A 57671-nucleotide genomic window follows, 5' to 3' on the forward strand; every position below is an offset into this window, starting at 1 on the left:
GCCGGGCCCTCGATCCTGCGGGCCGGCGACGAGGCGGTGACCGTCCAACGGAGGCCGCCCGCAAGGACGGTGGCGAGGAGGAAGGTGCCGGCAGATGCGGCTCCCGCCCGGTCCGGTCGGGGCGTACGGTCGTCGACGCCGTCCAGGCCCTCCACGGACAGTACGACGACGCCCGTGCACTCGGCGCGCGCGTGCAGGACCTCGCCGGGTCCGCCCGCGAACTCCAGCCGCAGCCGGCGGGCCGCCGCGCGTACGGTCACCTCGGCGTAGGTGCCGTCCACGGTGTGGTGCCCCAGCCGCTCAAGCCCGTCGCGCCAGGTGAAGCCGTCCAGTACGGGGCCTCCGGGGCCGAGCACACCGAACCGCGTCCGTGGTCCGGACGGCAGCATGCTCATACCGGTGTGCGTACGGACGTCCCAGGTGTTCCAGCCGGTCGCCGCCGGAGCGACGGCGGCCCGCCTCTCGTCCGTACGACTCTCGTCCGTACGGCTCTCCTCCGTACGGCTCTCCTTCGTACGCCCCTCGCTCATACGACCGCCTTGTCGTCGGCGGTGCCGTCGCCCGGCACCGAGTCGTCCAGGTCCAGGGCCGCGTCGAGCAGCGCCCGGGTGTACGCGTCACGCGGCGCGGTCAGCACCTCGCCCGTCGGGCCCTCCTCCACGATCACACCCCGGTGCATCACCGCGACCCGGTCGGCGATCTGGTGCACCACTCCCAGGTCGTGCGAGATGAACAGCATCGCGAGCCGGTGCCTGGCGCGCAGATCGACGAGCAGCCGCAGGATCTGGGCCTGGACCGACACGTCCAGGGCCGACACCGCCTCGTCGCACACCAGCAGCCGGGGCCGTACCGCCAGAGCCCTGGCGATGCTCACCCGCTGGCACTGACCGCCCGACAGGTCCCCCGCCCGCCGCGACGCCACTTCGGGGTCGAGCCCCATGTCGGCGAGTAGCCGGTGCAGCGCCTCGGTACGGTCGCCTTTGGGCGCGGTGACCGGATGGGTGCTCCAGACCTCGGCGATGACCGAGGCGACCGTCATCCGCGGATTCAGTGACGCACGCGGATCCTGGAACACCATCTGCACCGCGCGCCGCAACTCGGGCGGTCTGCGTCCCGCGCGGCCGATGGGCCGGCCGTCGAAGGTGAGCGTCCCCGCGCCGGGCCCGAGCAGTCCCGCCACGCACCTGGCGACGGTCGTCTTGCCGGAGCCCGACTCGCCGACCAGACCGAGTGTCTCCTCGGGCGCCACCGACAGACTCACGCCGTCCACGGCGACCTGACCGCCCCGGCGGCCCCACCCCCGCCCGCCGTAGCGGACGCGCAGACCGCGCACATCGAGCAGTGCGCCCTGGCTCCCGCTCACGACCCCACCACCTCCTCGGCGAAGTGGCAGGCGCTCCAGCGCCCAGGCGCCACCTCCCGCACCGCCGGTGCCTCACCGCGGCACCGCTCGCGGGCCAGTGGGCAGCGCGGATGGAACGCGCAGCCGGCCGACCGGTTCGCGGGCGTCGCCGGGGCGCCCGGCAGCGGATCGGCCAGCGCGGTACGGGTCCTGACGGCGGGCACGCTGCGTACGAGGGCGGCGGTGTACGGGTGGGCGGGCCGGCGCAGTACGTCGCGGGCGGGCCCGCGCTCGCAGACCCGTCCCGCGTACATCACCACGACCCGCTCGGCGACGTGCGACACCACCCGCAGGTCATGGCTGACCAGCAGCATGGACAGGCCTTCCGTCTCCTGGATGTTCGCGAGCAGCCGCAGGATCCGGGACTGCACGGTGACATCCAGCGCCGTCGTCGGCTCGTCGGCGAGCAGCAGGGAGGGCTCTCCGGCCAACGCCAGTGCGATCATGGCGCGTTGGCGCAGCCCGCCGGAGAGTTCGTGCGGGTAGGCGCGCATCCGCCGCTTCGGCTCCGGCACCCCGGCCCGGTCGAGGAGTTCGACGACCCGGCGGTGCACCTCGGCGCGTGGCAGCCGGTCGCGGCGGGGGATCTCGCCGACCTGACGGCCGATCCGCTGGGTCGGGTTGAGCGCGGCCAGCGGGTCCTGGAAGATCATCGCGATCTCCCGGCCGCGTACTGTACGACGCCGTACCGGATCGGCGGCGATCAGGTCCTCGCCGTGCCACAGCAGCCGGCCCGCCAGGGTGGCACCCTCGGGCGGCAGGCCCAGGATCGCCTGGGCGGTCATCGTCTTTCCGCTGCCCGACTCGCCGATCAGCCCCACGGTCGTGGCGCGTGGCACGTCGAAGGACACACCGTCCACCACCCGCACCCGGGTGCCGCGCGGGCCGGGCAGTTCCACCACCAGGCCGTCGATCCGCAGAGGCGGCCCGTCGGTGGCGGGCGCCGGTTTCGTGATGCCGCGTTGACGGGCGGTGCCGGCGGGGGTCACGAGCCACCGCTCCCTACGGTGGCGAAGTCCGGCAGGCCGCTGGCGTCGGGGACGAAGCCCGTCAGGTCGCTGTTCCAGGCGTACGCGATGCTCACCGACATCGGGTACATCCCGACGGCGTCCCGCCAGATGATCGCGCTCGCCTGTCCGTAGAGGTCGGTGCGCCTCTCCTTGTCGGCCGTCGCTCCCGCCGCCGCCAGCAGACCGTCCAACTCCTTGTTGCAGTAGCCGTTCCGGTTGGCCTCACAGGTGTAGAGGCGGCCGAGGTTGCTGGCCGCGTCGTAGCTGGGGGTGGCCAGCTGCTGGAAGTTGATGTCCCACTTGAGCGCGATCAGGTCCTCCGTGAAGGTGGCCTGCTCCTTCTCCAGCGGCTCCGCCAGTACGCCGACCTCCTTCAGGTCCGAGACGACGGCCTGGATGAAGGGCCGGAACTCGGCGTTGGCGAACTGGAGGCGGAGCTTCTTCGAGAAGTCGAAGCCGGCGGCGGTGAGGGCAGCCTTGGCGGCTGTCGCGTCGTGGGCCACGGGCGGCTGCGGCACATGGCCGAGGACGACGCCGGTCACGGGCGCGTCGGCCGGCTTGCCGGTCTCGGGGTAGAGCTCGCTGATGATGGTCCTGAAGTCGACCGCCTGCCAGATCGCCTTGCGTACTTTGGCGTCCTTGAGCGCGGGCGTCGACGAGTTGAACCACATGGTGAACTCGGCGCTGCTCGGGACCGTCCGCACCGTCAGGTCCTTCTCGCTCTCCAGCGAGGCCAGTTGGTCGTCGGGGATGCCCCAGACGATGTCGACCTCGCCCGTGCGCAGGGCGGTCATGCGCGCCGACAGCTCGGGGATGTTCCGTACGGTGACCCGGCCCGGCGCGGGCTTCTCGCCCCGGAACTCCTTGTTGGGCACCAGGACCAGCGACTCACCCGGGGTGAACCCGTCGACGGTGAACGGGCCCGAACCCACTGGGTCGTTGAAGAAGGCGGTGTCGTCCTCACCGACGCCAGAGGGGATGACGTAGAAGGTGCCGAGCTTGCCGGGGACGGACGCGTCGGGCGCCGGGGTGCTGAGCACCACTTCGGTGGCCGAGGTCTTCTTCATCGTGGAGCCCGTGAAGTTGCCCGCGTTGGGGCCGTTCAGGCTGATCATCCGCTGGAAGGACGCGACCACGTCGTCCGCGTCGAGCGGGGAGCCGTCGGAGAACGTCACCCCGTCGCGCAGCGTGAACGTCCAGGCCGTGACGTCTCCGTCGGGCTTCCAGGAGGTGGCGAGGTCGCCCTTGAGTGTGCCGTCCGGGTCGGGTTTCACGAGCCTGCTGAAGATCTCCTGCCCGGCCAACTGCGTTCCCGTGGAGGCGCCTTGGGCACCGTGCGGGTCCAGGCTCTCGATCGGGTAGGTGCCGGCGGCCGTCACCTCGCCCGAGCCGCCGGAGCCGCCTGCGTTGTCGTCGTCGCCGCCCGATGTCGTCGTGCAGGCGGCGAGGAGCGCCGCGGTCGCCGTAGTGGTGGCGGCGAGCCGAAGCAGCCGACTCCGGCCGTACTCACGCGTCTTGGTCATGGTGGTGCTCCTGTCTGCGAGCGAGGGTCGGTCGGAGTCAGTCGGTGCGGCCACGCCGGTAGCGGGCGGTGAGCTGGTCACCGAGAATCCCGACGTTGATGATCAGGAGGGACAGGGCGATGCCGGGCAGGGTGGAGATCCACCACTGCGGGTCGAGGTGCTCCTTGCCGTTCGCGATGGTCTGCCCCCATGACACGGTCGAGGGAGGCAGACCGATACCGAGGAAGCTGAGCCCCGCCTCCGCCAGCACCACCAGAGCGAATTCGAGCGTGGCGAGGGCGACGATCGGCCCCGCGGTGAACGGGAGTACGTGCCGGGCGAGAATGGTCCGGCCCGGCACTCCCAGCACCCGGGCGGCGTCGACCCAGGGCCGTTCCCTGATGGAGAGCGCGACACCACGGGTGACACGGGCGAAGGTGATCCAGCCGGTCGCGGAGAGCGCGACGACCACCAGCAGCACGCTGCGTTCGAAGGCGCCCGCGATCACGATCGCCAGCAGGATCGCGGGAAAGGCCAGCAGGATGTCGAAGACCCGGGCCAGTACGGCGTCGACGCCGCCGCGGAAGTAGCCGGCGACGGCACCGAGAACGACCCCGAAGAGACAGGAGATCGCGACCGTGGACACACCGATGAGCACCGAGGTCCTCGCCCCGTGGACGATCTGGGCCAGCACGTCGCGGCCGAGCCCGTCCGTGCCGAACCAGGCCGTGCCTCCGGTGGACGTCTCGGAGCCGGGAGAGAGCAGCCGGTCCTCCAGAGACGTGTGCACCGGGTCGTAATCGATCACCAGCGGTCCGAGAAGGGCGACGAGCAGATAGAGGCCCACGACCAGATACGGGATACGGGAGAGCGGCCGGCGCCGCGAACGCGGCGGGGCCGTGAGCGGCTTCCCGGGAACGGCGGCGATGTCGGCCATCAGACGGCTCCCGTCCGGATACGCGGATCCAGCTGGGCGATGAGCAGGTCGGCCAGCAGATTGAGTACGACGACGATGCCCGCGATCAGGAGGGTGACGCCCTGCACGACGGCGTAGTCGCGGTTGGCCACCGCGTCCACCACGAGCGATCCGAGGCCGGGCCAGGCGAAGACGTTCTCGACGATCACCGCGCCACCGACCAGGGCGCCGACCTGGACGCCCACCACGGTCACGACGGGGATCAGCGAGTTGCGCAGGGCGTGGCCGAGCAGCACCTGACGCTCTGTCAGTCCCTTGGAGCGGGCGGTCTGGACATAGCCCTCGCGCATCGTCTCCACAACGCTGGTCCGGGTCAGCCTGGCGATGATCGCGATGAACGGGAACGAGAGGGTGACGGCCGGCAGCACCAGGTGCTGGGGCGTGCCCACCCCTGAACTGGGCAGCAGGCGCAGGCCGAGTGCGAAGACCAGCACCAGCATGATGCCGATCCAGAACGTGGGGAACGACTGGAGGGCGATGGTGCAGGCCGAGACCACCCTGTCGAGCGGACCGCCCGGCCGTCCGCCCGCCAGCATGCCGAGCGTCAGCCCCACGATCACCGCGATGGCGGTGGCCGTCAGCGTGAGGTCGACCGTGGCGGGGAGCCGGTCGAGGACCGCGTCCATGGCGGGCCTGCCGAGCCGGTGCGACTCACCGAAGTCGAGGCGGGAGACATCGCCGAGGTAGCCGAGGTACTGGGCGCCGAGCGACCGGTCGAGTCCGAGCGTCGCGCGCAGCTGGTCGATCTGGCTCTGCTCGGCGTCGGGACCGAGCAGCACCGTCGCGGGGTCGCCGGGCGCGGCGCGGACGATGAGGAAGATCAGCGAGGCGGCGCCCCACATGACGAAGACCCCGATGAGCAGCCGTTGCACGATCATGCGGAGCACGGACTCGGCCTCCCGCCGGGCGGGCGAGGGGCGGTGGGGCGGGCGATGTACCGCTGGGTGGACCGTCGACGCCGTTCGGGAGGGGCCATGAGCGCTCCCAACTAATACGTATTAGCAGTGCCGCAAAACGCTACTCGGACGGCGCGAAACGCGTCAAGACTCGTGAACGGCCTTTGTCCGGCTTGTTTCTGACAGATCGTCTGATCATGGCGAGTGACAGGATTCGCCATCCGTACGCACGGGCGAGCCATGGCACGAAGGCGCGATATTCAGGAACATCGGGAAGGAATGACGTTCCGGCGTTCCGGCGTTCCGGCGTTCCGGCGAGAAAGGGATTCGGATGACCGTCCGCACGATTCCGGAGAACACGGGAAGCACGCTGCCGCCCGCCTCCGCCGCCGGCGGCCTCGCTTCCCGCTTCGACCGGGACGGTTACGCCGTACTGCCGGGCGCCCTGACGCCGGACGAGGTGACGGAGCTGCGGGCGGAGACCGTGCGGATCTGTCGCGGTGAACGGGGAGCCGTGGAGGGGGCGCTGCCGCCCGTCGCGGGCGAGAGCGACGACGACACCGTCCGCAGATTCCTGTGCGTGCACTATCCGCACAAGCTGTCGGCGCTCATGCTCGACACCATGCGCCATCCCGCGGTCGTCGGGCCGCTGACCGAAGTGATCGGGCCCGACGTCAAGTCGATGCAGTCGATGCTGTTCGTCAAGTCCGAGGGCAGGCCGGGCCAGGCGTGGCACCAGGACGAGATGTTCATCCCCACCCGGGACCGGTCGCTGACCGCCGCCTGGCTCGCCCTCGACGATGCCACCGTCGACAACGGGTGTCTGTGGGTCCTGCCGGGTTCGCACCGGCCGGGCGTCATCTACCCCAACCGCGAGCACGACGACGCGCGTTACGACTGCACGGTGGAGTCCTACGACTTTCCGTACGACGAGTCCGACGCCGTACCTGTCGAGATCGCCGCCGGATCGGTGCTGCTCTTCAACGGCTATCTGCTGCACAAGTCGCTGCCCAACACAGGCCGGCGGGGCTTCCGGCGGGCCCTGGTCAACCACTACATGAGCGCCTCGTCCCTGCTCCCCTGGGCGGCCCCCGAGGTCGAACAGCCCATGGCCCAGGCCGACTTCAGGGACATCGTGCTGGTCGCGGGCCGCGACCCGTACGCCTACAAGGGCACCGCCGGCATCCGTACGCCCCGGGTGCGGCGCGACCGGTCCGGGGGCTGCGACAGGTGAGGCCATGACGGACGGAGGGGAACCCGTCCCGCCCCTCGCGCCCACGCTGATGGCGCGGCTCGGTCCTGCGGTCGCCGACTACCCGCCGGGCTCGGCCTTCGGGCCGAGGGACGCGGGTTCGTACGAGTTCGTCTGGCTGCTGCACGGCAGTGCCCGCTGGGTCTGCGGCGATCTGACCGTGCCGCTGGCGCCGAGCGCGCTGCTGCTCGTACGGCCCGGTATGCGCGACACGTTCCACTGGGACACCCACCGGCCCACCCGGCACGCCTACACGCACTTCCGGCTGCGCCCCGGTGTACCGGGCGACGAGGCCCCCGACGACACCGACTGGCCGATCGTCCGGGATCTGTCGGGGCGGGGCGACCCGATGGCCGCGCTCTGCCAGTACCTCCTGACACTCGGCGCGACACGCCCGCCGGCCTGGGAGCGGCACGCCGAGGAGACCCTGCGGCTGCTGCTCCTCACCTTCGTGCACGGCCCCGGCACCAGGGCCGGCGCGCACACGCTCCCCGAACCGCTGGTCGCCATGATGGGCGCGGTCCGCGCCCACTGGTCGGACGGCGTCGCCCGGCCGCTCGCCCTCGCGCGACTGGCGCGCGCCGCCGGGGTCTCGGAGAGCACGTTGTGCCGTATCTGCCGACGGCAGCTCGGCGTGAGCCCCGTGGAAGGGCTCGAACGGCTCCGGCTGGCGAGGGCCGAGCCGCTGCTGTGGCTGAGCAACCTCTCGCTGGGCGCCATAGCCGTGCAGTGCGGCTTCGCCGACGCGTACCACTTCTCGCGCCGGTTCCGCGCGGTCTACGGAATGGCCCCGAGCGCCTTCCGCGAGGTCCCGCCCGAGTCGGCGCCACCGTCCCCGCTCTCGAACGGCGCGCTGTCCGCGCTCCAGGCACTGGTGCCGCCCTCGCAGTCGGGTCAGTGAGGGGCCCAAGCGTCCGGAGTCGATTACCTCAGAGGTAATCGACCTGTCTCCCTGCCCCCGGCAGGATCGAGGACATCGACGGGAACCCCCGCAGGGATCCCGGCAGCAGCCGCGAGGAGAAGACCATGTCCCACAACTCCCCTGCCAGCACGGTGGGTTCAGCCACGGCGGGTTCTCCCGGAGACGCGACGCGGGCCGTCGTACGGGAGTTCCTCACCGCGCGGGCGGCGGGAGACACCGAACGGCTCGTCGCGCTCTTCGCCGACGAGGTCGACTGGCTGCTCGCCGAGAACCCCGTGGTCCCGTGGATCCGTCCACGGTTCACCGGCGCCGAATGCGCGGCCCAGTTCGGTGAGTTGATGGAGTACGTCGTGCCCGAGGACGCGCGCGCCACCGTCGACGCCCTCATGGTCGACGGCAAGGACGCGATGCTGACCGGGCACTTGGCGGGGACCGTACGCGCGACGGGAAAGTCCTTCGAGGGGCCGTTCGCGCTGCGCCTGACCATCGAGGACGGCCGGATCATCCGCCATCACCTCTACGAGAACAGCCTGTCGATCGCCGAGGCCTGCACGGTGTGAGGACGCGGCGCGGCATCGGGGCGCCCGAGATCCGGAGTCGGCGGCGGAGACATGGATGCTGGGCCGCTGCACCACAGCCCGGCCGGAGCCGGGCCGCCGGGATTCGAACCCGGGTCCCCTTTGGCAGAAAGAAGTATCCGTCGCCTGCGCACCGGGCGCCCCGATGCCGGCGCCCCCCGAGATCAGAACGGCGTGCGGCGTGATTTCACCCTGAGAAGTAGCCGCGGCCTGCGCACCGGGAGGTGCCGTGTGTGAAGTTGTGGGCCGAAGAAAGCCCGCTAGAGACTGCTCAACCGTTCGAAGGGGAACGGTGGTTGGGCCAGCGGGCGCACGGCGAGGCGGGTCAGCGGGAGTACGTTGTCGTCGCCCGCCGTGCGATTGGCGTGTATCACCGCGCACCTCGTGCAGCGATGGACGAGAACCCACTCGCCGTCACCTCGCACGGAGATGGCGAGCGGTTCCATCCGCGCACCGCAGTCGGCCTGCCGGTCGCCGGGGGTGTCGTCGAGATGTCGGCTCCACAGGCAGTTCGGGCAGTGGTTGCGATGGTCGGTACCCATCGCGCTCATCGATACGTCGAGCCCGCACTGCAGACACCGGAAGGACTCGGCACGCGCTTCGCCGCGTGCCTGCCGTGAGGTGTTGCGGGATCCGGATCTTCTGTGACGCGACGTGTTGTCACGGGACATGCTGTGTACGACTCCTTGGGTGACGCGGGGAACGACGACGGGGTCTCATGTCCGTCTCGCGTCGAGGGAGCTCGTCTCGCCCGGCAACTGATCGCGATCAGCGCCGAGTTGAACCCACCTCGATCACGAGATCGGTTCCGTCCGCGTCGTACACATACACACACCGTCCTTGTCGCGTTCCAGCAGTACCCGGCCATGAAAACCGCCGCTGGGGCCTCGGGGCAACCGAATATCGGGCGGGCAAGGGGCCGCTGACACTCTCAGACGTGAAAGGGCACCGAGGTGACGACGATCTTGCGCAGGGGACGCAGCGCCCGGCGCAGGCGCGGGGCCGTCCGGCCGTGCAGGGCGCTGTAGCGCCGTTGGCGCATGACGACCTCCGGGAGGATCACGGTCAGGGTGAGGTCGGGCCGCTGGTGGTGCAGGGCTTCGATGTAGTTGACCAGGGGCGCGATGACCGCACGGTACGGGGAGACGAGTTCCTGGAGGGGCAGATGGTCGCCCCACAACCGCCAGTGCTCACGGAAGGTTTCGGCCTCTCGTACGCCTGTGCTGACATGCACGACAAGCACCGGCTGCTCCAGCGAGGCGGCGTACGCGAGCGCGCGCATACCGGCGCGGTCCAGCGTCTCGATCGGTACGAGGGAGAGATGCCGGACCTCCTCGGGCACCTCCTCGGTCTCCTCCGACTTCCCCGCCTCATCCCCAGCCTCATCCCCCGCCGCACGGAACGCCTCCGGGTCCCGTACCTCGCGCCCGTCAGTCGAATCCGCCGATTCGGACGGGTGGGACGGGTGGGACGAGTCGGCGGAGCCGGGCAGGTCGGGCGAGCCCTCGACGCCCTCGGCCGGCGCGGGTACCCGAGGCGCGATGGTCCTGCGCGGGATCTCGATCGCGTGCAGTTGGAGCCGCAGCGCCGCCGCCACGGTGTCGTAGTGACGGCGGATGCGTGTCGTGGCGAAGAGGAACAGCGCGACCGCCACGAGCGCGACCCAGGCGCCTTCGGTGAACTTGGTGATGCCCGCCGTGATGAGGACGATCGCGGAGAGAACCCCGCCGGTCGCGTTGAACACCAGGCTCTTGCGCCAGTGACGGTCCCTCAGACGCCACCAGTGGACCACCATTCCGGCCTGCGACAGGGAGAACGCGAGGAAGACGCCGACCGCGTACAGCGGGATGAGTGAGGCGGTGCGGCCGTCGAACGCCACGTACACCAGCCCCGCCGCGACCGACAGCAGGATGATGCCGTTGCTGAAGGCGAGCCGGTCGCCCATCCGCGCGAAGAGGCGGGGCGCGTGGTCGTCGCGGGCGAGCAGGGACAGGACGCGCGGGAAGTCGTTGAACGCGGTGTTGGCCGCGAGGAGCAGCACGGCGGCGGTGGCGGCCTGCGTGTAGACGTATATCGGGCCCGAACCGTAGTTGCTGTGGGCGAGTTGGGACAGCACCGTCTCGCCGGAGCGGGGCAGGATCCCGTCGAAGTGGACGAGGGCGATGATGCCCGAGAACAGGGTGACGAGCAGTCCGATCATCCACGTCAGCGTCGTGCGCGCGTTGCGCCACTCGACGGGCTTGAACGCGGGGACCGCGTTCGAGATCGCCTCGATACCGGTCATCGCCGTCGCGCCGGACGCGAAGGCCCGCATCACGAGCAGGATGCCGAGCCCTTCGGTGGCGTTGACGGGCGGATGCGGCACCGGGTCGAAGCCCCGGCCGCCCGCGTCGGCGAGGCCGACGGCGACCAGCGCCACCATCGCGATCACGAAGGCGTAGGTCGGCGCGGCGAAGATGGCGCCGGCCTGCCGGATCCCGCGCAGGTTGCAGGCGAGAAGGACGGCGATGGCGGCGACGCCGATCAGTACGGAGGAGGCGGCCAGAGACGGCAGGGCGGAGGTGATCGCGGCGACACCGGCGGCGATGGAGACCGCGACGGTCAGGATGTAGTCGGTCATCAGCCCGGCGGCGGCGACGAGTCCCGGAACGCGCCCCAGGTTGTCGCTCGCGACGATGTACGAGCCGCCGCCGTGAGGATAGGCACGGATGGTCTGGCGGTACGAGAGTCCGATGGCCAGCATCAGGAAGACGATGGTGGCCGCGATGGGGATCGAGTAGCCGATGCCGGCGGTGCCGGCGAGGACGAGGACGGCGAGCATCGCCTCGGGCCCGTACGCGACGGAGGAGAGCGCGTCGGCGGACAGGACGGGCAGGGCGACCAGCTTGCGCATGCGCTCGCGGGCGATGGCCGTGCTCGCCAGCGCGGGGCCCAGCAGCAGACGCCGTACCCGGTACAGGCCCCGGGGGCGGTCGACGGTGGCCGGCGGGCCCTCCTCCGCCGGGCGGGCGGGCGCCGGGCGGGGCTGCGAGGTGCCCAGCACCGTGGGGCCGAAGGGGGCGACCGGGACCACCCGGCCGAAGCGGGCCGGCGTGATCTGGGCCGGTGTGGGGAGAGCACCCAGGTCCGGGTCCACCGGCAGCGCCCGCCGCCATACGTCGGGGCCCGCCGACACCCGCCGCCACTCACGTCCCACGCCGCGCAGCACGTCCAACTGCTGCGCGTCGAGTGCCCGGAGGGGGGTGGTGCCAGGCACCGCCGCACTCCGCCTGCTCTTCGCGTTCGAGGTATTACCGTGAGTGCCCGACATGCGGCAAGTCTCGCGGAATGCCCCACTTCGGGGCGGGAGTGACTCCGGGAGGTTCCGAGCCGGATTCGCGACGGGCGGCCAGGGCCCCGCCGTCACGCCGTCACCGACAGGTCAGGACCTTCCGCGGTGGATCCAGTGGGCCCGGCGCTGATGCCGAAGGGCCGGAGGAGTCACGGAGGGCGACCGCTCCGACGGCTGTCCGGGCTGTGTGGGCTGCGCGGGCGCCTCGTGCCCGGAGCTGCGCTCGGCCGGGCGCTGAAGGGTGTCGAGGGCGTAGTTCGTGGTGGCGATGCAGTTCACGAGCTGTTCCTCGGTGAAGTCCTCCGACCCAGGCACATGGGGGACCAAGCCGATCAGGGCTCCCTCGTTGACGATCTCCGCGTCAAGGCCCGCCGCTCCGTCCATGTCCCACAGCGCCTCGATCTTGTCGTCGAGGACGACCCGGATACCGAACTCGTAAACACCCGCGTGCACCATGTGCGCCATGACTCCGCGGTCACGAAGTTGCGTGGTCAGACGCTCGGCGCGATCCGCGTCCATACGGAGCACCTCTTCACCTACGACATTCCTGGGCCCGGGCCACCCTCTGGCGGTCCCGAAGCCCTCGTTTTTCCCACCGTAACTCTCCCCGGCGCGGCTCGCCGAACCTCCGATCCCCCTCGGCACCTCCACCGCCCCGCCCGTTCCCACGCCGCGAACGCCCGTATCGGGCACGTGCACGGCCCGATCAGGGGGCCCCTTCTCCCAGTGGGTCCAGGAGTGGGCCCTGAGGCCCTGCGTCTGGGCCCGGGTCACTCCTTACCCTCCAGCCCCAACAAGTGAACCAGCGAAGGCTTGGACGAGGAGCTCGGATGAACGGGAATGATCATCGTCGCAGAGCGCACGCGTACGCCGAGACGGGTCAGGGCGGCGTCGAGTACGTGGCGATGATCGGCGTCGTCGCCGCGGTCGTCGCGGGGATCCTGGCGCTGACGGTCCCCGCCGATACGGCCGTGGGTCTTCAGGACGCGGTGTGCCGGATCGTCAACGCGGGCGACGGCGGCGACGGCTGTGACTCCGGGGGCGGCGGGGGCGAGGACGGGGGTGGCGGCGGGGACGGCGAGATACCCGAGGGACCGCCCGGCGACCCGTTCCAGCCCGCGAAGTGCCTGCTCTCGCAGGATCAGACCAAGACCACCGTCGTCGTCCAGATCCTCTTCATCAAGATCAGCAGCTCCGAGCAGGTCAAACTCCAGCAGTGGTCGGACGGCACCGTCACCCTGGAGCGGATCACCGAGTCCGGAGGCGGCGTCACCGCGAGCATCTCGGCCGGTATCCCCGGTCTGAAGGACTGGGGCGGCAGCGCGTCGCTCAGCGGCAGCTATATGAAGGGCAGCGGCAGCGGCGGTCAGTGGCTGTTCAACGGCAACAAGACCGGCGACCCCCAGAAGGACCTGGAGCTGAATCTGGAGGACGCCAAGCAGTTCACCGAGTATCTGAAGGCACAGGACGAGTGCAACTCGCGCCCGGCCGGACCCCGGTCCTCCGAACTCGGGATGATCTGCGGCTACCACGCCGACAAGAAGAAGCCCGACCTGCCGCCCGAGAAGGCGCCGGACGTCGACATCACCAAGACCAGCACGGAGGCGGCGGGCAGCGTCAGTTTCGGCAAGTCCTTCACGAAGGGCAAGGGCGGAAAGGACAAGGACGGCAAGCCGACCGATCTCGGCAACATATCCGGCGAGTTCGGGACCGGCACCATGACCGAGGACGTCGTGGTGATGCGCGCCAACACCGGCCCCGACGCGGGCAAGATCACCTTCATCTACACCTTCAGCGTCGACGCCAAGGGCGGCGAACTCGCCCAGGGCAAGGCGACCCGGATGCAGCAGGTCGCCGTCACCTACGACGCGGCGACGTACGACCAGGAGGAGAAGGACGGCAAGGAGCACCGCCCGGAGAAGCTGGTGATCACCACCAGCCAGGAGAACGGCGAAGGCGCCGGCTTCCAGGGCGGAGCCGGCGCGAACGTCCCCGGCACCCCGGTCACCATCGACGTCGGCGGCGGAGGCGGCACGATCGAGTCCAAGATCCACACGGAGTCGGCGGAACTGGTCCTCGACAACGACGGGGACAGCAAACTGGTCGAGGACTGGCTGCGCGGACGCGGCGACTTCCCCGCCAGTGACGCCCTGCCGACCCCCTCGGAAGCGGCCGAGGCACCGGGCAGCGACGCCGGACCGCTGGAGCGCCTGCTCCACGACAAGGGCAAACTCTCCCGCCTCGACTACAACGCCAACACCGACTGGTGGAACGCCTCACTCGGCATCGGCTTCGGCATCTCCGCCGGGCAGGTGACGCTCGGCTTCAAGCTCTTCGGCATCGACATCACGCACGAGGAGAAGAACCAGACGATCACCGGCGACCCGACGTACGCCACGGGGCCGAAGAACGGCGGCGCGCGGCCGTGGGTGGAGTGGAAGAACTGCACCCAGACGAAGCCGATCGTCTAGGTCCTGTCCGTCGAAAGGCCGCTCATGAGCGGTCGCGGGTGCCGGATTCCCCCGAGAACACCGGCCGGCGCACGCGACATCCGATGCCCCGGGGCCGGCATACCGGCCCCGGGGCATCGCGTTGAGGCGGGGATCCGGGCCGGTACGCGCCGCTGCGTCCAAGTCCGGTGCCGATGCGGAATGCTGACGGCCTGACGGACCGGCAGACCGGCAGACCGGCAGACCGGCGGACCGACGCTAGGAGCAGGTGTCGTGCGGGAGACGGACGTGATCGTCGTCGGTGCGGGTGCGGCCGGTCTCTCCCTCGCGTACCGGCTCTGCACCCCGCCCCCCGGCCACCCGGTTCCCGATGTGACCCTGGTCGACGCTCCTGCCGGTCCCTTGAGACCGCCCGAGCGGACCTGGTGCTTCTGGGAGACCTCCCCCGGCGACTTCGACAGCGCGCTGACCGCCGAGTGGGACTCGCTGCGCGTACGGGGACGGGACGGTTCCGCGACTGTCGGGCGGCCCGCTCCGTTCCGCTACAAGATGCTGCGTTCCGGCTCCTTCGAAGCCCTCCTGGCCCGGCGGCTGGACGGGACCGGGGCGCCGCGCCGGGTGGCGGCCCGCGTCGACGACATCAGGGACCTGGCATCCGGCCACGGCACCGGCGCCGAGGTGACCGGCGTCGCCGCAGACGGGAGTGAGCTGACACTGCGGGGCCGCTGGGTGTTCGACTCACGTCCGCCCCGCGCGCTGCCACCCGCGCGGACGACCCTGCTCCAGCACTTCCGTGGCTGGTTCGTCCGGACCGACCGGCCGGTGTTCGATCCCGCGACCGCCGATCTGATGGACTTCCGGACCCCGCAGCCCGCGCACGGACTGTCATTCGGATACGTCCTGCCGACGAACGCGTACGAGGCGCTGGTCGAATACACCGAGTTCTCCCGCGCGGTGCTGGACGACGCGGGCTACGCGCGGGCGCTCAGGCAGTACACCGAGCGGGTCCTGGGACTCGGCTCCTTCGAGGTGACCGCGACCGAGCAGGGTGTCATCCCGATGACCGACGGACGCTTTCCGCGCCGGGGTGGCCGTTCGGTGTTCCGTATCGGGACCGCCGGCGGTGCCACCCGCCCGTCGACGGGCTACACCTTCGCAGCGGTACAACGTCAGGCGAGGGCCGTCGCCGGCGCGTTCCACGCCGGACGGGTGCCCGAGCCGCCGCCCGCCTACTCGGCGCGGGCCGGAGCGATGGACGCCGTTCTGCTGCGGGGGCTGGACAGCGGGCGGGTCGACGGCGCCGCGTTCTTCGAGGGGCTGTTCCGGCGCGTACCGATGGAGCGGCTGCTCCGTTTCCTGGACGGCGACACCCGGCCGTACGAGGACTTCACGATCGGCCTGCGCACCCCGGTCGGGCCGATGCTGCGCACCGTCGCCGAACTGCCGTGGCTGCGGCACCGGCGGGCCGGGGCTTCATGAGACGCACGGAACGAGACCGGTCAGACACGTGGGAACGAAAGGAAACGGCCGTCCGATGACGCTCCTTCACGACGCGGAACTCTCCGCCGCCTTCGACCACGCCGCACTCGCCTACGACCGGCTGGTCGCCGTCAACCCCGGCTACCACGCGCACCTCAGGCGCTCCGCGCGGCGCCTGCGGCTGCCCCGTGGTGGCGCCGGGCTCCGGCTGCTCGACCTGGGCTGCGGGACCGGCGCGTCGACGGCCGCGCTGCTGACGGCCGCCCCGCACGCCGGGATCGTCGCGGTGGACGCGTCGGCCGGGATGCTGGAGCGAGCGGCCACCAAGCCGTGGCCCACCGGCGTCTCGTTCGTCCACGCACCCGTGGAGGGGCTGGCGGAGGCGGGCGTCACCGGTCCGTTCGACGCGGTCTTCGCCGCGTATCTCTTCCGGAACGTCACCGACCCGGACCGGACACTCGCCCTCGTACGGTCCCTGCTCGCGCCGGGCGGCCGGATCGGTGTGCACGAGTACGCGCTCGGTGGACGGGCCGTGGACCGCGCGGTCTGGACGGCCGTGTGCAAGGGCGTCGTCCTTCCCGCCGGGCGGCTCGCCGGTGACGCGGACCTCTACCGTCATCTGTGGCGCAGCGTCGTCGAGTTCGACACCGCCTCGGCGTTCGGCGACCGGCTGCGGCGCGCCGGGTTCGCGGACGTCCGGGTACTGCCGGTGCCGGGCTGGCAGACGGGCATCGCGCACACGTTCCTGGGCCGACGGGGCTCGCGGTGACCGCCCGGCAGGGGCTGGGCCGGAGCGAGCGGGCCGGCCCGCGCCGGGGCCGGGACCGGAGCGCCCGGGTGGTACGGCCGGCGCCGGGGCGGGACCGGTTCGGCGCCGACGCGCCTGCCGTCGCGGTCGTCGGGGGCGGTATCGCGGGGCTCGCCGCCGCGACCGCGCTCGCGGAGCGCGGAGCGGGCGTGACGCTGTACGAGCGCGAGCGGGGCCTCGGCGGGCGTCTGGGCGGGTGGCCCATCACGCTGGCGGACGGTTCGGCGGCCACCATGAGCCGCGGCTTCCATGCCTTCTTCCGGCAGTACTACAACCTCCGGGGCCTGCTCCGGAGGGCCGATCCCGGCCTCCGCACGCTGACCGGGCTGCCGGACTATCCGCTCCGGCACAGCGGTGGCGCGTACGACAGTTTCGCGCGCGTTCCGCGTACGCCGCCGTGGAGCGCCCTGGGATTCGTCGCGCTCAGCCCCACGTTCGGATGGCGGGACCTCGGCCGGATGGATCCGAGGGCCGCGCTGCCGCTTCTCGATGTGCGGGTGCCCGAGGTGTACGAGGAGTTGGACAAGGTCAGCGCCCAGGACTTCCTGTCGGGCATCCGCTTTCCGGAGGCGGCGCGGCATCTCGCGTTCGAGGTGTTCTCCCGCAGCTTCTTCTCCGATCCCGCCGAACTGTCCGCGGCCGAACTGGTGTTGATGTTCCACATCTACTTCCTGGGGTCGAGCGAGGGTCTGCTCTTCGACGTACCGGACGCGCCCTTCCCCACCGCTCTGTGGGAGCCGCTGGGCTCGTATCTCGCGGGGCACGGCGTCGAGTCGCGTACCGGCGAGGCGGTGGAGGAGGTGTCACCGGCGGCCGGCGGTGGACTGACGGTGACGGCGGGTGGTCGGCCACGGCGGTACGACGCCGTGGTGCTCGCGCTGGACAGCGGTGGACTGCGTCAAGTGGTCGCGGATTCGCCGCAGTTGTGCGACGCGGGGTGGCGGGCGCGGATCGGGCGGCTGCGCGAGGCCCCGCCGTTCCTGGTGTCGCGGCTGTGGCTGGACCGCCCGGTGTCCGCCGACCGGCCGGGTTTCCTCGGCACGAGTGGGTTCGGCGGGCTCGACAACGTGAGTGTGCTGGACCGCTGGGAGGGCGAGGCCGCGCGGTGGGCGAGCCGGACCGGCGGCTCGGTGATCGAGCTGCACGCGTACGCCGTCGCTCCCGGCGCCGACCGGGATCTCCAACAGAGGCTGCTGGTCGAGCAGTTGCACCGGGTCTATCCCGAGACGCGGAACGCGCGGACCGTCGACGCGCGGCACGAGTGGCGGTCGGACTGCCCGCTGTTCCCGGTGGGCGGTTACGGCGACCGGCCCACCGTCCGTACGCCCGACCCGGACGTCGTGGTGGCGGGCGACGTCGTCCGTACGGACCTGCCGGTGGCGCTCATGGAACGGGCCGCGACCACAGGCTTCCTGGCCGCCAACGCGCTGCTGGAGCGGTGGGGCGTACGCGGCCAGACGCTGTGGACGGTACCGGACAGGGGCCGGTCACCCGGACTGCGCGCGCTGGTACGGCTGGCCCGGTACTGACGGGTCCCGGCTAACCGCCGTACCCCGCGCACTCGCTGTTGTCGCCACCGCTGCGGCAGCCCACGGGCCCGGTCGGCGCGGGAACGGGGCGATTCCGCGCGTCCTCGTGGGCCTGGAGGGCGACTCCGGCGAAGAAGGCGAGAGCGATGAGCAAGGCCATCGCGCCCTGGCTCACGGCGGTCACGATCGCTCGCGCGCGGGACGCGATGACGGCGGCGGCGAACGCCACGAGGCCGACTCCGCCGAGGGCGGGCAGATAGCGCCAGATGGATATTGAATCGACACTGGTGGCCGGATCGAGGTCGAAATGGTCGAAGAAGGGCCACAGAACGACGATCACGGCCACGGCGAGCAGCTCAAGGAAGACCAGCGCGCAGGAGGCACCGATGTCGGGGCCGCGCTCCGTGCGGGGCTTCACCGAGCCGTCGAAGGCCGGGGGCGCGACGGGCAGGTCATTCATGTCGAACACACTGCCGGTCGATGCGGTGCGGGGGCATGAGTACGGATACCTAGGCCGTGTCCGGACGCGCCCTGGGGCGTGTCTGACAAATCCCGCCTGGCGCGCGACGCCCCGCACGCACGCCCGCCGCGTTGTCGTCAGTCGCCCACGTACGCCCAGTACGAGAGCGATCCTCCGCCTTGCGGTCGCACGCACCGGCGAGTCATCAGCCGCTCCGCGGCGGGCGCACGCCCCGCCCTGCGGGCGCACGGCGCTATTTGTCAGACACGGCCTAGCCCGGGAAGCGACCCGTGCTGCGCAGGTGCCAGCGGCGTTCCGCGTACGCCAGGTCGTCGCGCCACAGGCGGCCCGACACCGCGCGCATCAGTGGGCGCAGTGCGGGGGCGGCGGCGCGGGCGGCGGCGAAGCCCGGACGGTCGGAGGACGCGACGACCGCCTCGACCACGGCGGTTCGCGGGCGGCCCCGGTCGTCGTGGCCCAGCGGGGTGGCATGGGTCTCCACAACCGAGCCCCGGCCCTCGCCCTCCGTGATCCGCATGACGACCGTGCGCGGCTCCGGCGCCGTGAAGACAGCGCGCACAGGCACCACAGCGCGCCCGGCGACCTTGAAGGAGACGTCCACGGCGAAACCGTCACCGTCCTCCGGGGTCGACAGGACCGTGAGATCCACGAAGGAGTACGGGTGCAGCCAGGCGCCGTGCCAGGGGTCGAGCCGGTTGGCCACCACGTCCTCGGGCTCGCACGCACCGAAACCGGTGTAGACGGCGTCCACGGATCCGGCCGCCTCGGGCCGGGGCGGGACGACCGGCCGGTCCAACGGGCTCCCGCCGCCCGCGAGGTCGAGCCGTACCCAGGCCAACACCCCGTCGTCGTAGGCGGGGAAGGGCTCCCAGCCCGCGAACGGCCCACCGCCCAGGGTGAGTCCGTGCCAGTGGCAGATGAGCGTGCCGCAGTGCACCCGGCTGTCCTTGAGGGGCGCGCCGAGGTGGGGACAGGCACCCGGGCCGGCCACCAGCTTCCCCGACTCGTCGCGCCACAGGACCAGTTCGACTCCCGCGACGGTCCGGCCGACAGCGCGGCCGGGGCGTATGTCGCGGGCGGCCCCGACGACGTACCAGTTGCCGGACGGCCGGGCGAGCGCGCGTTGCAACGCGGCGGCGATGACGCCCGGCCGGGCCTCGCGCCAACCGGGCTCCTGTCGAGCCCAGTTGACGGCACCCCGGCGCAGCTTCAGCGGGTACCGCCCACGCCTCCCGCCACCCGCGGGCCGAGCGCTCACGCCACCTTTTCGTGTACTGCCCCCGGACGGGCCCGCGTCGGCCGTACGCCCGTGGGTGCCGTCGGCGTACGGGGCACCCGCGCCACGACCCTCGTCCGGGCCGCCGCCACCCGTACGAGACCGTCGACAGCCACGGCGGCCCGCCGCCGGCGTGGCACGACGGCACGGCGGTGCAGCACGGCGTACCCGTCGTCGGCGACGGCGTCGAGGATCCCCCCGTACAGGACGAACGCCGCGCGGATGCAGGGCCGGGACAGCGGGTCGAGCATGGCGAGCCCGGCCGCCGCCCGCCGGTACACCCCGCGGGTCAGGGCGACGGCGGCCTTGGTCGCGGCGGTGATCCGCGGGTCACGGGCGCCGGTGGTACGGCTCCACTCCAGGAGCTCACGGTCGACCCCGTCGGCGGCGAGCAGGTCCGCGGGCAGATAGATCCGGCCGCGGTCCAGGTCTTCGCCGACGTCCCTGACGAAGTTGGTCAGTTGGAAGGCGACACCCAGCGCGGCGGCGTGCGGGGCCGCTTCCTCGCGGGGGACCACGGTGCCGAGCACGGGCAGCATCTGAAGGCCGATCACAGCGGCCGAGCCGTACATGTAACCGCACAGGTCGTCGTAGGTTGCGTAGTCCGTGACCGTCAGGTCGCTGCGCATGGCGGCCATGAAGGCGGTGAAGAGCCGGTGGTCGATTCCATAGCTCGCCGCGGTGTGCGCGAGCGCCACGACCACCGGTTCGCGGCTGCGGCCCGAGCGCAGCCCGTCCTCCAACCGCGCCTGTAGTACATCCAGTTGGCCGGTCCGCTCGGCGGTGGTCGTGGCGGGGTGTTCGAGGCCGTCGACGATGTCGTCGGCCCAGCGGGCGAAGCCGTAGAGGGCGTGCACGGCGGGCCGGCGTTCCACCGGCAGGAGGCGGGTGGCGAGGAAGTAGGTCTTGCCGTGCCGGGCGTTGAGCCGGCGGCACCGCGCGTAGGCGGCGCGCAGTGCGGGGTCGGCGATGCCGGCGGCGTCGAGTTCGCGTTCGGTCATGCGCGCCGTCCTTTCGGTACGCGGACGGTCCCCCGGCCGGCGGGGCCGGTGCCGGTGCCCGTGACGCGGGCGGCGGCGAGCTTGCCGGAGATCAGGACGGTGGGGACGCCGACTCCGGGTGTGGTGCCGCAGCCGGCGAGCACGGCGTTCGTGGTGCCGCGCACCAGGTTGCGCGGGCGGAAGGGGCCGGTCTGCGCGAACGTGTGGGCTGCGGAGAAGGGCGTGCCCGCCGCGTGCCCTTCGGCGGCCCAGTCGGCGGGCGTGACCAGGCACTCCTCCTCGATGGCGGCGCCGAGTCCGTCCAGTCCGCGCCGTTCGAGCTCGGTGAGGAGGCTGTCGCGATAGCGGGGGCCGAGGTCCGCCCACTCCTGGGCGCCGGGCCCGGTACGGGTGTTGGGGCAGGGCGCCAGGATGTAGTGGAGGTGACGGCCCGGCGGGGCGAGGGAGGGGTCGGTGGCTGTGGGGCGGGTAATGAGCAGTGAGGGGTCGCTCATGAGGCTCCCGGTGTGGGTCAGTTCCCTGAATGTGCCCTTCCAGGCCTGTCCGAACGAGATGGTGTGGTGGCCGAGCGCGGGCCAGGTGCGGTCGGTGCCCGCGTGCAGGACCACCGCGGACGGCGAGAACCGCAGCGGGACCGTACGGTAGGGCCGTCTGCCGAGCAGGCGGTAGGTGGCCGGCAGGTCGGGTGTGAGGACGACCGCATCGCAGGGGATGCGTACCTGGTCGTCGCCCCGGCCGGTGATGACGGCCGTGATCCGCTCGCCCGATCCCGTGTGGGATCCCGCTCCGGATCCCCTTCCGGATCTGCCTCCGGCTCCCCCGCCCGACCGTTCCAGGCGCGTGACGTCGTGGCCGTAATGGAAGTCGGCGCCCGCGTCCGCCGCCGCCTCCGCCATGGCTCGGGGCAGGGCGTGCATGCCGCCTCGCGGGAAGTAGACCCCGGCGACGGTGTCCATGTAGGCGATGACGGCGTACGCGGCCAGGGCCTTGGCGGGCGGGACTCCCGCGTACAGGGCCTGGAAGGAGAAGATCCGGCGCAGGCGTTCGTCCGAGAGGAACGACCCGACGCGGGCGTCCAGGCGGCCGAAGCCGCCGAGTGCCGCGAGACGCACGAGGTCGGGGTGGAGCAGTCGCAGCGGCGAGTCGAAGTTGGCGTCGATGAAACGCCGCATCTGTACCGCGTACAGCTTCTCCAGCCAGCGGCGCAGCCGGCGGTAACCGTCCGCCTCACGGGCGCCCGCGAAGCGCTCGACCTCGGCGGCCATCGCGTCGGCGCCGGTGTGGACGTCGAGCGCGCCGCCGTCGGCGAACCTGGCCCGGTAGGCGGGGTGCAGGGGGATGAGGTCGACCCGGTCGGCGAGCTTGTCGCCGACGGCGGCGAAGGCCTCCTCGATGAGGCCGGGCATGGTGAGGACGGTGGGGCCGGTGTCGATCAGGTAGCCGCCGCGTTCGAGGTACCCGGCCCGGCCGCCCGGACAGGTGCCGCGTTCCACGACGGTGACGGCGCGTCCGGCGCCGAGGAGATGCAGCGCGGCGGAGAGCCCGGCGAGCCCGGCACCGACCACGACGACATGGTCGGTCGGCCCGTCGACGGTCCTCATCGGCCGCTCCCCCGGCCGATGCCGGCGCGGGCTCGGGCCGGGGCGACCAGGTCCTGTCCGGCGGATCTTCGTGGATCAGCCCGGGGCGTCCGGTGCGGTGCGTCGCAAGGCGGAGGATCGTGCTCGTACTGGATGTACTCGCACGACTCCGACAACGCGGCGAGGTGCCGTGCCAGGCGTTCCGGGCCCGCGAAGATCTGCCGGACAGGACCTAGGTCGTTGGGCCTGCCCTGCCGGGTGTCGCCGCCGGGGCCGACGGTGCTCCTCGGATCCCTGATGACGCCAGGCAGGTCGTCGCGAAGCCGGATGGCCTTACCGGCGCGGTCCGCCGCGCGGAGCCCGTACACATCGGTGTGGAGACACGCGGCCCGCACGGCCGGGACGGCGGTGAGCACGAAAGCGCGGGCCCGGACGAGTGCGGGCCCGGCGGTGTTACATGGGGCGGGACCGTTGCCGCGCATCGCGATTCCTCTCCTCGTGTCGGACGGCTGTGTTCACCGTTCATCCGGATCGGACGGGGAGTTCGTACGCGCTGTCCCCGGCGAGCTCCGGTGGCGCGCCTCAGTCCACCACGGTCGTCCGCCGCACGTCGGTCAGCCGCGTCAATCGTGCGCCTCTTCGGGTGACACCGCACCGCCGCGCGTCCCCCGGCCGGGTGTCGGCGCGCCGTCGCCCCCACCCGGTCACGGCATGGGCCTGTAGATACGGCACGAGTGACCACACCTGAGCGCGAGGAGCTCCATGACCGTCTCGGTCGTCCTGTTCACCAGCGACCTGCGCCTTGCACGACAACCCCACCCTCCATGCCGCCCTCGCCGGCACCGGCGAGGTCGTGCCGCTGTTCGTCGTCGACGAGGCCATCGCGGCGGCCGGGTTCGCCACGCCCAACCGGCGGGCGTTCCTCGCCGGCTGTCTGACCGATCTCGACGCGGGACTCCGGACGCGCGGCGGCCGGCTCGTCGTACGCACCGGCGACGTGGTGGCCCGGACCCGCGAGGTCGCCGCCGAGGCGGGCGCGGACGAGGTGAGGACGGCCGGCGGCGTCAGCGGTTACGCCCAGCGGCGCGAGGAACGGCTGCGGCGCGCGCTGGAGTCGGACGGCCGCCGGCTCCACGTCCACGACGCCACGCTCACCGTGCTCCCGCCGGGGGCCGTCACACCGGGCGGCTCGGACCACTTCGCGGTCTTCACCCCCTACTTCCGCCGCTGGTCGCGCGAGCGCCCGCGCGACGTACTGGCGGCTCCCCGGACCGTACGGGTGCCCGCCGGGATCGGCTCCGACGGCGTCCCGGCGCGCCGCGGTCCACGAGCCGTGGAAACTGCCGGCGCGCGAACGGGCCCGGTACGACTACCCGGGCCCGCTCGTGGAACTGGCCGAGGGCCGCGACCGCTTCCGGCGGGCACGCGAGAAGAACTGAGCCGCGCCGGGACCCGGCCCGCCCGCCCCGCACTCCCCCCGCCCTACGGCGTGTTCGCCGGCTCCGGGCGCGCCGCCGGTGACAGATAGACGCGGCAGTTGCGCAACCCCGGCAGGTCCGGGATCCGTTCGACGCGCCAAGCGCGCGCGTACGCCGGCGGCCCGGCCTGCCCCGCCACCACGAACGCCACCGGCCGCTCGTGTGCCACGGCCACGAGCCGGGCGGGGGTGATGCTCCCGTCGTGGCCACCGGTCTGCCGTGACGCGCAGCCCGCCTGGAAGGCCACCCTGATCGCCTCGGTACCGCTGATCACACACGGCGGTCTGACGCCCTCCCTGGCCAACACGGCTGTCACACCGGTCAACTTGACCCGGTCGGCCCGGCTGCGCTCCGCGCGGTCCGCGACGACGGAACCCTGCACCCACAGATGCGCGACCGCCGCCGTCACGAGCAGCCCCACAACCAGGCCGCGCGGCCTGGCGGTCCGGACGAGCCAGGTCAGGAAGAGCGCGGTGGGCAGGGCGAACAGCGCGTACACGGGGAGCAGGAAGCGCGGCGCGGCGTACCCGATCAGCAGCAGGTACTGCACGGCCATCGACAGGCCGACGAGCACCGGCACCAGTACGAGAGGCAGCCGCCGCAGGCGTGCGGCGACCAGGACCCCGCCGAGGGTGAGCAGCGGCAGGGCGAACCACCAGATCGCGGTGGCCGGCCGCCGCCACCGGATGTCGCAGGGGCGGCAGAGCAACCGCCCGTCGAGCGAGCGCATGTGGTCGCCGAAGACGAGGTTCCAGCCCAGGTGACCCTGGATCTCGCTGGCCCGCGCGAGCCGCGTGAAGAGTCCGCCGTAACTGACGTACGCCTCGATGATCCACTCCGCGCAGCCGATCGCCCCGCCCGCGACGAGCGCCGTCAGCAGCGCCCACCGCCGCCACCGCCGGACGGCGAGGGCGACGAGGGCGAGCGGCGCGCTGAGCCAGAAGGCGTCGGTGGGGCGCATGAGCGCGACGAAGGCCACGGCGACGCCGAGACCGACGAGCGCCGTGCGGTCGGTGCGGTCGATCGCCACCCTGACGAAGAAGCCGACGGCGCAGAGGCAGCCGAGGGCGACCCAGAGGTTCGGCATGACCTGCGGCCCGTAGAAGAGCGTGATCCAGAGCCCGGCGAACAGGGCGCCGGCGAGGGCGAGTACGGAGGCGGGCAGCAGTCGCCGCCAGATGCCGAGGGCGAGGAAGAGCCCGGCGCCCGAGAGCAGCGCCAGATAGACGCGGAGCACTTCGACGGATGAGGTGAGCGAGGTGACCGGGGCGATGAGGAAGGTGATGCCGCGCGCGCGTGGGGCGCTGAAGAACGCGGTGTCGGAGGGGGCGCGGCTGACTTGGCTGGTGTAGACGGTCTCGTCCCAGCCGAGCCCGGATCCCGGTACGAGGAAGACGAGTTGAACGATCGTGTAGACGCTCGCGACGACCGCCAGCCACAGGAGACCACCATCGGCCGTCCAGTCCCGGCGGGCCGGCCGGCCCGTCTCTCGCAGGCCGGTCGCGACGGCCTTGGTCTGTGTCATGGCCCAAAGCTGCCTGGCCGGGACCTACCGGGCCGAAGGGACACGCCACGAGACGAATATTAAGAAATCGCATCTAAAACATACGATTCACTCGATGGGCGTGTATCCGGACGCCGCTGTTGCCGTCACCTCACCCGGCCGGCGACGAAACCATCCGGCGGTCACAACGTCTCGCCGGCGTTCACCGCGGTGTGACGAGGCCCGCGTGCGGTCGCGAAGCTCTGATCCGTCGCTTGGACACACCGCACCGCCGCGCCGAGGATATGGGGGAGATACCCCCTTTCGTTGAGTGAGGACGCAGTGCCGATGCCGCAGCGCACCACGCGAGGATTCTCGGTCGGATATCTCGGTGCCGCGGTCGTCTTCGCGATCGGCATGCTGGGTACGACGCTGCCCACCCCGCTGTACGGGCTCTACCGCGAGGAGCTCGGCTTCTCCGAGTTCATGGTGACCGTGGTCTTCGCCGTCTACGCCTTCGGGGTCATCGCCGTGCTGCTGCTGGCGGGCAACTTCTCCGACCAGGTCGGCCGCCGGCCTGTTCTCTTCATCGGGCTCGGGCTCTCCGTCGCCAGCGCCGTGTGCTTCCTGTCCGAGGGCGGACTGCCCCTGCTGTTCGCGGGACGCCTCCTGTCGGGCTTCGCGGCCGGGCTGTTCAGTGGCGCCGCCACCGCCACCGTGATGGAGCTGGCGCCGCCGGGCCGTGCGGCGCGCGCGGGGCTGGCCGCCACGGCGGCGAACATGGGCGGGCTGGGATGCGGTCCGCTGCTCGCGGGGCTCCTCGCGGAGTACGCGCCGCTGCCGCTGCGGCTGCCGTTCGCCGCGGCACTGGGGCTGGCGATCGTGGGCATGGTCCTGACGTGGTTCCTGCCCGAGCCGGTCGAGCACCCGACACGGCGGCCGAGGCCGCGTCCGCAGGGCCTGAAGGTGCCACCGCAGGTACGCGGGATCTTCGCGCCGGCGGCGCTGGCCGCATTCGCCGGTTTCGCTCTGCTGGGGCTGTGCACGGCGGTGACGCCGACATTCATCGCGACCACCCTCGGCGAGCCCAATCTCGCGGTGTCGGGCGCCACCGTGTTCTCCGTCTTCCTGGCCTCCACCGTCGGACAGTCCCTGATGAGCCGGGTGGGCGCGGCCAGGGCGCTGCCGGGCGGCAGCCTGGTGCTGGTGGCGGGGGTCCTGCTGGTGGGCACGTCCCTGTTCGTGGAGTCGCTGGCACTGCTGGTGGTCGGCGTGATCTGCGCCGGGCTCGGTCAGGGGCTGGCGTTCCGCGCGGCCATCACGACCATCGGCGCGGCGGCGCCGCAGGAGTCGCGTGGCGGCACGATCTCGACCTTCTTCGTCGTCGCGTACGTCGGCATCTCCCTGCCGGTGATCGGGATCGGCGCGCTGACGCTGCTGGTGAGCCTGCGGGTCTCGGGACTGATCTTCACTGGGTGCGTGGCGGTGCTGGCGGCGTGTGTCGGGCTGTACGAGCTCCGCGAGCTGCGGGTACGGCGGAAGGCCGGTGCGGCGTCAGACGGCTGAGGAGCCGGTGGACTTGGCGCGGCGGCTCACCGTACGCGTGCCGCTCCGACGTAGAAGCCGCTCTCCTCGTTCGCCGGCGCGGGCGTGTCCTTGTACCACTCGGGGGCGCGGACCAGACCGGGCTCCACCAGGTCGAGCCCGTCGAAGAACCGCTCGACCTCGGCCCGCGTACGGGGCCGCAGAGTGATACCGCCCGACCGGTAGGTGCCGGTGATCTTCTTCGCCTGCTCGGGGTCCAGAAAGTCCGCGGTGCCGTGCGAGATGATCAGGAGGCTGCCGGACGGCAGGGCGTCGACGAGGGTCCGGGTGACGCCGTACGGGTCGTCGTCGTCCCCGAGGAAGTGCAGGACCGCGACGAGTGACAGTGCGACGGGCCGGCCGAAGTCCAGTGAACCGCCCGCGTGTTCGAGGACTTCCCGCGGCTGGCGTACGTCGGTGTGGAGGTACCCGGTGGCCCCTTCGGGCGTGCTCACGAGTAAGGCCTCGGCGTGCCGGAGGACAATCGGGTCGTTGTCCGCGTAGACGATCCTGGCGGCCGGGACGATCTTCTGCACGATCTGGTGCAGGTTGGGCTCGGTGGGTATCCCGGTGCCGATGTCGAGGAACTGGTCGATACCGCTCCTGGCCGCCCAGGCCACGGCACGGTGCATGAACTCCCGGTTGATCTGCGCCCCGCGCTGCGCCCCCTTGGCCAGTTTCTCCGCCAGCTCCCGGTCGACCGGGTAGTTGTCCTTGCCGCCGAGGTAGTAGTCGTACACCCGGGCGGAATGGGGCTTGCTGGTGTCGATCTGGGGCTTGGGGGTGCCTGAGGTCATACGCGGGATTATGTCATCCGGGATGGGGTCAACTCGCGTGCGTTGTCGGCCTGTTCGCGGCCGCGCGCATTCAGCTGACGGCCAGTCGGAAGACCTGGCGTGAGCCGCCGTCCGGGCCGGGGTCGGTCGCCTCGGCGGGGCTGAAGCCCAGCCGCTCGTAGAAGACCCGGGCGCCGCTGGTGACCGCTCCGGGATGGTCCGCTCCGAAGGTGACCACCTCGACGGTCCCGGGACCCGTGACGAACCGCTTCATCGCATCGGCGGTCAACGCAGCACCGACCCCCCGACCACGCGCCTGCTCGGCGACAACGAGCCAGTGAAGGTGAAAGACCGGCGCGTCGGCCCCGAACAACAGACCGCCGAGCAGGGGCTGTTGCCCGGCTCGCTCCTGGTCGACGGCGACGAGAGCTTTCGAATCACGGATGTGCTCAAGGACGGCGCCGCTGAAGCCGGGGTCACCGACCATGGGCCCGAACCAGTGCTCCACCTGTCCGGCCAGGTAGAGATAGCCCGACAGATCTTCCTCCCGCGCGAGTCTTACGATCATGGGGGCATTCTGGCACCGCCCGGGAGCCTGGCGCCCGGCGTTGAGCGCGTTCGCCGCCCCTGCACGGGCGCCGCGTGAAAACGTACGGAGGTGACCACCTTCGTACCACCTCCGGCGACCGCCGCATGGACGCACGAGCACGCGCGTCAGGGCTTTGAGGTCGTGTACTTCCGGCCTTCGGGCGACGGGCGGCACATCGTCGGGTGCACCACCGCCGTCGAGGACGGCCGGACCTGGACCGTGGACTACGACATCACCCTGGACGCCGACTGGGTGACCCGCCGGGCCGTCGTCACCGGGCGGTCCGAGGGCGGGACCCGCTCGACGGTGCTCCAGGCCGACGGCGAGGGCCACTGGCAGGTGGACGGGGCGGCGGCGCCCCAGCTCGACGGGTGTCTGGATGTCGATCTGGAGTCCTCGGCGATGACCAACACCCTTCCCGTGCACCGTTTCCGGCTGGCGGTCGGCGCCTCGGCGGAGGCGCCGGCCGCGTACGTGCGCGCGCTCGACCTCTCCGTCGAGCGGCTGGAGCAGGACTACCGGCGCGTCGCCGACGAGGGGTCGCGGCAGGCTTACGACTACTCGGCCGCCGTCTTCGACTTCCGCTGCCGGCTGGTCTACGACGAGGCGGGTCTGGTGCTCACGTACCCGGGGATCGCCACCCGAGCGGCGTAGCCGCACGCCTCATCCGCCTCACTGGAGCGGGAATTCCACCCCGTGTTCGCTCGCCGGGCGCGTGCCGAAGACACGCCGCTCGGACTCCTCGATCCGCAGGTCGTTGATGCTGGCCTCACGGCGGCGCATCAGTCCGTTCTCGTCGAACTCCCACAGCTCGTTGCCGTAGCTGCGCCACCACTGCCCGCCGCTGTCACGGCACTCGTACTGGAACCGCACCGCGATCCGGTCGCCGTCGAACGCCCACAGACTCTTGCGGAGCGCGTAGTCCAGCTCGCGCGCCCACTTGTCGGTCAGGAACTCGACGATCGCCGGGCGCCCGGTGACGAAGGTGTCGCGGTTGCGCCAGACGGAATCGACCGTGTACGCGCCCGCGACACGCTCCGGGTCCCGGGTGTTCCACGCGTCCTCGGCGGCCTGCACCTTCTTCAGCGCGGCGGCGCGGTCGAAGGGCGGTACGGGCGGGCGCGCGGTCATGGATCATCTCCTGAGAACGGTCATCCTCCAACGGGCTCGTAGCCTAGCGACGTGATCCGCGGGTTCCACGACGACGCCACGGACCGGAAGACGGGCGCCGTCGCGGGGTATCCGGCCGTGGGGATCATGGCCGGATACCGCCGCGCGGAGTTGGGGTCAGTAGACCGACAGGCCGTACACCGACAGCCACTCCGTGATCGGCTGGTAGTAGGTGACCCCGCCGGACGAGCAGTTTCCGGTCGTGGCGACGATGACGCCCAGCGCGGTGGTCCCGGAGAACGCGGGGCCGCCCACGTCGCCGGGCTCGGAGCAGATGTTGGAGCGGAACAGGCCGCTCACCGTGCCCTCGGGGTACTGGATCGTCACGTTCACCGCCGTGACCGTGCCACAGTGGACTCCGCTCACCCGGCCGGCGTGACAGATGGACTGGCCGACCGTCGGGCTCGCGGCGCCGGTGATGTCCTGCGCGCCGCCGGAGCCGAGCGTGACCTCTCCAGGGAAGACCACCGACGTGCTCGTGTAGCGGATGAGCGCGTAGTCGTTGACCGGGAAACTCGATCCGGCGGTGGTGCCGACGAACACGGTCAGGGCTGCGTCGGCGTACCAGTCGGTGGCGCCCTGCGCGCAGCGGCCGGTCACCAGACCGTAGAAGGTGCTGCCGCTGCGGGCGTTGAAGCCCACGGTGCATCGGATGCCGGTGCCGCTGTAGAGGACGTCGCCGCCGCGTACCTCAACCGCCTTGCTGCCGAAGGCCGTTGAGGCGGCAGCCGGCGAGACGGTGGCGGTGAACCAGCCGAGCAGCAGGGTCAGTGCCGCGACGGCCGACGCGGCTGTGCGGAACGGTCCGCGCGACGGTCTACGCAATGGTTTCCGCGACGGTCTTTCGGTGCGGAACAGCTTCATGTGCCCTCCCCGTTTGCCCGGTCATGACGTGTCATGCGCCTGCCATTGTGGGGTGACGGGGAAGGCCGCGTCAGTCGTAAAGAGGCCATTCGGCCGCGATCAGGCAGCCGCCTCCAGGTCGAGGAGTGCGGACTTGGCGGCGGGGCCGCCCGCGTAACCGCCGAGCGTTCCGTCGGCGCGCAGCACGCGGTGGCAGGGGACGACAACGGGGAGCGGGTTGGTCGCGCAGGCCGTACCGACTGCGCGGACCGCCTTCGGGTTGCCGACGAGCCGCGCGACCTCGCCGTAGCTCAGCGTCCGGCCGTACGCGATCTCCGGGAGGTGACGCTGCACCAGCTGCCGGAACCCGTGGGAGAGCGACAGGTCCAGAGGCAGGTCGAACGTCCTGCGCTCGCCGCTGAAGTACTGGTCGAGTTCGCGCGCGACAGCGTCCAGTCGCTTGGGGGCGCGCAGTACCCGGGGGCTGAGGGTGGTGGCGAGACTGTCGAGGGCCTTGTCGTGGTCCTGGACGGTGAAGGCCACGCGGACGAGGCCCTTCTCGGTGGCGGCGAGCAGGAGGCGGCCGACGGGGCTGTCGACAACGGTGTACGCGACGTCCAGCAGGCCGTCGCGGGTCGCCGCGTCTGCCAGCCCGGAGCGCAGGCGGGCGAGGGTCTCGGCGTCGGCGGCGTCGGCGGCGGCCCGGTCGAGGAAGGTGGGGATGTCCGGGCCGGCGGTGGTGTCCTTCATGGCGTTGCTCCTTTCAGGACGCGATCCGGGTCGCGATCGGAGTCGGGGTCGGAGTCGGGGTCGGGATCGCGGCCCGAATCGGAGTCAGGATCGGGGTCAGGATCGGGGTCCGCGAGGGTGGTTCTCAGTGCCTTGATGCCGTCCGACGCGGCGCGGCGCGCCGCTTCGGGGGTGCCGCCGACGATCTCGGCGACGTCCCGGTAGGGCAGTCCGGCGAAGTGGTGGTACGCCACCGCCTGCCGCTGCTTCTCGGGGAGCGCCTTGACGGCCTGCCAGAGATCGCGGTCGCCCTCGCCCGGCAGCCCGACGGCCGAAGGGCGCTCGGGCAGGTCCGCGACGGGGACGGCGCGGCGCTGTCCGGCGCGCGTGATGTCGATGGCCTTGCGGTGGGCGATGGTCACCAGCCACGCCTCCACGTTGGCGTCGTCGGGCAGGTCCGGGTAGGCGCGCATCGCCGCGAGGAACGTCTCCGACCAGGCGTCGTCGGCGTCGTGGACGCCGACCACCGCCCGGCACACACGGAGGACGGTGGCCGCGTGCTCATCGACCACCCGCTCGAAAGGCTTCTTCATGTCCATCATTCTGTAGACGCCGGAGCCTTCGGGAACGTGAGGTCGGGGGGTGGATTCCCGCGTACGGGCTCAGAAGAGCCTGGCCTCCTTGACGGCCGCGGGCTCCTCGATCTCCAGGAGCCGCTGCTTGCGCTTGAGGCCGCCGGCGAAGCCCGTGAGCTTCCCGTCGCTGCCGACCACCCGGTGGCAGGCCACGATGATGGAGATCGGGTTGTGGCCGACCGCCTGGCCCACCGACTGCGCGAGTGTCTTGCTCCCCAGCCGTTCGGCGAGTTCGCCGTAGGTCGTGGTCTCGCCGAACGGGATCTCCCGGAGCAGCGCCCAGACCCGCTCCTGGAACGCGTCCCCGTTCGTCCGCGTCGGCAGGTCGAACGTGGTGCGGTCGCCGTCGAGATACTCGCCGAGCTGGGTCGCGGCCCGGGTGAGCAGGGCGTCGTCCTGGACGTCGACCCGCCGGCCGAGGCTCTCCTCGGGCGGCATGTACCAGTGGTGCGGGAAGTAGAGGCCGGTGATCGCGCCGCCCGATGCCACGACGGTCAGCCCGCCGAGGGACGTCTCGACGACCGCGTGACGGGTCTCCGCACGCGGGTCCATGTCGGTCTCCGTGGGCGTGTCCGCGTGCGTTCCGGTGTCGTACATGGTCCCGGCCTTCCTCTCGTGCGACATCGTCTTTCACTGAGGAGACGCGTGGGAACGGCGATACGTGAGGTCACGCTTTGCGGTGGTTTGACAGGGGGATCCCGGCTGCGCTCAGTTGCCAGTCTTTCGACTTTCCGTGGACATTCAGCGCCGGAACGCTGCGAAAGAAGGTTTCCGATAGGGCCATGAGCAGCCATTTCGCGCCGCTGAAGTGCCGAAATCCATCCATCAAGGTCAACAGGACCGCCCACCGAAACCTGCTCACACTCCGTAGCCATAAGGCCGGAACCGGACACCCATCGAGAAAGTTATTGTGATCTGGGGCACAGCTTCCGGCGCGCACGGGCCTCGAACGTTCCAAGCGCATGTCATGCCGATATCAACGACATGATCCACGGATGACGCAGATGAAAAACGCCCCCAACCCCCCCTCCGCCCGAATCCGCCTCGCACCAAAGACGTACATACGTTCGACAAATCGGGATGACCACTCTCTGTGATCGGTTGACTCTGGGGAAGCGCGAGCACTTAACTGCGAATCCCCACAACTGCCCCCCGCAACTGGAGAGTTCATGCGGACTCCCGGACCTGCTCGGTCCAAAGATTTCTCCTTGCCGCATTCGGTCATCGTGCTCAACCCCCTGCAGCGACCGTCCCCACGCCTGACCGTCTCCGCCGCCGCTTCCGGCGCGGTCGGTGTGCTGGAACTGCCCATCGGTGACCCCCGCGAAGTGGTCGATCTGCTCGACCGCACCTGTCGCTGGTCGTCCGCGCCGTTCGGCGTCCGGATATCCGAAGGCTGTTCGGCCGGCGACGGCGAGCTGCCCGAACTCGTGGACACGGTGCTGCTCGCCGACCCCACGCGCTCCCCCGCAGAGTTCGCCGGCCGGCGCGTACTGGCCGAAGTCACCAGCCTGGCAGAGGCGTTGGGCGCCGCCGAGGCCGGTGCGGCCGGCCTGATCGTGCGCGGGTCGGAGAGCGGTGGACGCGCCGGCGAGCTGAGCACGTTCGTCCTTCTCCAGCAGGTGCTCGCGGATCCCGCCCTGTCCCTGCCCACCTGGGCCTGTGGCGGTATCGGTCCCCACACCGCCGCCGCCAGCGTCGCCGGAGGCGCGGCCGGTGTCGTGCTCGACACCCAGCTCGCGCTGTACGACGAGGCGGGGCTGCCGACCGAGCTCACCGGCGTGCTGGCCGGGCTCGACGGCTCGGAGACGGTGCTGCACCACGGGATACGCGTGCTGCGCCGCCGTGGTCCCGGTGCCCCCGAACTCCCCCTGGACCAGGCCGAGTTCGCGTCAAGGATCGGCTCGGACGATCTCCGTGCCCAGTTCGTCCCGCTCGGCCAGGACGCCTTCCTGGCCGCGTCCTTCGCCGAGCGCTGGACCACGGTCGCCGAGGCCGTGCGCGGCATCGGGGCCGCCATGGCCGCCGCGTTCGCCGACGACGCGCCCGCCGCCGCGCTGGCCGCCGGATCGGCCGGCGCCCGTGCGCTCGGTACCCGACTGCCCATCGCCCAGGGGCCGATGACGCGCGTCAGCGACGAGCCCGCGTTCGCCGCCGCCGTGGCTGCCGGGGGCGGTCTGCCGTTCCTCGCCCTCGCGCTCGCGAACGCCGACCGGACCCGCTCGATGCTCGAACGCACCCGCGACGCACTCGGCGACGCCAAGTGGGGCGTGGGAGTGCTCGGTTTCGCCGATGAGGACATCAAGGCGGCCCAGCTCGACGTCGTACGGGAGCTGAGGCCCACGCACGCGATCGTCGCAGGCGGCAGGCCGGCCCAGGCGGCGGCGCTGGAGGCGGAGGGCATCACCACCTTCCTGCATGTGCCGTCGCCGGGGCTGCTGCGCCAGTTCCTGGCGGCGGGTGCGCGCCGGTTCATCTTCGAGGGCGCCGAGTGCGGCGGCCACGTCGGGCCGCGCAACAGCTTCCCGCTGTGGGAGGCGCAGACCGAGGTGCTGCTCGACTTCCTCGCCGAGGCCGGCTCCGAAAGCGCCGAGGCGGCGGACCGGGCCGCCGGTGAACTGACCGTGCTCTTCGCCGGTGGCATCCACGACGAGCGGTCGGCCGCGATGGCCGCCGCGCTGGCCGCCCCGCTGACGCGCGCCGGTGTCGCGTTCGGCGTACTGATGGGCACGGCCTACCTGTTCACCGAGGAGGCGGTACGCGGCGGCGCCATCCAGCCGCTCTTCCAGCGCCGGATCCTCGACGCGGAGCGGACCGATCTGCTGGAGACGGCGCCGGGCCACGCCACCCGCTGCGCGCGCAGCGCCATCAGCACGGACTTCGCCGCCCTCAAGGACGAGCTGCGCGAGCAGGGTGTCCCCGACCGGGAGATCTGGGAGCGGCTTGAGCGGTTCAACGTCGGCCGGCTCCGGCTCGCCAGCAAGGGCATCGAGCGGGTCGGCGACGAACTGCTGGCCGTGGACGAGACCCGGCAGGCCGACGAGGGCATGTTCATGGCCGGTGAGGTCGTGGTGCTCCGGGAGGCCGTGACCACCGTCGCCGCGCTGCACGACGCGGTGAGCGAGGGCGCGGCCGGCCGGCTGCGCGCGAGGGCGGGGGAACTGCGCGCCCCGCTGGGCATCGGCGCGGCCGAGGAGCGGCCGGCTCCCGAGCCGCTTCGGGTCGCCGTGGTCGGCATGGCCGGGATGTTCCCCGGCGCACCCGATCTGGCGGACTTCTGGGCCAACATCCTCGCGGGCAAGGACTGCGTCACCGAGGTCCCCGCCCAGCGCTGGGACCAGGAGCGCTACTACGCGCCCGACGGCGACGGCGAACGCACCCCGTCGCGCTGGGGCGGCTTCCTCCCCGAGATCCCCTTCGATCCGCTGCGTTACGGCATCCCTCCGGCCTCGCTCGCCGCCGTGGAACCCGTACAGCTCCTGGCGCTGGAGGCCGCGCGGCGCGCGCTCGCCGACGCGGGGTACGACGCGAAGGGCACGGACCACACCCGTACGTCGGTGGTGTTCGGCGCCGAGGCGGGCAGCGACCTCTCGAACGCGACGACGCTGCGTACGGTGCTGCCCGGCTACATCGGTACGATCCCGCCCGCGCTCGACGAGCAACTGCCCCGGCTCACCGAGGACTCGTTCCCGGGCATGCTCGCCAACGTCATCGCCGGGCGCGTCGCCAACCGGCTCGACCTCGGCGGCGCCAACTACACCGTCGACGCGGCCTGCGCCTCCTCCCTCACCGCGGTGGACGTCGCGTGCAAGGAACTGGTCGCGGGCACCAGCGACATGGTGCTGTGCGGCGGCGCCGACCTGCACAACGGCATCAACGACTACCTGCTCTTCTCGTCCGTCCACGCGCTCTCCCCCACGGGCCGCTCGGCGACCTTCGACGCCGCCGCCGACGGCATCGCTCTCGGCGAGGGCGTGGCCTGTGTGGTCCTCAAGCGGCTGGCGGACGCGGAGCGGGACGGCGACCGGGTGTACGCGGTGATCGACGGAGTGGGCAGCGCCAGTGACGGGCGCGCGCTCGGTCTGACCGCACCGCGTCCGGAAGGCCAGCACGCCGCCCTCACCCGGGCCTACCGCAACGCCGGTGTCTCGCCGGCCGAGGTGGGCCTGGTCGAGGCGCACGGCACGGGGACCGTCGTCGGGGACCGGACCGAACTGGCGACGCTCACCCAGGTGTTCACCGACGCCGGTGCGGAGGTGGCCAGTTGTGCGGTCGGCTCCGTCAAGTCCCAGATCGGGCACACCAAGTGCGCGGCGGGTCTGGCCGGACTGATCAAGGTCACGCTGGCGCTCCACCACGGTGTGAAGCCGCCGACCCTGCATCTGAAGGAGCCCAACTCGGCCTGGCGGGCGGAGAGCAGCCCGTTCGTCTTCCACACGAAGGCGGCGCCCTGGGCGGTGGAGCCCGCGGAACGGGTCGCGGGGGTCAGCGCCTTCGGATTCGGCGGCACCAACTTCCATGTTGTTCTACGCGCGTACACACAGGCGCCACCTGCGCATTCCCTGGACGCGTGGCCGGCCGAACTGTTCACGTTCCGGGGCCAGGACGCCGAGGCGGCCAGGCGGTCGGTCCGGGCCCTCGACGAGCTCTTGCGCAAGGGCGGCCGGTGGAGGCTGCGCGACTACGCGCGTAGCGCCGCACGGCGCGGCGACCGGGCGGCGGTGCGCGGTGAGCGGATCTGGATCGCCGTGGTGGCGGACAGCCTCGACGTACTGCCCGAACTGCTGAGGCGCGCGGCCGAGGGTGAGCACGCGCCCGAGGCGGGGATCCACGCCGCCGACGGTGTCGACAGCGCGCCGGGCGCCGGGGCGTCCCCTACGGCCGACGGGAGTGCCGGTGACGCCGAAGGGAAACTGGCGTTCCTGTTCCCCGGGCAGGGCAGCCAGCGTCCGGGCATGCTCGCCGAACTCTTCGTCGCCTTCCCCGAGTTGCATCGCTACCTCCAGCTGGGCTCGCGGTGGGCCGGGATCCTCCACCCGCCGGCCGCCTTCGGCGAGGAGGGCAAGGCCGGGCAGCTGGCCCGTATCACCGACACGGCCGTCGCCCAGCCCGCGCTCGGCATGGTCGAACTCGCCGCAGCCGATCTGCTCGCCTCCCTCGGCATACGCCCGGCCATGGCGGCGGGCCACAGCTACGGCGAACTCGTCGCGCTCGGGGTGGCCGGGGCCCTCTCCCCGCAGGACGTCATCACCGCCAGCGCCGAGCGCGCCAAGGCGATCCTGGCCCGCACGGCGGGCGGCGACCCCGGCACGATGGCCGCCGTCACCGCGTCGGCCGAGCAGGTGGAGGAGGTACTGCGGCTGGCCGGTCTGGGCGGGGAGGTCGTGGCCGCGAACCGTAACTCACCTACCCAGACCGTCATTTCGGGCCCGACCGAGCAGGTGGAGGCAGCGGTCGCGCGCCTGCGCGACGCGGGCCACTCGGTCAAACCGCTCCAGGTGGCCTGCGCCTTCCACAGTCCGCTGCTGGCCGGTGCGGGCGAGGCCTTCGCCGAACGGCTCGACGCGCTGACCGTGTATCCGCCCGCGTTCGACGTGTGGGCCAACCGCACGGCCGAGCCGTATCCGAGCGACCCCGCGGGGGTACGGGCGGGGCTCGCCGCCCAGATCGGCTCGCCGGTCAGGTTCGCCGAGCAGATCGAGTCCATGTACGCCGCCGGTGCCCGGGTCTTCGCCGAGGTCGGACCCGGCCGGGTCCTCAGCCGGCTGGTCTCCGCCGTCCTCGGGGACCGTCCCCACCGGACGATTCCGCTCGACGGCGGACGGGCCGGCGCACTGAGCGGCTTCCTCACCGCCCTCGCCCAACTCGCCGTCAACGGGGCCGACGTCCGCACCGGCCGGCTCTTCCGCGGCCGGGACGCCGTCGACCCGGAGACCGCCGTCGCCGGGCGGAGCCCCGGCTGGACGGTGGACGGCCAGCTCGTCCGGCTCGCCGACGGAACCATTCCCCCCCACGCCCTGCGCCCCGCTCGACCCGTTACGGAGCTGATCGTGCAGAACCAGTCCCCCCACTCCCCACACAGCGCGCCGGACGCCCTCGTCGCCGAATTCCTGCGCACCAGCCGCGAGTTGGTCGCCGCCCAGCGCGACGTCCTGATGACCTATCTCGGCGGGCCCGGGGCGGGGGCCGCCGTCCAGGCGCCGGCCTCCGTCGCCTGGCAGCCGGCCGCCGTGGCCGCACCGACCGCACCCTCGGTCCTCACACTGCCCGCCGCCGTGTCCCCCACCGCGGCGGCGGGCTCCACCACCACGGCCACCACCACAGCCGTCGCGGAGACCGGGCCCGCAGCCTCCCTGACAGGCCCGGTCTCCCCGACAGACCCGGAATCGGTGCTCGCCGCCGTCCTGACCGTCGTGGCGGACCGCACCGGCTACCCGGTCGAGATGATCGAGCCCGAACTCGATCTGGAGGCCGACCTGAGCGTCGACTCGATCAAGCGCGCCGAGATCGCCGGTGAACTCGCCGTACGCCTCGGCCTGCCCCTCGACGCGAGCGGCGAGCTGGACGGTCTGAGCACGGCGCGTACCGCGGCCGGGATCACCGGGCTTCTCGTCGAACGGCTCACGGGCACCCCTGAGGCGCCGGCCGGCGACGACGCCGCGCCGCAGGCGGATGCGGCCGAGACCACGGCCGAGGCGGAGATCCTGGCCCCGCAGCGGCTGGAGTTCACCGAGCAGCCGCTCCCCGATGTGACCGGCACGATCCCCGCCGGAGCCGCCGTACTGCTCATCGGCGGCGGCGAGTTGGCACCGGTCCTGGCCGAGCGGCTGCGCGCGGCAGGTGCCTCGCCCACGCTCATACCCGCCGGTGAGCTGCCGACCGCGACCGCCGACGCCGTCGTCCTCCTCGACACGCTCGACGCGGACCTGCCGCCGCTCCCCGACGCCCTGCCGCTCTTCCAGGCGGCCCTCGCGGGCGCGCCCGGCGCGGTCGTCGCCGTCGAGCGCAGGACCGAGGGAGCGGCGAGCGGTCTGCGCGGCTTCTTCCGCAGTGTCGCCCGCGAGTACCCAGACCTGAAGGCGACCCTCGTCGAGGTGGCCGCCGACGCGACCACCGACGCGGTGGCGGACGCCCTCGCCACCGAACTCGCCTCCACCGAACGGGAATCGGTCGTCCTGAACGACGGCGGAAAGCGGCGCGCGCTGCGGCTGACCCCGACCGATCTCGGCGCGCTCGCCGCCACCGGGGCCGGACCCGCCGGAGAGGGGCAGGCGGAGGCCGAGGCCGCGGGACTCGACCGCGAGTCGGTCGTGCTGCTGGTCGGTGGCGCGCGCGGAATCACCGCGCGCTTCGCCCGCACGATCGCGTCGGCGAGCCGGTGCCGTATCGAACTCATGGGCAGGACACCGGTACCCGCTCCCACGGAGGACCCGGCCACCGCAGGAGCCGGTGACCGCGACGGGCTGCGGGCCGCGTTCCTGGCCACCGGCCTCACCTCCCCCGGCGAGGTGGAGCGCCTGGTCTCGGCGGTGCTCGCCGAGCGCGAGGTGCGGGCCACGGTCGACGCGCTGCGGGCGCTGGGGAGCGAGGTGCGCTACCACTGCGTGGACGTCCTGGACACGGAGGTCGTACGGGCCACCGTGAAGGACATCTACGCCGAGCACGGCAGGCTCGACGGTGTCGTCTACGCGGCCGGGGTCATCGAGGACAAGCTGCTGGCCGAGAAGTCGGCGGAGTCCTTCGGCCGGGTGTTCTCCACCAAGGTCGACGGGGCCCGTGCCGTGCTCGACGCGGTGGACGTACTGCCCCGCGGCCCGAAGTTCGCCGTGCTGTTCGGCAGCATCGCCGCCGCGCTCGGCAACCGCGGCCAGTGCGACTACGCGGCGGCCAACGACGCGCTGGAGGAGCTGGGCCGCCGCTGGTCGACGGGCGAGCGGCGCGGTCTGACCGTGCACTGGGGTCCGTGGGCCGCCGCCGAGACCAACGGCGGCATGGTCACCCCGGCGCTGATGCGCTCGTACGCCGCACGGGGGATCAAGCTCATCGACCCCGAGGAGGGGACGCTGAGCCTGCTGCGTGAACTCGCCTGGGGCGCGCCCCAGGTTCACGCGGCCGTCTACACCGCGTCGGGCTGGTGACTTCCGTGGACTCCCGCACACCGGTCGCCGTCGTCGGCATGGCCGTGTACTTCCCGGGCGCCAACACGCTGGAGAGCTACTGGCACAACATCGTCAACGGCGTCGACTCGATCACCGAGGTGCCCGCGGGCCGCTGGGACGAGGAGTTCTACGCGCCCGGCGGGCCCCCGCGCAGCGACCGGGTGTACTGCCGGCGCGGCGGATTCGTGGACCCGGCGGCCGAGTTCGACATGACGCGGTTCGGCATCATGCCGGCCTCGGTCGCGGGGACGGAGCCGGACCAGCTGATCGCGCTGGACGTGGCGCACCGGTCGATCACCGACGCCGGTGGTGAGCCGGTGCTGCCGGACGACCGGCAGCGGGTGGGGATCGTGCTCGGCAGGGGCGGCTATCTGACGCCGGGGCTGGTGAGGCTGGATCAACGGGTGCGTACGGCCAACCAGTTGGTGCGCACTCTGCGCGAGCTGGCGCCGGAGCTGGGTGCCGACCGGCTGGAGGAGGTCCGCTCGGCGTTCGCCGGTCAACTCGGCCCCGAGCAGCCGGAGTCGGCGATCGGACTGGTGCCGAACCTGGCCGCGTCCAGGGTCGCCAACCGGCTGGACCTGCGCGGGCCCGCGTACACCGTGGACGCCGCCTGCGCCTCGTCGCTGGTGGCTGTCGACCACGCGGTACGCGAACTGGCCGGTGGCCGCTGCGATGTGATGCTCGCGGGCGGGGTGCATCACTGCCACGACATCACGCTGTGGAGCGTGTTCAGCCAGCTCGGCGCGCTGTCGCCGAGTGAGCGGATCCGTCCGCTGCACCAGGGCGCGGACGGTGTGCTCATCGGCGAGGGCACCGGCATCGTGGTGCTGAAGCGGCTGGCCGACGCGGAGCGCGACGGCGACCGGGTGTACGCGGTGGTCTCCGGCACCGGTGTGGCGAGCGACGGCCGCTCGGCCAGTCTGTTCAACCCGGATCCGGGTGGGCAGGTCCGCGCCGTACGGCAGGCGTGGGACGCGGCGGGGCTCGACCCGCGAGCGGCCGACGCGATCGGGCTGCTGGAGGCGCACGGTACGGCGACCCCGGCGGGTGACCGTGCCGAACTGACCACGCTCGCCGAGGTGTTCGGTCCCGCTGTGGGGTCCCGCGCGGCGATCGGGTCGGTGAAGTCGATGATCGGTCACACGATGCCGGCGGCCGGTATCGCGGGGCTGATCAAGGCGGCGCTCGCGATCCATCACGGTGTGCTGCCGCCGACCCTGCACTGCGAGGATCCGCATCCGGCGCTGGAGGCGACGAGGTTCGCCCCGCTCGCGCGGTCCGCGCCGTGGGAGAGCCCCGCGACCGGCGCACCGAGACGGGCGGGTGTCAACGCCTTCGGTTTCGGTGGCATCAACGCCCATGTCGTGCTGGAACAGGCGGTGTCGGGGGCGGTTTCCGGAGGGCGTACGGCTCGGGCGACGGCCACGGCGGCGGGGACGGGGACGGGGATTGTCACCGTCACCGAGCCGGAGCGGGTGCTGCGGCTCGCGGCGCCCGACCGGGCGACGCTCGCCGCGCTGTTGGACGCCGACGACTCGACGGTGCTGGCCGCCGGTCTCGACGAGCGCGCGCCCGCCGCCGGCCCCGTGCGGCTGGGCATCGTCGACCCGACGGCGCGGCGGCTGAAGCTGGCCAGGAAGGCGGTCACTAAGGGCGCTGCCTGGCGTGGGCGCAGCGACGTGTGGTTCAGCCCGCGTCCGCTGCTCGGGCCGGGCGGTGGCATGACCGCGTTCGTCTTCCCCGGACTCGAAGCGGAGTTCGAGGCCCAAGTGGACTCGCTGGCCGAGCGGTTCGGGCTGACCTGGTCGCCGGGCCACGACGCCAGGGTCGGAGACGTGGGGCGGCACGGCGCGGCGGTCTTCCAGCTCGGGCGGCTGCTCGACACGGCGCTGCGCAGGCTGTCCGTGGTGCCGGACGCGGTCGCCGGGCACAGCGTCGGCGAGTGGACTGCCATGGCCTGCGGCGGGATTCACGCCGACGACGAGGTCGACACGTTCCTCGCGGGCTTCGACCCGGACGCGCTGCGCGTGCCCGGCGCGGCGTTCGCCGTGCTCGGGATGCCCGCCGACCGGGTGCTCGATGAACTGGCGGGCCGGGGCGACGTCGTGCTGTCGCACGACAACGCGCCGAACCAGTCGATGATCTGCGGCCCGGAGGAGGCCGTCGGCGAACTCGTCCACCGTTTCCGGACGCGGGGCGTGATCGGGCAGGTGCTGCCGTTCCGCTCGGGCTTCCACACACCGATGCTCGCCCCGTATCTCGACCCGATCAGACGTGCCGCCGAGACGTACACGCTGCACCCGCAGTCAACTCCGGTCTGGTCGGCGACGACCGCCGCCCGCTATCCCCACGACCCGGCGGCGGTACGGGAGTTGTTCGTCCGGCATCTGCTCGAACCGGTGCGGTTCCGGCAGTTGATCACCACGATGCACGACGCGGGACACCGCGCCTTCATCCAGCTCGGCGCCGGTCAGCTCGGTTCGCTGATCGACGACACCCTGGCGGGCAAGGACCGGCTGATCGTGTCGGCGCACTCCTCGGCACGGGACAGTCTGGCGCAGCTGCGCCGGGTCGTGACAGCGCTGTGGGTGGAGGGCGCGGCGCCGGACGCCGGTCCGCTGCGCGGGTCCGCGCCGGCCGCGGCTGCCGCGACGGGCACGCGCGGCGCGCGGCGCGGCGTACGGCTCGATCTCGGCGGGGCGCTGGTGTCCCTGCCGGAGCAGGCGAGGAAGCTCCTCTCCGACAGCATCGGCCATCCCCCGGCCGGGCGGCCCGTCGGGGACGGCAACGCGCTCGACCGGCTGGCCGCGCTCGGCCGGAGCGGTGCCGGGTTCCCGGTCGCCGCCGAGCTGTCGGCGCTGATCAACGACACGGCGGCCGTCGCGGACGAGCTGATCTCGGCTCGGGCCGCGCACCGGTCGACGGCTCCGGCGACCACGGCCACAGCCACAGCCACAGCCACGACAGCGACCCCGCCCGCTCTCGCGCCACCACCGGAGCCCCAGCCCGTCCCGGCCGTTCCCGCCGCGCTGCGCGTGGACGTCGCCGAGATGCCGTACCTTCTCGACCACTGCTTCTTCCGGCAGCGCCCCGGCTGGCCCGACGATGCCGACCGCTGGCCGATCGTCCCGGCCACCACCGTCATCGGCCATCTCATGGAGATCGCCGAACGCGTCGTGCCCGGCGCGCGGGCGGTCGCGGTCCACGACGTACGCCTGCTGAAGTGGATCGAGGCACTGCCGGCCGTCGATGTGCCGGTGGAGGTGCGGCAGTTGGCACCCGACCGGGTCGAGGTGAGCCTCACCGGCTACTCGCGCGCGCTGGTCGAACTCGCGCCCGCCCACCCCGAACCGCCCGCGCCGTGGCCGGTCGACACCGCCGCCGAACGGGTTCCCGGGCTGCGGGCCGAGCAGCTCTACGACGAGCGCTGGATGTTCCACGGACCGCGTTTCCAGGGCGTCAGCGAGTTGACGGGCATCGGCGACCGGTGGGTACGCGGGGTCCTGACGACCCCCGAAGCGCCCGGCGCGCTGCTGGACAACGTCGGCCAGCTGCTCGGTTACTGGATCATGGCGACGCTCACCGAACGGACCACCGTGTTCCCGGTGCGAATGGAGAGCATCCGCTTCCATGGTCCGCATCCACGGCCGGGCGAACGCCTGACCTGTCTGATCCGTATCACCGAGGTCACCGACCTCACGCTCACCGCCGACATGCAGCTGATCGGTCCCAACGGCCTTGTCCGGGCGGAGTTCACCGGCTGGCAGGACCGGCGTTTCGACACCGACCCCAACATCCGTGCGGTGGACCGCTTTCCGGGCGAGAACACACTGTCCACGGCGCGGCCGGGCGGCTGGTCCATCGTCCACGAACGCTGGCCCGACCTGGCGACGCGCGAGCTGATCATGCGCAACATGCTCGGCGGCGCCGAACGGGCCCGTTACGACGAGCTGCCTCCGGTGCGCAGGCGCCAGTGGCTCCTTGGACGTATCGCGGCCAAGGACGCGGTGCGCCGGCTGCTGTGGCGGGAGGGCGCGGGCGAGATCTACCCGGCCGAGATCGCCGTACGCAACGACGACTCGGGGCGCCCGCTCGTCGAGGGCGTGCACGGACGCGCGCTCGGCGAGCTGACTGTCTCGATCGCGCACCGCCGCGAGACGGGGGTGGCGGTCGCGGCACGCGGCGGCTGCGGTATCGACATCGAGGAGGTCACCGACCGGCCGCGCGCCACGGTCGAGACCTCGTGCGACAGAGCCGAACTCGCCCTGCTCGACGCGCTGGTGGCGCGGTCGCCGGGCAGCGGCGCGCTGTGGTTCACCCGTTTCTGGACCGCCAAGGAAGCCGTCGCGAAGGCGCGCGGCACCGGTCTGCGTGGCCGCCCCGCCGAGTACCGCGTGGTGGCCGCAGACGAGAACCGCGTCCGCGTGGTGACCGGGGAACGGCGCTACGAGGTGCGCCTGGAAGAGACAGCCGCTCCGCCGGGGCTGCCGGAGCGGCAGTACGTCGTCGCCTGGACGACGACAGAGAACGACGACCGGAAAGATCAGACAGGAGATTCGGAATGACCACCGAAATCGACGCGACCGTGGCGGCGGCCGTGGAGCGGGACATCACCGCGATGCTGCGGACCATGCTGGAGGAAGACGGTCTCGACGACGCCGAGATCACCCGGGGGACCACCTTCCACGACGATCTGGAACTGGAGAGCATCGATCTGGTGACGCTGGCCGGTTCGCTGCGCGAGCACTACGGCGACCAGGTCAATCTCGCCCTCTTCATCGCCGATCTCGAACTCCACGAGATCATCGCGCTCACGGTCGGTGAGCTGGTCGACTATGTCGCCGCCTCCCTGCACCGCGCCGGGCAGGTCTGATCCGATGGCGAAGATACGCACCGGGGAGATCACGACCCATGTCCAGCGGCTGCCCGCGGCGAACCCGCCCGCCGACGGGGGCGAACCGCCGGTCGTGGTGTTCGTCCACGGTCTGCTCACGGACAGCCTGGCCAGCTACTACTTCACCCTGGGCCCGGCGTTCGCGGCCGCGGGCATCGACGTGATCATGTACGACCTGCGGGGACACGGCCGCAGCGACCGCCCGCCCACGGGGTACCGCCTCGAATCGTTCGTCGGCGATCTCGTGGGCGTGCTCGACGCGCTCGGCGAGACCCGCCGGGTCCATGTGGTCGGCAACTCCTTCGGAGGCACGATCGCGACCGCTTTCGCCGCCTGGCACCCCGACCGGGTCGCGACCGTCACCATGATCGAGTCCGAGCCTCCGGTCGCCGAGTGGACCCGGCACATGGCCGACGGGCTGGCGGACGCCAAGAACCAGCTCGCCCGCGAGGAGGTCATCGGCTGGATCTCGGCGAACCACGGCGCGCACACGGCCCGGCTCTCCCGGGGGGCGAGCCGCATCCTGGCCGCGACCACCCTGGCCGAGGACATTCCGGCCGGTCGTGTCATCGACGACAGCCTCGACGCGCTCGACGGCTGCCCGCTGTTCGCGATCTTCGGCGACGAGTCGGGGCTGAGCGCCCAAGTGCCCGGACTGGAAGCCTCGCTGGCCTCGTGCCGCACGGTGGTCCTCGCGGACCAGGGCCATTCGGTGCTGGTCGAGCGCACCGAGGAGACGCAGGACCTGATCCTGCGCTGGGTGTGGGAGCACACTCTGGCAGAGGCGGTGCGGTGACCCGGTTTCTCCTTGTCGTCCCCCCACTGGTCGGGCACACCAACCCGCCGGCCGCTGTCGCCGGCGAACTGACCGGCCGGGGCCATGAGGTGGCGTGGGCCGGCTACGGCGACCAGATCCGCGCGCTCGCGGGGCCCGAGGCCCGGGTGTTCGAGTGCGCCATGCCGGACAACGGGCTGAGCCGCCCGCCCGGTCTGGCGGGGCCGGCCGCCTTCCAGCACCTGTGGGAGAAGTTCTTCGTCCCGCTCGCCGATCTGATGGCGCCGGGTGTCGACGCGGCGATCGACGCGTTCCGTCCCGACGCCGTGTTCACCGATCAGCACGCCGTCGCGGGCGCGCTGGTCGCCGAGCGGCGCGGGGTCGTGCATGTCACGTCCGCGAGCACCTCGGCCGAACTCGTCGACCCACTGGCGGAGTTGCCCAAGGTGGGCGCCTGGCTGGCCGACCTGCTCGGTGGTCTGCGGGCGCGGATCGGTGATCCGTGCGGGCACGGCGATCCGCGTTTCTCGCGGCACGGTGTGATCGCCTTCACGGGGCGTGAGTTGGTCGGCGACAAGGCGCTGCCGAGCGAGAACGTCCATCTGGTCGGCCCCGCCGTGGCGTCGCGGGCCGGGAGTTCGGACTTTCCGTGGGAACTCCTGGACCCGGCACGCCGGTTGGTCCTGGTCTCGCTCGGCACGGCCAACGCGGACACCGGAGGCCGCTTCCTCACCGAGGCGGTGACCGCGCTCGACGCGCTCGGCGACCGGGTGCAGGGGGTCGTGGTCGATCCCGGCCGCACCCTCGGCGCCGTACCGCCCGGGGTGATCGTGCGCCCGCATGTGCCCCAACTCGACCTGCTGGCACGGGCCGACGCCGTCGTCTGCCACGCCGGCCACAACACGGTGTGCGAGTCACTGTGGCACGGCCTTCCGCTGGTGCTCGCGCCGATCCGGGACGATCAGCCCATCGTCGCGGGACAGGTGGTCGACGCCGGTGCCGGTGTGCGGGTCCGGTTCCGCCGCGTGGACGCCGCCCGGCTCGGGGCGGCGATCGAGACCGTGCTGGACGACACGGGCGGCCATCGCACGGCCGCCGAGTCCATCGGCCGGTCGCTGCACGCGGCCGGCGGCCGGTCCGCCGCCGCCGACCATCTGGAACGGATCGCGGCACGGCATGCCCCCGTCCCCGCGTCCGGCTGACCCCCACTTCGCTGACCTCTCCCCGACCGCTACCACGGGACCCCCCATGACTTCGGCTGACGCTCCCCCCAACCCCCGCACCGCACCACCACCCGCTGCATCACGCGCGACCGACGACCGGCCGGATACGGCTCCGCTGCGCGTCCTGCTCGATTACGCCAGGCCGCACCGTCTCGTCCTGTTCGCCTCGCTGCTGCTGCTCCTGGCGGCGAGCGGGGCCGGTCTCGTACAGCCGCTGGTGGCGCAGCATGTGCTGGACGGGCTCGGTGACGGCACGGGCGTCATGGGACCCGTACTGCTCCTGGCCGCCCTCGTCGTCGTGGGGGCCGTGCTCACCGGACTCCAGTCGTGGTGGCAGCAGCGCACCTCGGAGCGGGTGGTGCGGCAGATCCGGCGGGATCTGGTGTTCCGGCTGATCCGCCTTCGGGTGCCGGAACTCGACCGCCGGGCGCCGGGCGATCTCATCTCCCGCGTCACGTCCGACAGCACCCTCGTCCAGAACGCGGCAACCGAGGGCCTGGTGATGGTCGCCAACGGGGTGCTCAGCATCCTGGGGGCCGTGGTCCTGATGGGGCTGGTGCATCTGGGACTGCTCGCGGTGACCGTGGCGGTGCTGCTCGGCGTCACGCTGGTGATGGTGCTCATCCTGCCCCGGATCCGTGAGGCGGTCGCCCGCTCGCAGGAGTCGATCGGCTCCGTCGGCGCTGCCCTCGACCGGGCGCTGGGCGCGGCCAGGACGGTGAAGGCCAACGGTGCCGAGGGCCGGGAGACGGCCCTCGCGTGCCAGGCCGTCGACGGCGCCTACCGCGCGGGGCTGGTCGGCGCCCGGTACGTGGCGATGGTGAAGGTGCTGTCCGGCGTCTCCATCCAGGCCGCGTTCCTCGCGGTGCTCGGGATGGGCGGCGCGCTGGTCGCCTCGGGCGGTCTTGAGGCGTCGGCGCTGATCGCTTTCCTGCTGTACGTGTTCTACCTGGCGAGCCCGATCGGCTCGCTGGTCGCGGGGCTGGGGATGCTCCAGCAGGGGCTCGGCGCCGTGGGGCGTATCGAGCAGGTCGGACGGATGCCGATCGAGGACGACGTCGACGGCGCGGGCGCTGGGGTCAATGGGTTTGCGGGCAGGGGCCGTTGGGACGGGACGGACGCACCGGCGGTCGAGTTCCGGGATGTGCACTTCGCGTACCCGGACCGGTCCCCCGCGCTGCGGGGGATCTCCTTCACGGTGCGCGGCGGCACGCAGAGCGCCCTGGTGGGTCTCTCGGGTGCGGGAAAGACCACGATGTTCGCGCTGCTCCAGCGGTTCTACGAGCCGGTGGCCGGCCGCGTCCTGATCGGCGGCGTGGACATCGCCACCCTGCCCCGCGCCGAGGTGCGGCGCCGGATCGCCTATGTCGAGCAGGAGTCGCCCGTCATGGCGGGCACGATCGAGGACAACCTCACGTACGCGGCGTCGGACGTGTCGGACGAGGAGGTCGCCGAGGTCCTGCGGCTGACGCGGCTCGACTCGCTGATCGAGCGGCTGCCGGACGGACTCCGTACGGAGGTCGGCACACGGGGGCTCGCGCTGTCGGGCGGTGAGCGGCAGCGGCTCGCCATCGCGCGCGCCCTGCTGCGTGGTCCCGAGGTGCTGCTGCTCGACGAGGCGACGGCGCAGCTCGACGCGAACAACGAGCGGGCGCTGCGCGAGGCGGTCGAGCAGGCGGCGCGGCGCTGCACCGTGCTGCTGATCGCGCACCGGCTCTCCACGGTGACGCAGGCGGATCAGATCGTGGTGCTGGAACACGGCCGGGTTCGGGGCACGGGGACGCACCGGGAACTGGTCGAGGGCGACGTGCTGTACCGCGAACTGGCCGCCTCCCAGATGCTGGTCGGCGACGAAGCCAGCGGAGACGGCGAAGAGAGCAGGGCCGGTATCGGCGGGCCCACCGGGGAGCCGGTGCCGGTGAACCGGTGAAAAGCGATGGGGGCATTCCGCTCGTTCGCGGAATGCCCCCACCCGGTCTCAGTTTTTCGATGAATGTGGTCCGTCAGCCCGTAATGGAATTCAGGGCTGCCAGATAACCGTCCCTGTGGCCTTCCACATTCGGGTGGTAGGACTCATTGATCTTGTCCCATTCCAGGCTCGTGACCCATTCCGTGCCACCCGAGCAGAGGGTATGCGGGTCAAACGCGGGACGGGGGTCCAGGAAGGTGAATCCGGCCTCCGCCGCGCGGCTCGCCATGATGTCGTTCAGTACGTCGGCCGCTGAATTCATGGCCGAACGCTCCGCGTCGCTCAGACCGAAGATCCCGCAGGAACCGCCGATCTTGTAGAGGCGCGGGTAGCCCACGACGACGACCTTGGCCGACGGCGCGGCGGCCCGCACCGCGCCGTAGGTCTGGGCGAGCGCGGGGGACAGCGCACCGGTGGCGGCCTGCTTGGCGAGCTCGACGCCGTTGATGCAGTCCTGGTCGTCGATGGTGAGGATGCAGTTCGTCAGGACATCGACGAAACCGACGTCGTTGCCTCCGACCTGCACCGTCACCAGGGTGGTGTCCGCGGTCAGCTGCGGTATCTGGGTGCTGACGACGTCGGTCGTCGTCGCGCCGGAGCACGAGGCCTCGACGAAACCGACGGAGGGGTGCTGGGCGGCCCAGAGCCGGGGGTAGGTCAGCGGACCGCGCCGGCACGGGTCGTCGGGATTGTCGTAGGTACGCGTACCGGGGGCGACCGCGTAGGAGTCGCCGATGGCCACGTACTTGCCGTCCGCCTTCGGTGCCGCGGTCGCTGTGGGGGCGACCGTCGCGGCTACGACCATTGCCAGAACAGCGGCGATGAGTGGTCTTTTTGAGCGCACGAAAGTTTCTCCGATGAGTGGGGTCATGGACTCCTATATAAATAGCACCACTTGATGCCCTGCGGTATACCGGTCCATAAAATATCTGATGGCAATTCATGGACTACGGCTGGAGACTGCTCACCACGTTCGCGGTGGAGTCGATACCGTCCTGGATGGTCGGTGCCATGCTGGTGCCCGCGAGGAAGAAGCCGAGCAGTACGCAGATGATCGCGTGCCCCAGCTTGAGTCCGCTGTTGCGGACGAAGAGAACGGTGAGCACCAGCAGCAGTAGCACCAGTGAGATCGAAATGGCCATCGCCAACCTCCTCCGCCGCGCCGGAATTGCGGCATTCGGCCGTCAGTCTGGCGGAGCGGAGGGGCTGTTCGAGCAACTGGCGTGTAGGCCGTACGGGTTGACTACCGGTTGACTCGTCGGCCGGCCGGGGAACGGCCGCCCGGCCTACCGGTCGTTCTTGGCGAGGAAGGTCTCCAGGCCCGCGAGGTCGTCGGTGTTGATGTGGTCGACGCCCGCGTCGAGCAGCTCCGTCCAGACGGCGTCGCGGGCGGGCCCGGCGACCTCGGGAGTCGCCCAGAACCGGACGCGCTGGCCACGGCGGTGGGCGGTCTGGACGATGCGGTGCAGTTCGGTCCGTTCGGCGGCGGGGAAGGCGCCGATTCCGAGCCAGGTGAAGCTCGTTGTCCAGTTGCTGCTGATGAGCGGGATGAACGAGGCGCGCGCCGTGCTGCCGAGGTCTTCGAGCCGGCCGTCGTAGAAGGCGTAACGGGTCCGCTGCGCCTCCATCGGGACGCGGGCGGCGCGGTCGCCGGAGATGACCGGGGTGACGGCTCCGGACCGTACCCCTCCGTGCGAGAAGGTGCTCAGCATGGAGCGGTAGGGGCGCAGTTGGTTGTGCAGCTCCAGATAGGCGGCGGCGCCGTCCGTCTTGATGTCGATGAGCAGCTGCACGGGTCGGCGGTAACCCCGGTACACGGCGCCGCCGTTGGCCCTGACGCGGTCGCGCAGCGGGTCGAGGTAGAGCGAGCGGAGCGTACGGGTGGGGTCGAGCGTCTCGGGCTCGTGGGCGACCAGCAGTTCGCCGTCGACCAGGAAGACATCGGCCTCGACGCTGGTGAAGCCGTGCGACAGCGCGTCGTGGAGGGGGCGTTCGTGCAGATAGTCGTTGTGCGCGTGGGCGCGGCGCAGCGGCCGGGGGCCGTTGCCGTGCCCCGCCGCCTGCGCGTACGAGGGGACGGCGACTGCTCCGGCGAACGCGGCGGCGAAGGTGGTCACCGCTCTGCGTCGGGTCGTGAGGGCCATGGATGCCTCCGAGATCTGTGGGGCGGGGACGAGGCCCTCTCCGTTCGATCATCGCGGGCCCGGTAAGATCGACCGGACAGGACCAAGCCGAGTATCCGCCGCGACCTGCCTCAAAGGGCAGGGGCTCACGAAGAGTTCGGCCACCCGACGGCTGTGATTCAGACGGTCCCGGCGATCTCCGGCCAGCGCACGGTACGGTCGCACCAGCGCTCCAGCAGTACCCGGTCGTGGCCCACGGCCAGCAGTCCGGCGCCCTCCGCGTGCCGGTACTCCTCGACCACCGTCACCAGCGCTGCCGTGGTCGAGGCGTCGAGCATCGCGGTCATCTCGTCGCAGACCAGCCAGCGCGGGCGCAGCACCAACGCGCGTGCGAGACAGGCGCGTTGGAGCTGGCCGTCGCTGACCTCGTGCGGCCTGCGGCCGAGCAGGTCGTCCGTGAGACCGACGGTCCGCGCCAACTCGCCCACGCGGCCCGCCACTTCGTCGCGCCGGCCGTTGGCGCGCAGCGGCTCGGCGATCAGATCACTCAGCCGGAGCCGCGGGTCGGCCGCCAGCCGGGGCTGCTGGAAGACCACCCCGATCGCCGTGCGCTGCGCCTTCGTGGCGCGGTGACGCCAGCCGGTGGCGCGTTCGCCGTCGATGGTGACGGTCCCCGCGTCGGGCCGGTGCAGCAGCGCCGCGACCCGGGCGAGGGTGGACTTGCCGCAGCCGCTGGGGCCGAGGAGCCCCACCGACTCGCCGGGGGACACGGTGACGGACGCGCCCTTGAAGACGGGGGCGCCACGCTCGTAACCGGCGGTGATATCGAGGAGTTCAAGCATCGACGCGCTCCTCGGCGTGATGGCAGGCGACGGACGAGCCGGGCCCCGGTGTCAGGGCGGGCGGCGTGGCGCAGCTGCCGGTGGCGCGCGGGCAGCGGGCGGCGAAGGCGCAGCCGTCGGGGAGGTCACCCAGCTCGGGCGGCATCCCGGGGATGGCCCTGAACCCCCGCTCGGGCAGGGCGTCCAGGAGTCCGCGCGCGTACGGGTGGCGTGGGCCGCCGCCGAAGAAGCCTCCCGCGTCGGCGAGTTCGACGATGCGGCCCGCGTACATGACGGCGACCCGGTCAGCGATCCGCTGGGCCGCCGCCAGATCATGGGTGATCATCAGCAGGGCGCGGCCGTCGTCGGTGTGGCGTCGCAGTTCGTCGGCCGTGCGGTCGACCAGCTCGCGGTCGAGTCCGGTGGTCGGTTCGTCGGCCAGCAGCAGCGGGGCGTCTCCGATCAGCGCGAGGGCGGTCGCGGCGCGCTGCGCGAGACCGCCGGAGAGTTCGTGCGGATAGCGGTCGAGATGGCCGGCGGGGTAGGCCGCGCGTTCGGCCGCCGCCTCGACCGCCTTCGCGAGCGCCGCTCCCCTGGCTCCCGTCAACTCACGTACCACCTCCGCCAGTTGGGAGCGCACGGTACGTACGGGAGTGAGGTGCGCCGCCGGGCTCTGCGGTACGAGACCGACGCGCCGGCCCCGTACGGTGCGGGCCAGGGTGCGCTCGTCGGCGGCGAGCAGGTCGACAGTCCCGGCCGCCCCACGCGCCGCCAACAAGGCGGACCCGGTGGTCCGGGCGTTGCCCGGCAGCAGCCCGAGCAGCGCCGACGCCAGCACCGACTTGCCGCAGCCGCTCTCGCCGACGAGCGCCAGGCACTCCCCCGCGGCCAGGTCGAAGGTGGCATCGGTGACGGCCGCGATGTGCCGTCCGCCGCGCATCCGGAAGCGGACGCCCAGGCCGCGTACCGACAGCACGGGCGGGGTGACCGGCGAGGACTCGGGCGTGGTCACAGCATCAGCTCCGATCGGCGGCGCGGATTGATCCGTTCCCGCCACACCCCGGCGAGCCCGGCGATGGCGAGCGTGGGGACGATCAGGAACAGCCCGGGGAACAGCGTCGGCCACCAGTCGCCCGCGAGCAGCGAACCGCGCGCCGTCTGCACCAGATTGCCGAGACTCGCCTGGTGGCTGGGCAGGCCGAGACCGAGGAAGGAGAGCGCCGACTCGTGCCACATGGCGTGCGGCACCATCAGTACGGCGGCGAGCCCCGCCTGCGGCAGAACCCCCGGCAGCAGATGGCGCACCGTGATCCGCCACCGCGACGAGCCGCCGGAGACCGCTGCGTCCACGTACGGGCGCGAGCGCAGCGACAGGACCTCGGAGCGGACGATCCGGGCGGTGGAGAGCCAGTGCGTCAGCGCGACCGACACGATCACCGGCCAGACGCCGGGCCGGAACATCGCGACGATGAAGATGCCGAGGAGCAGATGCGGCACCGACGAGAAGGTGTCGACGAGCCGCATGACGATCCGGTCGGTCCAGCCGCCGAAGGCCGCGGCGGCGGCGCCCACGGCCGTGCCGATGACGGTGGCCACGAGGGCGGCGACCAGTCCGACGAGGAGCGAGACGCGGAGCCCGTACACACAGCGCAGGAGCAGATCGCGGCCGACGTCATCGGTGCCGAACGGGTGGGCGAGGGAAGGTGGTTGAAGTTTGAGCGCGAGATCGACCGCCTGCTGGTCGAGTTGGACGACCGGCGGGACGACCAGGACTGCCAGCGCCACGGCGGCGACGATGACGGCCGAGGTGACGGCACGGACCGTCCGGGTCGAGCGCCGGCTGCGTCCGCGTGAGCGCCAGCGCACATCGCCCGCTGCCTTCGGTGCGGGCGACTGCTCGGTGTCAGCCATCGAAGCCCACCCTCGGGTCGGCGAGTCCGTACAGCAGGTCGGAGAGGAGATTGCCGAGGAGTACGGCCGCCGTGGCGAGCACGGTGAGCGCCGCCAGCAGCGGGAAGTCCACGGAGGTCGCCGCCTCGACGGTGGCGGCCGCGATCCCCGGCCAGCTGAAGACCGTCTCGATCAGGAGCGCGCCGGTGATGAGTTCGGGGACGCGCGAGCCGATGAGGGTGAGCATCGGCAGCATCCCGGACCGCCAGGCGTGCCCGAGCAGCACGGTCCGCTCGCCCAGTCCTCTGGCGCGCGCCCCGCGTACGGGATCCTCCGCCAGCGCGTCCGCGACCCCCTGCCGTACGTAGAGGTAGAACCAGGGCATCTGCGAGACACCGAGAACGGCCGCGGGCAGCACCAGATGCGAGGCGACCTGGCCGAAGGTGACGAGGTCGCTCCCCGAGTCGGTGAGACCACCGGCCGGCAGGACGTCGAGCCGCAGCGCGAAGAACCAGATGGCGAGCAGCCCGAGCCAGAACACCGGCGCGGCTTCGAGGGTGTACGCGGCCGTGCTGACGCAGCGGTCCAGGAGGCCGCCGGGGCGGCGGGCGGCGGCCACGCCCAGCGCCGTACCGAGCAGGATCGCGACGAGGAACGCGGTGGTGGCCAGGAGCACGGACCAGCCGAGGCGTTCGGTGATCACCTCGGCGACGGGCCGGCGCATGACACTGGAGTCGCCGAGGTCGCCGGTGACGGCCGACGTCAGCCACTCCCACCAGCGCGGGACGAGTGCCTGGTCCACACCGAGGTTGGCGCGCAGTTGGTCGAGGGTCTCCTGCGAGGCGGTGAGACCGGCGGTGCCGGCGTACGCCTTGACTGGATCGAACGGGGAGGCGGCGGCGACGGCGAAGACGCCGAAGGTGACGACCAGCAGGACCGGGGCGGCGAACAGCAGCCGCCGCCCCGTCATCCGGGCCATCGCCCCCCACGGGAGGCGGCGGCTCACGGCGTGCGGGCCCACTGCTCGACGTTCCACCAGGGGCCGGACGCGAGGCCGTGGTCGTGCGGTTCGACCTGGGTGGTGAGGGTGCCCCAGGTGTCGTCCACGACATAGATGTGGTCGATATGGGTCAGGAAGGTGTAGCCGGGGTCCTTCATGAGTTCACGCTGGACTGTGTCGTACGCGGCCTTCCGCGCGGGCTTCTCGCCGCTCTCGCGACCGGTGTCCAGGGCCTTGTCGACGGCCGGATTGTCGTACCAGGCCATGTTGTTGAAGCCGTCCCCGGCGAGGCCGGAGCTGAGGAGGCTGAACTGGTCGAAGTCCGGGTCGCCGGGCGCCCCGCCGCCCGCGAGGACGGCGTCCGCCTTCATCCGCGGCTCGATGACCTCCCACGTACCGGCCTGGGTCTTGATGTCGATGCCGGCCTTCTTGGCGTCGGACGCGTAGGCGAGGGCATGGTCCTGGCGGAGCTTGTCGCCGGTGAGATACCAGAGCGGGAAGCTCGCGCGTACGCCGTCCTTCGTACGGATGCCGTCGGGGCCGGTCCGCCAGCCCGCCTCGTCGAGTACGCGCTTGGCCCCCGCGAGGTCGTGCGGGCGCTCGGTGCCCCGGGTGAACCACTCGCTGTCGGTGGGGACGGGACCGTAGGCGGCCTTGCCCGCACCGTCGAGGATCTTGTCGACCATGGTTTCGCGGTCGACGGCGACGTCGAGCGCGCGGCGTACAGCGGTGTCGCCCGTGACCTTGTTGTGGGTCGGCAGGGTGACGGTGCGGTAGTCGTACGTCGTGGCCGCGTACGTCCGCTTCCCCTTGTCGTTCTTGAAGCCCTTGGCGAGATTGGGCGGCAGGATCGCGCCGTCGAGGTCACCGGCCCGGAGCCGGGTGGCGCGTACGTCGTCGTCCTTGATGATCGCCATGGTGAACTTCTTCACCCTGGGCTCGCCGCCCCAGTACTCCGGATTGGCCTTGAAGCTGATCTTCTCGCCCTTGGACCAGTTGGTGAGGAGATACGGCCCCGTGCCCACGGGCTTGCTGGTGAACGGGCCCGAGTTGACGTCCTGCTTGCCCGCCACATGCTCCGGCGCGATGGGGAGCACGGTCCGCTGGGCGAAGGGCGCGTAGGGGTACTTCAGGGTGAAGACGACGGTGCTCTCGCCCTTGGCCGTGACGTCCTTGACGGCCGCCAGCTCGGTCTTGGACGGGTTGTTGGTCTTCGCGTCCAGGATGGTCCGGTAGGTGAAGACGACATCCGCCGCGCTGAAGGACTTGCCGTCGCTGAACTTCACGTCGTCGCGCAGCCGGTAGGTGTAGGTCATGCCGTCCACGGCGACCTCGGGGAGCGCGGAGGCGAGGGCGGGCTTCAGATTCATGTCGCGGCCGACGCTCAGGAGTCCGTCGAAGATCTTGGAGTTGCCGTCCTTGCCGTAGCCGAGCAACGGGCTGAGGCTGTCCGGCTCGTAGGCGATCCCCACGACGGCGGACTCCTGGTCCCCGCCGTCGCCGGAGCCGCTGTCCGGGTTCGAGCAGGCCACGGCGGTGAAGGCCAGCGAGCCGGCCAGCGCCGCCGCGACCGTGCCACGTATGGAACGGGCCGTCATGGATTCCACACCCCTACTGAAGATCAACCGTTATTGCGAACGACTCGCAATTAAACAGTATGTAAAGGGGTGCGTGTCCAGGTGGTGTGAGGGTCGAACCGATGAACAGCGCTACGCGGTCGGCCTTCCGGGAGCCGGCAGAGCGGTCAGCACCGCGAGCCTCTCGCGGTGCGATCCGGTCGAACCCAGCGCGATCTCGGCGGACTTGGCCCGCTTGAGATACAGATGCGCGGGGTGCTCCCAGGTCATGCCGATGCCGCCGTGGAGCTGGACACACTCCTCGGCCGCGTGGACGGCGACCCGGCCGCAGTAGGCCTGGGCGACCGCCACGGCGAGCGGTACGCCTGAGCTGTCGGTGGCCAGCGCGTCCGCGGCGTTGCGGGCGGCGGCGCGGGCCGAGACGACCTCCAGCCAGAGCTGGGCCATCCGGTGCTTGAGGGCCTGGAACGAGCCCACGGGTCGGTTGAACTGGTGCCGTTCGCGGGTGTGCCGCACGGTCTCCTCCAAGCACCATTCGGCGAGGCCGAGTTGCTCGGACGCGAGCAGTCCCGCACCGGTCAGCAGTCCGCTGCGTACAGCCGCCTCCGCCGTGCCCGCGTCGGCGAGCCGGGTCCCCGCGGTGAGCGCGGCGGCGTCCACGGTGACGGTCGAGAGCGGACGCGTGAGGTCGAGCGGGGTCTGCGCGCGGACGGTGACGCCGGGTGCCGCCGTCTCGACCGCGTACAGCCCGTCGTGGCCGATGACGAGCAGGACGTCGGCGATCGCGGCGTCGGCGACGGCTCTGATCGCGGCCCCCGGCGCCGTGTCGGGAAGCGGGGCGTCCGGTCCGGTGGAGAGCGGGACGGCGAGAACGGCGACCGTACGGCCTTCGGCCAGCGCGCTGAGCAGCTTGGCGACGGCCCCGCCGTCACCGGTGCCGCAGCCGAGCAGCGTGTGGGTCGCGATCACCGAACTGGTCAGGTACGGCGCGGGCGTGACCGCCCGGCCCAGCTCCTCCAGCACCACCGCCGCCTCGCGGTGGCTCGCGCCCTGGCCACCGAGCGGCTCCGGGACGAGTAGCCCGGCCGCGCCGATCCCGGCGGCGAGCGACGTCCAGAGCGCGGTGTCGTACGGGGCGCCGGACTCGGCGCGGTCGAGCGCGGCGGGGATGTCACCGCGACCGGTGAGCAGCGACCGTACGGCGGCGCGCAGGTCGTCCTCCGTCTCGGAGTACAGCAGGTCGGGCGCGTCATCCAGGGTGCTCATCGGGCGAGGTCCTTCCAAGCGACGTCCTTGTCGTCGCGCGGCTCGGCGGGCAGGCCGAGGACGCGTTCGGCGACGATGTTGAGCAGTACCTCACTCGTGCCGCCCTCGATGGAGTTGCCCTTCGAGCGCAGATAGCGGTAGCCGGCCTCGCGGCCGGTGAAGTCGACGAGTTCCGGGCGGCGCATCGTCCAGTCGTCGTACAACAGGCCCT

At 71.9% G+C, this 57671-nt stretch carries 47 protein-coding genes and 1 pseudogene (2 of these 48 running past the window's edge); 16 read left to right on the plus strand and 32 right to left on the minus strand.

The window, feature by feature from the left end; translation table 11 throughout:
- The 6 genes in view from OIE74_RS01810 to OIE74_RS01835 are tightly spaced (at most 37 nt apart) and all read right to left on the minus strand, a layout consistent with a single transcriptional unit that may run on beyond the window.
- Positions 1–530, minus strand: partial view of an MGH1-like glycoside hydrolase domain-containing protein gene (locus tag OIE74_RS01810; RefSeq protein WP_329377654.1) — the beginning only. It extends 1804 nt beyond the left edge of the window; only the first 530 of its 2334 coding nucleotides appear in the window; it begins with the start codon at positions 528–530; its stop codon lies beyond the left edge, outside the window.
- A complete protein-coding gene (locus tag OIE74_RS01815; protein ID WP_329377656.1) occupies positions 527–1363 on the minus strand; it encodes an ATP-binding cassette domain-containing protein in 837 nt (278 codons plus the stop codon). Before OIE74_RS01815 ends, OIE74_RS01810 begins: the two co-directional genes overlap by 4 nt.
- Positions 1360–2391 (minus strand): ABC transporter ATP-binding protein, encoded by a 1032-nt coding sequence (locus OIE74_RS01820; protein ID WP_329377658.1) that lies wholly within the window; start codon positions 2389–2391, stop codon positions 1360–1362. The genes OIE74_RS01815 and OIE74_RS01820 overlap by 4 nt, the downstream gene beginning before the upstream one ends.
- Positions 2388–3935: an ABC transporter substrate-binding protein gene (locus OIE74_RS01825; protein ID WP_329377660.1), complete on the minus strand. Its 1548-nt coding sequence runs from the start codon at positions 3933–3935 to the stop codon at positions 2388–2390. Before OIE74_RS01825 ends, OIE74_RS01820 begins: the two co-directional genes overlap by 4 nt.
- A gap of 37 nt (positions 3936–3972) precedes the next feature.
- Positions 3973–4851: an ABC transporter permease gene (locus tag OIE74_RS01830; RefSeq protein ID WP_329377662.1), complete on the minus strand. Its 879-nt coding sequence runs from the start codon at positions 4849–4851 to the stop codon at positions 3973–3975.
- Positions 4851–5768, minus strand: a complete 918-nt coding sequence (locus OIE74_RS01835) for an ABC transporter permease (protein ID WP_329392136.1) — start codon at positions 5766–5768, stop codon at positions 4851–4853. The genes OIE74_RS01830 and OIE74_RS01835 overlap by 1 nt, the downstream gene beginning before the upstream one ends.
- A 349-nt stretch (positions 5769–6117) precedes the next feature.
- On the opposite strand from OIE74_RS01835, the gene OIE74_RS01840 reads away from it, so the two are divergent.
- The 3 genes from OIE74_RS01840 to OIE74_RS01850 all read left to right on the plus strand — a co-directional run bounded on the left by OIE74_RS01840 (position 6118) and on the right by OIE74_RS01850 (position 8520).
- Entirely contained in the window at positions 6118–7020 is a 903-nt protein-coding gene (locus OIE74_RS01840; RefSeq protein ID WP_329377663.1) for a phytanoyl-CoA dioxygenase family protein, read from the plus strand.
- 4 nt (positions 7021–7024) lie between these two features.
- Positions 7025–7939: an AraC family transcriptional regulator gene (locus tag OIE74_RS01845; RefSeq protein ID WP_329377665.1), complete on the plus strand. Its 915-nt coding sequence runs from the start codon at positions 7025–7027 to the stop codon at positions 7937–7939.
- Positions 7940–8064: 125 nt separating this feature from the next.
- On the plus strand, positions 8065–8520 hold the full coding sequence (locus OIE74_RS01850) for a nuclear transport factor 2 family protein (protein ID WP_329377667.1): 456 nt from the start codon (positions 8065–8067) through the stop codon (positions 8518–8520).
- A gap of 278 nt (positions 8521–8798) precedes the next feature.
- On the opposite strand, the gene OIE74_RS01855 is transcribed toward OIE74_RS01850, so the two are convergent.
- The 3 genes from OIE74_RS01855 to OIE74_RS01865 all read right to left on the minus strand — a co-directional run bounded on the left by OIE74_RS01855 (position 8799) and on the right by OIE74_RS01865 (position 12388).
- A complete protein-coding gene (locus OIE74_RS01855; RefSeq protein ID WP_329377669.1) occupies positions 8799–9209 on the minus strand; it encodes an RNHCP domain-containing protein in 411 nt (136 codons plus the stop codon).
- Positions 9210–9469: 260 nt separating this feature from the next.
- Complete coding sequence (locus OIE74_RS01860) at positions 9470–11848, minus strand: APC family permease (RefSeq protein ID WP_443075999.1); 2379 nt, start codon at positions 11846–11848, stop codon at positions 9470–9472.
- Between the two features lie 111 nt (positions 11849–11959).
- Complete coding sequence (locus OIE74_RS01865; protein WP_329377671.1) at positions 11960–12388, minus strand: hypothetical protein; 429 nt, start codon at positions 12386–12388, stop codon at positions 11960–11962.
- Positions 12389–12699: 311 nt separating this feature from the next.
- Between OIE74_RS01865 and OIE74_RS01870 the strand changes: the two genes are divergently transcribed.
- The 4 genes from OIE74_RS01870 (at position 12700) to OIE74_RS01885 (ending at position 18135) form a co-directional block, all read left to right on the plus strand.
- A complete protein-coding gene (locus OIE74_RS01870; protein WP_329377673.1) occupies positions 12700–14340 on the plus strand; it encodes a hypothetical protein in 1641 nt (546 codons plus the stop codon).
- Between the two features lie 252 nt (positions 14341–14592).
- Positions 14593–15798: a lycopene cyclase family protein gene (locus OIE74_RS01875; protein WP_329377675.1), complete on the plus strand. Its 1206-nt coding sequence runs from the start codon at positions 14593–14595 to the stop codon at positions 15796–15798.
- Positions 15799–15853: 55 nt separating this feature from the next.
- On the plus strand, positions 15854–16567 hold the full coding sequence (locus OIE74_RS01880) for a class I SAM-dependent methyltransferase (RefSeq protein ID WP_329377677.1): 714 nt from the start codon (positions 15854–15856) through the stop codon (positions 16565–16567).
- Positions 16564–18135, plus strand: a complete 1572-nt coding sequence (locus OIE74_RS01885) for an FAD-dependent oxidoreductase (protein WP_329377679.1) — start codon at positions 16564–16566, stop codon at positions 18133–18135. The genes OIE74_RS01880 and OIE74_RS01885 overlap by 4 nt, the downstream gene beginning before the upstream one ends.
- A 10-nt stretch (positions 18136–18145) precedes the next feature.
- On the opposite strand, the gene OIE74_RS01890 is transcribed toward OIE74_RS01885, so the two are convergent.
- The 5 genes from OIE74_RS01890 to OIE74_RS01910 form a co-directional block, all read right to left on the minus strand.
- Positions 18146–18595: a DUF6234 family protein gene (locus tag OIE74_RS01890; protein ID WP_329377681.1), complete on the minus strand. Its 450-nt coding sequence runs from the start codon at positions 18593–18595 to the stop codon at positions 18146–18148.
- Positions 18596–18866: 271 nt separating this feature from the next.
- Complete coding sequence (locus OIE74_RS01895) at positions 18867–19874, minus strand: DUF5914 domain-containing protein (RefSeq protein ID WP_329377684.1); 1008 nt, start codon at positions 19872–19874, stop codon at positions 18867–18869.
- Positions 19871–20893 carry a phytoene/squalene synthase family protein gene (locus OIE74_RS01900; RefSeq protein ID WP_329377685.1) on the minus strand — a complete coding sequence of 341 codons (1023 nt, stop codon included), beginning with the start codon at positions 20891–20893 and terminating at the stop codon, positions 19871–19873. Before OIE74_RS01900 ends, OIE74_RS01895 begins: the two co-directional genes overlap by 4 nt.
- Entirely contained in the window at positions 20890–22494 is a 1605-nt protein-coding gene (gene crtI, locus OIE74_RS01905; RefSeq protein ID WP_329377687.1) for a phytoene desaturase family protein, read from the minus strand. The genes OIE74_RS01900 and crtI overlap by 4 nt, the downstream gene beginning before the upstream one ends.
- Complete coding sequence (locus OIE74_RS01910; protein WP_329377689.1) at positions 22491–22955, minus strand: hypothetical protein; 465 nt, start codon at positions 22953–22955, stop codon at positions 22491–22493. The genes crtI and OIE74_RS01910 overlap by 4 nt, the downstream gene beginning before the upstream one ends.
- 280 nt (positions 22956–23235) lie before the next feature.
- Between OIE74_RS01910 and OIE74_RS01915 the strand changes: the two are divergent.
- Positions 23236–23833 (plus strand): annotated as a pseudogene (locus tag OIE74_RS01915) (deoxyribodipyrimidine photo-lyase); the annotation flags it as partial.
- 122 nt (positions 23834–23955) lie between these two features.
- On the opposite strand, the gene OIE74_RS01920 reads toward OIE74_RS01915, so the two are convergent.
- Complete coding sequence (locus OIE74_RS01920) at positions 23956–25476, minus strand: hypothetical protein (protein ID WP_329377691.1); 1521 nt, start codon at positions 25474–25476, stop codon at positions 23956–23958.
- 306 nt (positions 25477–25782) lie between these two features.
- Here OIE74_RS01920 and OIE74_RS01925 point away from each other — a divergent pair, with 306 nt between their 5' ends.
- Positions 25783–27000, plus strand: coding sequence for an MFS transporter (locus OIE74_RS01925; RefSeq protein ID WP_329392138.1), 1218 nt, complete (start codon positions 25783–25785; stop codon positions 26998–27000).
- 26 nt (positions 27001–27026) lie between these two features.
- Here the strand turns inward: OIE74_RS01925 and OIE74_RS01930 are convergent, their stop codons facing one another.
- Entirely contained in the window at positions 27027–27815 is a 789-nt protein-coding gene (locus OIE74_RS01930; RefSeq protein ID WP_329377693.1) for an SAM-dependent methyltransferase, read from the minus strand.
- A 70-nt stretch (positions 27816–27885) separates the two neighbouring features.
- Positions 27886–28362, minus strand: coding sequence for a GNAT family N-acetyltransferase (locus OIE74_RS01935; RefSeq protein WP_329377695.1), 477 nt, complete (start codon positions 28360–28362; stop codon positions 27886–27888).
- Between the two features lie 90 nt (positions 28363–28452).
- On the opposite strand from OIE74_RS01935, the gene OIE74_RS01940 reads away from it, so the two are divergent.
- Entirely contained in the window at positions 28453–29037 is a 585-nt protein-coding gene (locus OIE74_RS01940; protein ID WP_329377697.1) for a putative glycolipid-binding domain-containing protein, read from the plus strand.
- A gap of 18 nt (positions 29038–29055) precedes the next feature.
- Here OIE74_RS01940 and OIE74_RS01945 read toward each other — a convergent pair whose 3' ends face one another.
- From OIE74_RS01945 to OIE74_RS01965, 5 genes are all read right to left on the minus strand, one after another.
- Positions 29056–29514: a nuclear transport factor 2 family protein gene (locus tag OIE74_RS01945; RefSeq protein ID WP_329377699.1), complete on the minus strand. Its 459-nt coding sequence runs from the start codon at positions 29512–29514 to the stop codon at positions 29056–29058.
- 156 nt (positions 29515–29670) lie between these two features.
- A complete protein-coding gene (locus OIE74_RS01950; protein ID WP_329377701.1) occupies positions 29671–30417 on the minus strand; it encodes a S1 family peptidase in 747 nt (248 codons plus the stop codon).
- Between the two features lie 99 nt (positions 30418–30516).
- Positions 30517–31146 (minus strand): methylated-DNA--[protein]-cysteine S-methyltransferase, encoded by a 630-nt coding sequence (locus tag OIE74_RS01955; RefSeq protein ID WP_329377703.1) that lies wholly within the window; start codon positions 31144–31146, stop codon positions 30517–30519.
- Positions 31143–31718: an RNA polymerase sigma factor gene (locus OIE74_RS01960; protein ID WP_329377704.1), complete on the minus strand. Its 576-nt coding sequence runs from the start codon at positions 31716–31718 to the stop codon at positions 31143–31145. The genes OIE74_RS01955 and OIE74_RS01960 overlap by 4 nt, the downstream gene beginning before the upstream one ends.
- A gap of 69 nt (positions 31719–31787) precedes the next feature.
- Complete coding sequence (locus OIE74_RS01965) at positions 31788–32357, minus strand: methylated-DNA--[protein]-cysteine S-methyltransferase (RefSeq protein WP_329377706.1); 570 nt, start codon at positions 32355–32357, stop codon at positions 31788–31790.
- Between the two features lie 572 nt (positions 32358–32929).
- On the opposite strand from OIE74_RS01965, the gene OIE74_RS01970 reads away from it, so the two are divergent.
- Genes OIE74_RS01970 through OIE74_RS01995 form a run of 6 tightly spaced genes read left to right on the plus strand, consistent with a single transcriptional unit; the run spans position 32930 to position 48744 of the window.
- Positions 32930–39898 (plus strand): SDR family oxidoreductase, encoded by a 6969-nt coding sequence (locus tag OIE74_RS01970; protein WP_329377709.1) that lies wholly within the window; start codon positions 32930–32932, stop codon positions 39896–39898.
- Positions 39895–44487: a beta-ketoacyl synthase N-terminal-like domain-containing protein gene (locus tag OIE74_RS01975; RefSeq protein ID WP_443076000.1), complete on the plus strand. Its 4593-nt coding sequence runs from the start codon at positions 39895–39897 to the stop codon at positions 44485–44487. The genes OIE74_RS01970 and OIE74_RS01975 overlap by 4 nt, the downstream gene beginning before the upstream one ends.
- Positions 44484–44795 (plus strand): phosphopantetheine-binding protein, encoded by a 312-nt coding sequence (locus tag OIE74_RS01980; protein WP_329377713.1) that lies wholly within the window; start codon positions 44484–44486, stop codon positions 44793–44795. Before OIE74_RS01975 ends, OIE74_RS01980 begins: the two co-directional genes overlap by 4 nt.
- Before the next feature lie 4 nt (positions 44796–44799).
- On the plus strand, positions 44800–45612 hold the full coding sequence (locus tag OIE74_RS01985; protein WP_329377715.1) for an alpha/beta fold hydrolase: 813 nt from the start codon (positions 44800–44802) through the stop codon (positions 45610–45612).
- Entirely contained in the window at positions 45609–46793 is a 1185-nt protein-coding gene (locus OIE74_RS01990; protein WP_329377717.1) for a glycosyltransferase, read from the plus strand. Before OIE74_RS01985 ends, OIE74_RS01990 begins: the two co-directional genes overlap by 4 nt.
- Before the next feature lie 46 nt (positions 46794–46839).
- Entirely contained in the window at positions 46840–48744 is a 1905-nt protein-coding gene (locus OIE74_RS01995; RefSeq protein WP_329377719.1) for an ABC transporter ATP-binding protein, read from the plus strand.
- A gap of 73 nt (positions 48745–48817) precedes the next feature.
- On the opposite strand, the gene OIE74_RS02000 is transcribed toward OIE74_RS01995, so the two are convergent.
- From OIE74_RS02000 to OIE74_RS02045, 10 genes are all read right to left on the minus strand, one after another.
- Positions 48818–49654, minus strand: a complete 837-nt coding sequence (locus OIE74_RS02000) for an SGNH/GDSL hydrolase family protein (protein ID WP_329377721.1) — start codon at positions 49652–49654, stop codon at positions 48818–48820.
- Positions 49655–49730: 76 nt separating this feature from the next.
- Entirely contained in the window at positions 49731–49925 is a 195-nt protein-coding gene (locus tag OIE74_RS02005; RefSeq protein ID WP_329377723.1) for a hypothetical protein, read from the minus strand.
- A gap of 144 nt (positions 49926–50069) precedes the next feature.
- Positions 50070–50927: a phosphatidylinositol-specific phospholipase C/glycerophosphodiester phosphodiesterase family protein gene (locus tag OIE74_RS02010; RefSeq protein ID WP_329377725.1), complete on the minus strand. Its 858-nt coding sequence runs from the start codon at positions 50925–50927 to the stop codon at positions 50070–50072.
- A gap of 158 nt (positions 50928–51085) precedes the next feature.
- Entirely contained in the window at positions 51086–51748 is a 663-nt protein-coding gene (locus OIE74_RS02015) for an ABC transporter ATP-binding protein (protein WP_329377727.1), read from the minus strand.
- Positions 51741–52667, minus strand: coding sequence for an ABC transporter ATP-binding protein (locus OIE74_RS02020; protein WP_329392139.1), 927 nt, complete (start codon positions 52665–52667; stop codon positions 51741–51743). Before OIE74_RS02020 ends, OIE74_RS02015 begins: the two co-directional genes overlap by 8 nt.
- Before the next feature lie 68 nt (positions 52668–52735).
- Positions 52736–53638, minus strand: a complete 903-nt coding sequence (locus tag OIE74_RS02025; RefSeq protein WP_329377729.1) for an ABC transporter permease — start codon at positions 53636–53638, stop codon at positions 52736–52738.
- On the minus strand, positions 53631–54596 hold the full coding sequence (locus OIE74_RS02030; RefSeq protein ID WP_329377731.1) for an ABC transporter permease: 966 nt from the start codon (positions 54594–54596) through the stop codon (positions 53631–53633). Before OIE74_RS02030 ends, OIE74_RS02025 begins: the two co-directional genes overlap by 8 nt.
- A gap of 23 nt (positions 54597–54619) precedes the next feature.
- Positions 54620–56215: an ABC transporter substrate-binding protein gene (locus OIE74_RS02035; RefSeq protein ID WP_329377732.1), complete on the minus strand. Its 1596-nt coding sequence runs from the start codon at positions 56213–56215 to the stop codon at positions 54620–54622.
- A 111-nt stretch (positions 56216–56326) separates the two neighbouring features.
- Entirely contained in the window at positions 56327–57460 is a 1134-nt protein-coding gene (locus OIE74_RS02040; RefSeq protein ID WP_329377734.1) for an acyl-CoA dehydrogenase family protein, read from the minus strand.
- Positions 57457–57671 carry the final stretch of an acyl-CoA dehydrogenase family protein gene (locus OIE74_RS02045; RefSeq protein WP_329377737.1) on the minus strand. It continues 997 nt past the right edge of the window, so only the last 215 of its 1212 coding nucleotides appear in the window; its start codon lies beyond the right edge, outside the window; it ends in the stop codon at positions 57457–57459. The genes OIE74_RS02040 and OIE74_RS02045 overlap by 4 nt, the downstream gene beginning before the upstream one ends.

Source organism: Streptomyces sp. NBC_01716, assembly GCF_036248275.1.
Classification (GTDB): domain Bacteria; phylum Actinomycetota; class Actinomycetes; order Streptomycetales; family Streptomycetaceae; genus Streptomyces.

What these genes read in the sequence shown, in the direction of transcription:
- OIE74_RS02010 (WP_329377725.1), bottom strand. Translation starts at nt 50,927, where the DNA reads ATGGCCCTCACGACCCGACGCAGAGCGGTGACCACCTTCGCCGCCGCG.
- OIE74_RS02025 (WP_329377729.1), bottom strand. Translation starts at nt 53,638, where the DNA reads ATGGCTGACACCGAGCAGTCGCCCGCACCGAAGGCAGCGGGCGATGTG.
- OIE74_RS01995 (WP_329377719.1), top strand. Translation starts at nt 46,840, where the DNA reads ATGACTTCGGCTGACGCTCCCCCCAACCCCCGCACCGCACCACCACCC.
- OIE74_RS01870 (WP_329377673.1), top strand. Translation starts at nt 12,700, where the DNA reads ATGAACGGGAATGATCATCGTCGCAGAGCGCACGCGTACGCCGAGACG.
- OIE74_RS01855 (WP_329377669.1), bottom strand. Translation starts at nt 9,209, where the DNA reads ATGTCCCGTGACAACACGTCGCGTCACAGAAGATCCGGATCCCGCAAC.
- OIE74_RS01845 (WP_329377665.1), top strand. Translation starts at nt 7,025, where the DNA reads ATGACGGACGGAGGGGAACCCGTCCCGCCCCTCGCGCCCACGCTGATG.
- OIE74_RS01925 (WP_329392138.1), top strand. Translation starts at nt 25,783, where the DNA reads ATGCCGCAGCGCACCACGCGAGGATTCTCGGTCGGATATCTCGGTGCC.
- OIE74_RS01835 (WP_329392136.1), bottom strand. Translation starts at nt 5,768, where the DNA reads ATGATCGTGCAACGGCTGCTCATCGGGGTCTTCGTCATGTGGGGCGCC.
- OIE74_RS01920 (WP_329377691.1), bottom strand. Translation starts at nt 25,476, where the DNA reads ATGACACAGACCAAGGCCGTCGCGACCGGCCTGCGAGAGACGGGCCGG.
- OIE74_RS01950 (WP_329377701.1), bottom strand. Translation starts at nt 30,417, where the DNA reads ATGAAGCTGTTCCGCACCGAAAGACCGTCGCGGAAACCATTGCGTAGA.
- OIE74_RS02015 (WP_329377727.1), bottom strand. Translation starts at nt 51,748, where the DNA reads ATGCTTGAACTCCTCGATATCACCGCCGGTTACGAGCGTGGCGCCCCC.
- OIE74_RS01890 (WP_329377681.1), bottom strand. Translation starts at nt 18,595, where the DNA reads ATGAATGACCTGCCCGTCGCGCCCCCGGCCTTCGACGGCTCGGTGAAG.
- crtI (WP_329377687.1), bottom strand. Translation starts at nt 22,494, where the DNA reads ATGAGGACCGTCGACGGGCCGACCGACCATGTCGTCGTGGTCGGTGCC.
- OIE74_RS01955 (WP_329377703.1), bottom strand. Translation starts at nt 31,146, where the DNA reads ATGAAGGACACCACCGCCGGCCCGGACATCCCCACCTTCCTCGACCGG.
- OIE74_RS01945 (WP_329377699.1), bottom strand. Translation starts at nt 29,514, where the DNA reads ATGACCGCGCGCCCGCCCGTACCGCCCTTCGACCGCGCCGCCGCGCTG.
- OIE74_RS01850 (WP_329377667.1), top strand. Translation starts at nt 8,065, where the DNA reads ATGTCCCACAACTCCCCTGCCAGCACGGTGGGTTCAGCCACGGCGGGT.
- OIE74_RS01970 (WP_329377709.1), top strand. Translation starts at nt 32,930, where the DNA reads ATGCGGACTCCCGGACCTGCTCGGTCCAAAGATTTCTCCTTGCCGCAT.
- OIE74_RS01840 (WP_329377663.1), top strand. Translation starts at nt 6,118, where the DNA reads ATGACCGTCCGCACGATTCCGGAGAACACGGGAAGCACGCTGCCGCCC.
- OIE74_RS01935 (WP_329377695.1), bottom strand. Translation starts at nt 28,362, where the DNA reads ATGATCGTAAGACTCGCGCGGGAGGAAGATCTGTCGGGCTATCTCTAC.
- OIE74_RS02030 (WP_329377731.1), bottom strand. Translation starts at nt 54,596, where the DNA reads ATGGCCCGGATGACGGGGCGGCGGCTGCTGTTCGCCGCCCCGGTCCTG.
- OIE74_RS02020 (WP_329392139.1), bottom strand. Translation starts at nt 52,667, where the DNA reads ATGCGCGGCGGACGGCACATCGCGGCCGTCACCGATGCCACCTTCGAC.
- OIE74_RS01930 (WP_329377693.1), bottom strand. Translation starts at nt 27,815, where the DNA reads ATGACCTCAGGCACCCCCAAGCCCCAGATCGACACCAGCAAGCCCCAT.
- OIE74_RS02000 (WP_329377721.1), bottom strand. Translation starts at nt 49,654, where the DNA reads ATGACCCCACTCATCGGAGAAACTTTCGTGCGCTCAAAAAGACCACTC.
- OIE74_RS01980 (WP_329377713.1), top strand. Translation starts at nt 44,484, where the DNA reads ATGACCACCGAAATCGACGCGACCGTGGCGGCGGCCGTGGAGCGGGAC.
- OIE74_RS01985 (WP_329377715.1), top strand. Translation starts at nt 44,800, where the DNA reads ATGGCGAAGATACGCACCGGGGAGATCACGACCCATGTCCAGCGGCTG.
- OIE74_RS01900 (WP_329377685.1), bottom strand. Translation starts at nt 20,893, where the DNA reads ATGACCGAACGCGAACTCGACGCCGCCGGCATCGCCGACCCCGCACTG.
- OIE74_RS01865 (WP_329377671.1), bottom strand. Translation starts at nt 12,388, where the DNA reads ATGGACGCGGATCGCGCCGAGCGTCTGACCACGCAACTTCGTGACCGC.
- OIE74_RS01965 (WP_329377706.1), bottom strand. Translation starts at nt 32,357, where the DNA reads ATGTACGACACCGGAACGCACGCGGACACGCCCACGGAGACCGACATG.
- OIE74_RS01825 (WP_329377660.1), bottom strand. Translation starts at nt 3,935, where the DNA reads ATGACCAAGACGCGTGAGTACGGCCGGAGTCGGCTGCTTCGGCTCGCC.
- OIE74_RS01910 (WP_329377689.1), bottom strand. Translation starts at nt 22,955, where the DNA reads ATGCGCGGCAACGGTCCCGCCCCATGTAACACCGCCGGGCCCGCACTC.
- OIE74_RS01830 (WP_329377662.1), bottom strand. Translation starts at nt 4,851, where the DNA reads ATGGCCGACATCGCCGCCGTTCCCGGGAAGCCGCTCACGGCCCCGCCG.
- OIE74_RS02035 (WP_329377732.1), bottom strand. Translation starts at nt 56,215, where the DNA reads ATGACGGCCCGTTCCATACGTGGCACGGTCGCGGCGGCGCTGGCCGGC.
- OIE74_RS01860 (WP_443075999.1), bottom strand. Translation starts at nt 11,848, where the DNA reads ATGTCGGGCACTCACGGTAATACCTCGAACGCGAAGAGCAGGCGGAGT.
- OIE74_RS01960 (WP_329377704.1), bottom strand. Translation starts at nt 31,718, where the DNA reads ATGAAGAAGCCTTTCGAGCGGGTGGTCGATGAGCACGCGGCCACCGTC.
- OIE74_RS02040 (WP_329377734.1), bottom strand. Translation starts at nt 57,460, where the DNA reads ATGAGCACCCTGGATGACGCGCCCGACCTGCTGTACTCCGAGACGGAG.
- OIE74_RS01880 (WP_329377677.1), top strand. Translation starts at nt 15,854, where the DNA reads ATGACGCTCCTTCACGACGCGGAACTCTCCGCCGCCTTCGACCACGCC.
- OIE74_RS02005 (WP_329377723.1), bottom strand. Translation starts at nt 49,925, where the DNA reads ATGGCCATTTCGATCTCACTGGTGCTACTGCTGCTGGTGCTCACCGTT.